We start from the raw sequence: 55,792 nt of genomic DNA, 5'->3' as shown, positions 1-55,792 counted from the left end.
CGGTCGACCTGGACGCCACGCCCGAGGCCGTCTTCGCCGTCCTGCTCGACCCGCAGGCGCTGGCCAAGGTCGTGCCGGGCTGCCACGCGCTCGTGCCCATCGGCGACAACCGGTACCGCGCCGACGTGACCGTGGGCGTGGGCATGATCAAGGCCCGCTACGAAGCCGAGATCGCGCTGTCAAACCTGGAGCCGCCGCACCGGCTGCGGCTCGCGGGCGCGGGCCTGTCGTCGCTCGGCAGTGCGCGCGGCGCGGGCCTGGTCGAACTGGCCCCGCACGGTGCCGGCACCCGTCTCACGTATGACTACGAGGCCGAGGTGTCCGGCAAGGTCGCCGCGGTCGGCGGCCGCATGCTCGAAGGCGCGGCCAAGGTGGTATTGCGCCAGCTGTTTGAATCGCTCGGCCGCCAGGCCGGGGGCAAGCCCGCGCGCAAGCCGGGCTGGATCGCGCGCCTGCTGGCGCTCGTTGGAGTCCGTCGATGAAACCTCCAGCCTTTGATTACCTGCGTGCCGAATCCGCGCAGCACGCGCTGGAAGCGCTGGCCCGTGCCGGCGAGGGTGCCCGCGTGCTGGCCGGCGGCCAGTCGCTGATGGCCGTGCTGAACATGCGCCTCGCGCAGCCGCAATTGCTGGTCGACATCTCGCGCACCCCTGACCTGGATACCGTGCGCGTGGAAGGCGGCCATCTGGTGGTGGGCGCTGCCGCCACGCAGGGCAGCGTGGAATGGCGCCCGTCATTGGCCGACGAGGTACCGCTGCTCGCGCTCGCCTTCCCGCATATCTCGCATTTCCAGATCCGCAACCGCGGCACCGTGTGCGGCTCCATCGCCCACGCCGACCCGAGCGCCGAGCTGCCGCTGGTGCTCACCGCGCTCGGCGGCGAGGTGGTGCTGCGCTCGCTGCGCCGCCGGCGCGTGCTGCCGGCCGCCGAGTTCTTCCGCGGCATGCTGATGACGGCGCGCGAGCCCGACGAGCTGGTGGAAGCGGTGCACTTCCCGCTGCGGCGGCCCGGCGCGCGCTATGGCTTTACGGAGTTCTCGGCCCGGCATGGCGACTTCGCGCTGGTGGCCTGCGCCGCCATCGTCACGGACGACGCCATTGCGCTGGCCGTGGGCGGGGTGGCCGACCGGCCGGTGCTGGAGACCTGGCCGCGCCTGCAAGGCGAGGCACTGGCCGAGGCAATCAACGATTTCAGCTGGAAGCTGGGCGCGCAGGACGACGCCCATGTCAGCGCGCAGTACCGCCGCCACCTGGTGCGGCAACTGGGCATGCGCGCAATCGAGGAGGCAAGATGAGCAAGACCGCTAATGGCGCACCTTCGGGTGCGCCCCCGGTGATGCGGCGCAATGAGCGCCAGCGCGTCACCCTGACCCTGAACGGCATCGAACGCAGCGCCTCGTGCGCGCCACGCGAGCTGCTGTCCGACTTCCTGCGCCATGAACTCGGCGCCACCGGCACCCACGTCGGCTGCGAGCACGGCGTCTGCGGCGCGTGCACGGTGCGGGTGGACGGCGTGGCCGCGCGTTCCTGCCTGATGCTGGCGGTGCAGGCCGATGGCCGCGCCATCGACACCGTCGAAGGACTCGCTCCGCGCGAAGGCCTGGGCGACCTGCAGGAAGCCTTCCGCCGCCACCATGCGCTGCAGTGCGGCTTCTGCACGGCGGGCATCCTGATGTCGTGCGCGGACTACCTGGAGCGGGTACCCGACCCGACCGAGGCGCAGGTGCGCGACATGCTGTCCGGCCACCTGTGCCGCTGCACGGGCTACACGCCGATCGTCGCCGCCGTCCTCGACGTGGCCGCCAGCCGCGCGCGCTCGCGCCGGATTGCGGCACCGGTTGCCAGGGAGCACTGCGATGCTTGATCTCGGCCGCACCTTCCTGCAAAGCGTGGAGCGCAGTCCCCACGCCCCCGCCATCGTCGACGGCGACCTGGTGCTGACCTACGAGCAATGGCTCGCGCGCATCCGCGGCGTGGCCGCCGGCTTGCTCGACCTGGGCCTGCGGCCGGGCGACCGCGTGCTCGCCATCCTGCAGAACCGCTGGGAGATGGCGACACTGCACTGGGCCTGCCAGTTCGCCGGCCTGGTCATCGTCCCGCTGAACTGGCGCGCCAAGCCGGACGAGCTGGATTACTGCGTGCGCGACGCCGGCGTGAAGGCGCTGGTGTTCGAGCCGGTCAGCGCCGACGCGGTGCTGGACAGCGCCGCCGCGCAGGAAGTCCCCTGCATCGCGCTGGACGGCGCGCCGGGCGGCTCGCTGTCGTTCGACACCCTGCTACGTGCCACGCCCCGCCGGGACAGCACGCAGGCCGAGGCCGGCGACGTCTCGCTCATGCTGTACACCTCCGGCACCACCGGCAAGCCGAAAGGTGTTCCACGCCGCCACCGGCAGGAACGTGCAGCCGCGCTGGCGCATGTTGCGCAGAACCTGTACCGGCGCGGCGAGCGGACGCTGGGAGTGATGCCGCTGTACCACACCATGGGCGTGCGGTCCCTGCTGGCCATGGCGCTGGTGGACGGCCTATTCGTCTGCGTGCGGCGCTGGAGCGCGTCGCAGGCGCTGCAGGCCATCACCGCCCATCGCGTCAGCTGCCTCTATCTCGTGCCCACGCTCTACCACGACCTGCTCGCCGAGCCGGGTTTCGACAGCAACGATGTGCGCACCGTCACCAAGCTCGGCTTCGCCGGCGCCGCCATGAACGATGGCCTGCTGACCCGGCTGGAGCAAGCGTTCCGCCCGGAGCTGTTCGTCAACCACTACGGCTCGTCCGAAGTCTACACCTTCAGCGTCGACCAGCAAGCGGCGCGCAAACCCGGCAGTGCGGGCCGCGCCGGCCTCAACACGCGGCTGCGCGTGGCGCGGCTTGACGCGGCCTCGCCCGACGAACTGGCCGCGCCCGGCGAGGAAGGCCAGATCATCGCCGACCTGCGCGGCGACGAGGCCTTCGAGGGCTACTGGAACCGCGACGACGCCAATGCCAAATCCCTGCGCGACGGCTGGTACTTCACCGGCGACATCGGCTACCTCGACGCTGACGGCGACCTGTTCGTCACCGGACGGGTCGACGACATGATCATCAGCGGCGGCGAGAACATCTCGCCCGCCGACATCGAATCGGTGCTGTCCCTGCACCCCGCCGTCGACGAGGTGGCGGTTGCCGGCGTGCCCGACGCCCGCTGGGGCCAGAAGGTGGTGGCCTTCGTCAAGCCGCGCGGCTGCGTTGACGCGGGCGCGCTCGACGACTACTGCCGCGGCTCCGACCTCGTCAACTTCAAACGCCCGCGCGACTACGTGTTTGTCGCCGACATCCCGAAATCGCCGGTCGGCAAGATCCTGCGCCGCAAGCTGTCCGCGGGCGAATACAGCGCGCTTTCCTCTCTTCCCCACAGCGACCCCATCAAGGAGTAACGACATGACCCAGGCCTTCGCACTGACCCATCCCGACCAACAGCGCCTGCAGGACCCCGACGGCTTTTCCGTGGAGATCGACCCGGCCCGCGAGCGTGCGGACATCATCCTGCACCGCCCGCCCTACAACGTGATCTCGATGGCAGCCCGCGACCAGTTGCGTGCTGTGTTCGAGGCGCTGGACGCCGATGACCGCGTGCGCGTCATCGTGCTGCGCGCGCAGGGCAAGCATTTCTCCAGCGGCGGCGACATCCGCGGCTTCCTGGAAGCGTCGCCGGAGCATGTGTCGAAGCTCGCGTGGAACGTGGCGGCGCCGGCGCGCTGCAGCAAGCCGGTGATCGCGGCCAACCAGGGCTACTGCTTCGGCGTGGGCTTCGAACTGTCGCTGGCGTGCGACTTCCGCATCGCCACCGCCACCACGGAATACGCGCTGCCCGAGCAGAAGCTTGGCCAGATTCCGGGATCCGGCGGCTCGGCGCGGCTGCAGAAGATGGTGGGCGTGGGCCGCACCAAGGACATCGTCATGCGCTCGCGCCGCATCCCGGGGCGCCAGGCGTACGAGTGGGGCATCGCCGTGGACTGCGTGGCTGACGCCGAGCTGGCAGCCGCCACCGACGCGCTGGTCGACGAGCTGCGCGCCTTCTCCCGCTGGCCCAGCGCACCGCCAAGAAGCTGCTCAACGACACCGAGGACGCACCGCTGTCGATCGCCATCGAACTCGAAGGGCACTGCTACAGCCGCCTGCGCAGCTCGGACGACTTCCGCGAGGGCGTGGAAGCGTTCCACGCGAAGCGCAATCCCGGTTTCCGCGGCAGCTGAGCGCGGGCGGGGCTGACCCGCCTGCCGCGCCGGAGATACGGACGCATACGGACCTATCGACGATGCCCCTGGCGGGCATCGCGGGGAGCCGTTCATTCGAAAATATATGGAGACAACGATGGAAGTGCTGGCAAATGACAAGGTGCCGACCAGCGGCGCACAGAGCGCGGCGCCCGTGGCCGCGAACAACCGGCAGGTGCTGGGCGCGGTGACGGCTTCGTGCATGGGATGGGCGCTCGACCTGTTCGACCTGTTTATCCTGCTGTTCGTGGCGCCGGTGATCGGCAAGCTGTTCTTTCCGTCCGAGCACGCGATGCTGTCGCTGGCGGCCGTGTACGCGTCATTCGCGGTGACGCTGCTGATGCGCCCGCTCGGCTCGGCCATCTTCGGCGCGTACGCGGACCGGCACGGGCGCAAGGGTGCCATGGTGGTGGCCGTCACCGGCGTCGGCCTGTCGACTGCGGCGTTCGGGCTGCTGCCGACGGTCGCCCAGGTCGGCCTCTTCGCGCCGGCGCTGTTCATCCTGCTGCGGCTGGTGCAGGGCGTGTTCGTCGGCGGCGTGGTCGCTTCGACGCATACCATAGGCACGGAATCGGTGCCGCCGTCGTGGCGCGGCGCGGTTTCCGGCCTGGTGGGCGGCGGCGGCGCGGGCATCGGCGCGCTGCTGGCGTCGATCACTTACATGGCAATGACGGCGCTGTTTCCCGGCGACGCCTTCGAGGTCTGGGGATGGCGCTGCATGTTCTTTGCCGGCATCGTCAGCTCGGTGCTGGGGCTGGTCATCTTCAACTCGCTGGAGGAGTCGCCGCTGTGGAAGCAGCTGCAGGCGGCAAAGGCCGCCAGCGGCCACGCCAAGCCGCAAGCGCATCCGCTGCGCACGCTGTTCTCGCGCGAGTATCGTGGCATCCTGCTGGTCAACATCCTGCTGACCGTGGGCGCGGGCAGCGCCTACTACCTGACTTCCGGCTACCTTCCCACTTTTCTGAAGGTCGTGGTCAAGGCATCCCCCGGCGAGTCCTCGGCCATCTTGATGCTGAGCAGCCTCGGTGTGATCGTCGCATCGGTGGCAGCGGGGCATTTCAGCACGCTGGTCGGCCGCAAGCGGGCCTTTCTGCTGATCGGCGCGCTCAGCCTGGTGCTGATGCCGCTGCTCTACCAGTGGATGCCGGCCGCGCCAACCGCCACCCTGCGCGGCGTCTACGCGGTGGCGCTCAGCATGCTCGGGTGCGCCGGCTTCGCGCCGATCCTCATCTTCCTGAACGAGCGGTTCCCCACCAGCATCCGCGCCTCCGGCACGGGCTTGTCGTGGAATATCGGCTTCGCCCTCGGCGGGATGATGCCGACGCTGGCCTCGCTTGCCGCCGGCACGCCCGCCGACCTGCCGGTGATCCTTGGTGTTTTCCTCGCGGCCGTCACGCTGGTCTATCTGGTGGGCGCTACGATCGTGCCGGAGACGCTGGGCCGTCTTGCCGAAAAGTAAGGGGCACTGCTGGGCTGCGGGGTGGCGGCCGGAGGCGCCGGCCCTTACCCCCGGCCCCTCTCCCGCGGGCGGGAGAGGGGAGCAAACCGGCCCGCAAGACCTGCAAGGTCTTAAGTTCGACGCATTCCGTCTTGGACAGGCATGCCGCCCCTACCTAGACTCCAGTCACCCCCGGGCAATGCCCGGGTTCTTAACAGTGAGACCCGGCAGTTTTTTTTGATCCGCTTATCTATCTACTCGTAGATAGCATCACTTAAAAGCTGCCATCTCGATGACAGACTGGCCCTGCGACCAAACCCAAAGGTTGCCCGGCCGATCGGACTAAACAGGAGAGCATCATGCAAGCAAAGACCATCCTCGCGGCCATCACATTGGCCGCGGCCCTGACTGCCGGCGTGGCCCACGCAGCCGCCCAGCCGGAAACCGCCGGCAACGCGTTCCGCGTGGACACGCCTCGTGACGCCTACACCGATGGCGCCCGCATCAGCAACCGGGACGGCTACACCGATGGCGCCAGGATCACCAATCGGGATGGCTACATTGCCACCCGCAAGGTCGACCCCTACCTGGACGGTGCGCGCGGCAACAGCCCGCGCGATCCCTATTCAGAAGGGGCTCGCGGCGCCAATGGGTCCGGTGAGCACTTATCGGCATAAGCGCCGAGTCATCGCGGGCACCTGTGCCTGGTCCGACGGGTCCTGACATTTGATATGAAATCAAAAGTATTTGACCCATACACGGCTTAATCAACAAATATAAACCGCGCAAACTGCGGTCCATCGACGAACTTACCGAGCGCGCCGCCACTACCCCGGTGGCCGCCCCCCTCCCTGATCAAGGTCCCAAAATGAGTCTCCTGTTTAAGCCCTTTACCATGGGCGAGCGCCAGCTCGCTAACCGGATCGCCATGGCGCCGCTGACCCGTTCCCGCAATCCGGACGGGGTTCCCAACGACCTCAACGCGCTCTACTACAGCCAGCGCGCCGACGCCGGCCTGATCGTGACCGAGGGCACGGTGATATCGCCCAGCGCCCAGGGCTTCCTGTTCAACCCTGGCCTGTACACACCACAACAGGTCGATGGCTGGCGCAAGGTCACTGACGCCGTCCACGCCAAGGGCGGCACGATCTTCACCCAGCTCTGGCATGTCGGCCGTGTGAGCCATGTTTCGATCCAGCCCGGCGGCATACAGCCGGTCAGTGCCACCGGCCAGTCTGCGAAGAACACCAAGGCCTGGGGTTACACCGCCGACGGCATGCCGGGTGCGGTCGATGTGTCCGCGCCCCGCGCACTGACGACCGGCGAGGTCTATGGCGTGATCGCCGATTTTGCCGAGGCCGCCGCCAATGCCATGGAGGCCGGCTTTGACGGCATCGAGTTGCACGGCGCCAATGGTTACCTGATCGAACAGTTCCTGAACCCGACGGTGAACGATCGCACCGATGAATTCCGCGGCGACACCGTGGAAAGCCGCACCCGTTTCGCCCTGGCAGCCATCGATGCGGTTGCGGCGCGAATCGGTGCGCAACGCACGGCCATTCGTTTGTCGCCCTATGGCGGCCTCGGCGACATGGCCGCCTACCCTGAGCTCGAGGAAACGTATCTCCATCTCGCCGATGAACTCTCTAAGCGGAATATCGCTTACGTCCACCTGATGGATCAGAGCACGCGCGGCAGTTCGGCCACGCCAGGTGACTTCCTTGCAAAGTTCCGCAGCCGATTCACAGGCGTGCTGATCCTTGCCGGAGGCATGACGCGCGCACGCGCCGAGGATCTCATCGCCGATGGCCTGATCGACATTGCGGCATTCGGCGAGCCGTTCATTGCCAACCCCGACCTGGTCGCACGCCTCGAGAACGACTGGCCCCTGGCCATGTCCGATCGCGCGCTCCACTATGGCGGCGGCGCCGAAGGCTACACCGACTATCCCGCCTACGATGGCAAGGCCGCAGCGTAAGGCACCTGCCAGGATCTGCCACGATGAAATCCAATACCGCGCTGCTAGCGCTCGCCATCGGCGCCTTCGGCATCGGCACCACCGAATTCGCCCCGATGGGGTTGCTCCCCGTGATCGCCGAAGGCGTCGACGTCAGCATCCCCACCGCTGGTATGCTGATTACCGCGTACGCGGTTGGCGTGATGGTCGGCGCGCCGGTGATGACCCTGCTGTTCAGCCGCTTCGGCAAGCGCGCCGCACTGATGGCGCTGATGGCCATCTTCACCGTTGGCAACCTGCTGTCGGCGCTGGCGCCGGGATACGCCACGCTGCTGGCGTCGCGCCTGGTCACCAGCCTCAACCATGGCGCCTTCTTCGGCCTCGGGGCCGTGGTGGCCGCGAGCGTGGTGCCGAAGGAGAAGCAGGCCAGCGCCGTGGCAACGATGTTCATGGGACTGACCATCGCCAACATCGGTGGCGTGCCCGCGGCGACCTGGATCGGGCAGCAGGTCGGCTGGCGCCTGGCGTTCGCCGGCACCGCTGTGCTGGGGCTGGTCGCCATTGCTGCGCTTTGGCTGGCGCTGCCGCAGGGCGAGCGCGGCACCCCGCCCAATGTGCGCCGGGAACTGGCCGTGCTCACCCGCCCGCCGGTGTTGCTGGCGATGGCAACAACGGTGCTGGGCGCGGGCGCCATGTTCACGCTCTACACCTATATCGCGCCGGTGCTTGCCGATCTCACCGGCGCATCCGACACCTTCGTGACGCTCTCGCTCGTGCTGATCGGCGTTGGCTTCACGGTCGGCAATCACGTAGGGGGACGGCTCGCGGACTGGTCGCTCGATGGCGCGACGAAGATCGTCCTGTCGGCGCTCGCCGTCATCATGCTGATGCTGCCCTTCGCCCTCTCCCACCACGTCACCGCGGCCCTTGGACTACTTGCCTGGGGAGCCGCGACCTTCGCGGTCGTCCCGCCGGTGCAGATGCGGGTGATGGAAGCCGCGGCGGAAGCACCGGGACTCGCCTCGTCGATCAACGTCGGCGCGTTCAATCTCGGCAATGCCCTGGGCGCCGCACTCGGTGGCGGGGTCCTCAGCCTGGACCTCGGCTATCGCGCGGTGCCAGTCGCTGGCGGCCTGCTGGCTGCGGCGGGATTCCTGGTGGTGTGGCTCAGCCGGGCAGACAGGCGCGCCCTGGTCGCTTCGTGAGTGCTGTGCGAGCGTCCCTGTCCTGTGAGAGAGCAGGCAGCAATCACGCAGGACGCCGCACGCAGCTTGCCTCGCCGTCGCGCTGCAGCGCTCAGGCTTCCCACAGCAGCGCAGCCTGCAGCCGGTTGAGGACGAATCCTTCGATCTCCTTGTGCACATGGACCACGCTCTGGCCGATTGACAGCATCAGCGCCTCGGCAAACTCGACCGCCTCCCTCGACGTCTGATTCAGGTTGGCGGGCAAGCCGGACGGTGTGCCCATCCTTGCCCAGCCTCGCGCCATCGATGCGAATCGGCTCTCCATCGATAACGGCCTGATGAAGATGCCGTCGTAATGGCACTGCACCCGTCAGCCGGATTCCGGCTGACGGGGTGCAGTGCAGGTGGCGCGACGGCGCGCCATCCCACGGATTTACTCGCCATACTGGAACAGAAGGCGCCCTTCGCCAGGCACGCCAACCGCCGCCTGCGCAAGCCCCGACGTGCCGAACATGACCGCGAAAGCCAGCGACAAGGCCATCAGCCCTCTCATGATGCCGCCCCGGCCAGCGTTGCCTCCAGTGCCTTGAGGCCATCCCGGTAAATGCCCTCGAACAGCCGCGATGCGTCGTCATCGCTCACGCCTGCCGGCGTGAACTGGCCAGACCATTCGACGCGCGATGCCTGGTCCCCGTCGATGCCGACCACGCGCAGCGTGGAGCGGTAGCCGGTGACCGGGAACGGCGCCTGCAGGATCGAGTAGGTGTAGCTGCGCGCGCCCTGGTCAAAGGCCTCGAGACGTTCGACGATGGCGTCGCCGTCCGGGTTGACGAGGCTGCGCACACGGCCGCCCTCGCTCAGTTCGCTCCTGGGGATATACGGCAGCCAGTCGGGCAGCGAATCGAAGCCGCCAATCAGCTGCCAGACGCGGTCCGGTGCTACCGGCAGCGTGATCGTTGCGGAAGCTTGTGCCATGATGGACTCCTTGAATCGAATGTGGTCCCGGATCAGTTGCTGTCGCCAGGCAGCGGTGCATTTGCCGCAACCAGGCGCTGCTCGCGCAGCTCGCGCCAGAAATCGGCGGGAATGACCGCCTTCAGCGCGGCGGTGTCCTCGGCGATGCGCTCGGGCCGGCTTGCACCCGGGATCACGGCGGCGACCGCCGGGTTGGCCAGCACGAACTGCAGCGCGGCGGCCTTGATGCTGACGCCGTGGCGTTGCGCGATCGCCTTGATGCGCTCGACCTTGTCGATGATCTCGGGCGGCGCCTTCTGGTATTCGAAGTGCGAGCCGCCGGCCAGGATGCCCGAGCTGTACGGGCCGCCGACCACGATCTCGGTCTTGCGCTCCGCGGCCTTCGGCATCAGGCGTTGCAGCGCGCGCTCGTGGTCGAGCAGCGAATAGCGGCCCGCCAGCAGGAAGCCGTCCGGCTGCACTTCGGTCAGGTCCAGCGTCAGTTCGATCGGCTCGACGCGGTTCACGCCCAGGCCCCAGGCCTTGATCACGCCCTCTTCGCGCAGCCGGGTCAGCACTTTGAAAGCGCCCTTGCGGGCCGTCTCGAAATAGGCCAGCCACTCGTCGCCGTAGAAGTCCTGGGCGATGTCGTGGACCCACACGATGTCGAGGCGGTCGGCCTTCATCCGCTTGAGGCTGTCCTCGATCGAGCGCAGCGTGGCGTCCGCCGAGTAGTCGTTGACCAGCTTGTTCGGGCGGCCGGCGGCAAACAGGCCGCTTTTCTCGCCCAGCGCCCGCGCGCTGGCGTCTTCGACTTCGTCCAGGATCAGGCGGCCGACCTTGGTGCTGAGCACGTATTCGTCGCGCGGGTGCCGGGACAGCGCTTCGCCCAGCCGGATTTCGGCCAGGCCCGCGCCGTAGAACGGCGCGGTGTCGTAGTAGCGCACGCCTTGCGCCCAGGCCGCGTCCACGGTGGCCTGCGCCTCCGCTTCCGGGATGTCGCGGAACATATTGCCCAGCGGGGCGGTACCAAAGCCGAGCACGTTGCCGGCCAGTTTGTCCTTGATGCTCATGACTGCTCCACAAATTAAGTTGGGGTGAAGGCAGTCTAGGGTTGCAAGTTAAGTCTGTCCAAGACAGAATTTGAAAGACTTGATTCCCTAGAGGTCTGAAATTCAGGACTGGACATGCTAGATATCCGCCAACTTCACTATTTCGTGGCCGTGGCCGAAGACGAGCACGTCGGACGCGCCGCCGAACGGCTCCATATCTCCCAATCGCCACTTAGCCGGCAGATTGCCCAGCTCGAGGAAAAGCTCGGGCTGGTGTTGTTCGAGCGCTCCCAGCAACGCATCCGGCTCACGCGCGACGGCCGCACGTTCCTGGCCGAGACCCGCGCCTTCCTGACGCATGCCAACCGGCTCGAATCGCTGGCGCGGCGGCTCGGGCGCGGCGACGAAGGCGGCCTGTGCATCGGCTACCTGGAATACGCGATGCACTCCGGCATCCTGCCGAACGCCTTGCGCGAGTTGCGCCAGGACCGGCCCGCCGTGCACATCGCGCTGTACAACCAGCAGTCGGCGGCCCAGCTAGAGGGGCTGCGCCAGCGCAGCCTGGATATCGCACTCGTGTGCGAGCCGCCGCCGCCCGACGATCCGGATCTCGAGGCCGCACAGGTGCTCAACGACCCGATGCTGCTGGCGCTGCCCGAAGGCCACCCGCTTGCCAGGGCGGAGCAGCTCACCCCGGACGACCTCGCTGCGCAGAAGTGGATCGGCGTGATGCACCAGGAAACCGCGCTGCGGCATGACACGTTCATCGCGGCTTGCGCCAAAGCCGGCTTCACGCCGACCATCACGATGGAGGCGACCGAGCCGCTGGCGGCCCTGGGGCTCGTGGCCGCGGGACTGGGCGTGACCACGATCCAGCAAAGCCTGCGCCACCAGGCACCGAAGGGCGTGGTGCTGCACGAACTGTCGTGGTTCAGCTACCGCACGCCCTTGTGGGCGGCGTGGCACAAGGTCAACCTCCGGCCGCTGGTGGAGATCTTCCGCAAGACGTTGTTGCTGCAGGCGAGCAGTGTGGTACCGGAGATCGCAACGGTGGAGGCGGGCTGACGCGCCGTCGCTCCCCGAGGTGATCTGAGAAGGTGCAGACGACCGCCGTCCAATGCCGCAAAAAGCTATAGTGTCGGCTTTCGGTCCTGTCGTTGCCATGAAGCCGCTGGCTGTTCCTTCCCTCGCCAACATTGCATCGCGTCTTCGCCTCAAGCAGTTAAGGCTGTTGATCGCTAGAGAACCATGGCTCGCTGCACAAGGCGGCCGAGGAAATCGCCATCTCGCAACCCGGCGCGACCAAGGTGCTGCGCGAGATCGAGGACATCCTCGGCATGCCGCTGTTCGAACGGCAGCCTAAAGGACTGGTCGCCAATGATCTCGGGCGCTGCGTCACGCGCTATGCGCGCCTGATCTACAGCGACCTGGAACACCTGCACGCCGAGGTCACTGCCCTGACGCAGGGACACGGCGGCCACCTTGCGGTCGGCGTCATCATGGGCGCGGTGCCGCTGCTGACCCGTGCGCTGACCGACCTGCGCCATCGTCAGCCGCATCTTTCGATCGAGATCGTGGAGGGGACCAGCACCAGCCTGCTGGCATTGATCGACGAGGGGCGCGTCGATCTCGCCATCTGCCGCAGCGGCGGCAGCCGGCGCCCGGAAGCTTACCACTGCGTGCCGCTCGAATCCGAGCCGCTTGCGGTGGTGGCCGCGCGCGCGCATCCCCTCACCCGCAGGAAGACGCTGACCTTGCGCGACCTCGCGGAGGCGTCATGGGTAGCCTACCCTGTCAACACGCCAATGCGGTTCGCGCTCGAGCGCACGCTCGCCGATGCCGGCATCGACGTGCCACGCTATCGATCGAGACCGCGTCGACGTTTGCAGCCCTAATCGTGGCGCGCAACGCCGATGCGCTGGAGCAAGCCGCCAGCGACATCCGTGCGCGCCATGGCCACCGCGTGGTCGCCGTGGCTGCCGACATCACCAGGCCCGAGGGCCGCGCCGCCGCGCTGGACGCGGTGGCCGGGCTCGGCGATCTCGACATCCTGGTCAACAACGCCGGCGGCCCGCCGCCGGGCAACTTCCGCGACTGGGACCGCGACACGTGGATGGCCGCGCTCAACGCCAATATGCTGACGCCGATCGACCTGATCAAGGCCACCGTCGACGGCATGATCGCGCGCAAGTGGGGCCGCATCATCAACATCACCAGCGGCGCGGTCAAGGCACCGATCGACGTGCTGCGCCTCTCCAACGGCGCGCGCTCCGGCCTGACGGGCTTTGTGGCGGGACTGGCGCACCACCGTCGAGCGGCGGTCGTTGTGGCTCAAGGCCGCCCCGTGACACCGACAAGAAGTCAGGCCGGAGAGCCAGACCGCCACCTGTTTCGAAACCAGCTCAATGTGTGCGCTGACCTAGCGCTGCCTTAGCCTGCCCAGGCAGCTGAGTCGTCGAGCGGATAGACCGGCCTGCTGACCTGACGAAACGGGAAGCGATCGTAGCGCGAACTGGTGACGCCTTCCCCGTCGCACTCGACCACCGCCTTGGCGATCGGGACGAACACCGGACGGCAATACATGCGCGACTTCAGCAGCAGGAACCGCGCCCGATGCGGGTCGATGCCGATATGGGTGAAGATCCCCATGTCCCAGTGCTCTTGCGGGGTTTCGGTCACGATCACCTGCGCTGCGCCGATATCGAGCAAGGCGGTGCGCCCCATGCGGATGCGCTGCCCGGTATAGGTCGGCCCGGTGATGATGTACTCGCCGTCGCTGATCGCCGCAACCTTGCCGGTCAGCGGCTTGGCCCGGGGATAGACATCCAGTTGGGGCAACGGCACCTTGTCGCCGACCGGCAGCGTGATGCTGGCCCCGACGCCGGCATCCACCAGCGCTGCCACCGCCTCCGGGTCGCATACGGGCCCGACTGCAATGCCGGTAAGTCCTTGCGCCAGTGCCTCGTGCAGCACCGCCATGTTGTCGCAGGTGCCGCCGGACATGCAATTGTCGCCATGATCGAGCAGCAGCACCGGTCGTGCGTCCGCACTGTCTGCGCTGTCGGCAAGCTGTGCCGCGCGCGCAATGGAACTGGCAAGCGGCTCCCCCTGGTAGCCAAACGCATCGCGCTCTGCCCACGCCTGCTCCGCGATCCGGCTGGCGACCCTGTCGGCCCTGGCAGGGTCGCCGTCGCCAACCACAATGACGCTCAGGCATGGCGCGGCGATATCGGCCAGGCCGAAACCGGCCAGCACCGACACCGCCAGCATGCCGTCCCGCTCGGCCTCGCGCGCCAGCGCCACGGCGCGCTGCATGGCACCTTCGTCGGTGCGGCTGCGCAAGGTGTGCGTGATCAGCGGCGGGCGCCGCCACGCCATGACCGGGCGCACGCGCCCGGCGACCATGTCCAGCAGCAGTCGGCCGGCATGCGCGCCAGTTTCATACATGTCAACGTGCGGGTAGGTCTTGAAGCTGACCGCGATGTCGGCATGGTCGACAAGGGTCTGCGTGATGTTCCCGTGCAGGTCGAGTGCGACCGCGATCGGTGCATGCGGTAGCACGCCGCGCAGGCGCCGAAGCAGGTCGCCTTCGCCGTCGTCGCTGTTTTCGGCCACCATTGCGCCATGCAGGTCGAGCATCACCGCGTCGCAGCCGTCGGCGGCTGCGACGATGGTGTCGCACAGGTGCGTGTAGGCGGCAGCGGCGACGCGTCCGCTCGGGTTGGCCCCAGCGATCACCGGCACCACGATTTCGGCGCCGGCGGCCTCGGCCAGGTCGATGAAGGCCGCAGCGGCCGTGCGAGTGCCCTTGGCGGCGCGATAGGCGGCGTCGCCATAGGCCGGCGCGAACGACGCTAGCGGCGTTGGCACCGGTGAAAAGGTATTGGTCTCGTGATTGAGTCGGGCAATCAGGATCTTCATTGGGGCAGTCCGTTCGGTTGTCATGGCCGCGTGGCGGCATCGAGCATGGCGTGCAGCAGCACGTTGCAGCCGGCCTCAAGGTGCTCGGGCCTCGCGTCTTCGATTTCGTTGTGGCTGATGCCGTCCTTGCACGGCACGAAGATCATCGCGGCCGGGGCGACGCGGGCCAGGTAGACTGCGTCATGGCCAGCGCCGCTGATCACCTCCATGGCGGAATGGCCGAGCCGCCGCGCGCCGCCTCGTACCGCCTCCACCAGTCGCGCATCGAACGGCTGCGGCGGAAAGTACACCACCTGCTGCAAATCGATGGCGATGCCGCTGCGCGCCGCCAATGCGGCAAACTCCCCGTGCAGCGCCGCGTCCATCGCGGATAGCACCGCGTCGTCGCCGGCGCGCAGGTCCACCGTCATCGTCACCTTGCCGGGGATGACGTTGCGCGAATCGGGATGCACGGCCAGGCAACCGACTGTGCCGCGGCCGTGCGGGGGATGGTCGAGCGCGATGCGGTTGACGATGGTCACCAGCTCCGAGGCCGCCAGCAGCGCATCCTTGCGCAGCGACATCGGCGTGGGACCCGCATGCGCTTCCATCCCGGTCAGCACTACGTCGTACCAGCGCTGGCCGAGCGCGCCGGTGACCACGCCGATGGTCGTGTCGTTTGCCTCCAGGACGGGCCCCTGCTCGATATGCGCTTCAAAGTACGCGCCGACCGGACGCGCACCGACCGGCTCCGGCCCGGCATAGCCGATGGCCTGCAGCGCCTGCCCGACGCAGATGCCATCGCGGTCGCGCTGCTGCAGCACGTCCGCCAGCGCAAACTCTCCGATGAACGCGCCCGAGCCCATCATCACCGGGACGAAGCGCGAGCCTTCCTCATTGGTCCAGACCGCGACCTCGAGCGGGGCATCGGTGACGATGCCGGCGTCAGCGAGCGTGCGCAGCACTTCGATGCCGGCGAACACACCGTAGTTGCCGTCGAACTTGCCGCCGGTCGGCTGGGTGTCGATATGGCTGCCGGTCATCACCGGTGGCAAGGCATCGTCGCGCCCGGCGCGCCGCGCAAAGATATTGCCGATGGCATCGACACGGATCGCGCATCCGGCCGCCTTGGCCTCGGCGACGAAGAAGTCGCGGCCCTGGCGGTCCAGGTCTGTCAGCGCCAGCCGGCATACGCCGCCCTTGGGCGTGGCGCCGATGGTGGCCAGGCGCATCAGGGTGTCCCACAGGCGCTCGCCGTCGATGCGCAGGTCGGCGCGCGCGCCGGCGGCCGCCGCTGCCGCGCGCGCAGCTTGCAAAGTCGTCATGTCATTCCTTGTATCGGTCGGCCGGCATTGCGGCCTGCATGATGCCGTTTCAGGCCGCCAGGCCGACGCCGAGATAGCGGTCCTTGACCGCCTCATCGGCGCGGAACGCATCATTGCTGCCGGTGTAGACCACCCTGCCCTGCTCGATGATCACGTGGCGGTCGGCCAGCTGCGTGCAGACCTCGAGGTTCTGCTCCACCAGCAGGATGGGCACGCCGGCCGCCTTGATGACCTTGAGCTGCGCCACGATCTCTTCCACGATCACCGGTGCCAGCCCTTCGACCGGCTCGTCGAGCATCAGCAGGCGCGGATGGTTCATCATGGCGCGCCCGATGGCGAGCATCTGCTGTTCGCCGCCGGACAGCTGCGCGCCGCCATTGCCGCGCCGCTCGCGCAGGCGCGGGAAGATGCGGTAGATATCCTGCAACTGCCACGGCGAACCGCTGCGCGCGGCCAGCTTGAGGTTTTCTTCCACCGTCAGCAGCTTGAAGATGCCGCGGTGCTCGGGCACCAGGCACAGGCCTTCGGCGGCAATCCGGTGCGGCGCCATGCCGGCAACGTCCCGGCCGCGGAAGATGACACGCCCGCCCCGGGGTTGGACGATGCCGGAGATGGCCTTGAGCGTGGTCGACTTGCCTGCGCCGTTACGCCCCAGCAGCGTCACCAGTTCGCCTTCGCCGACCGCCAGCGATACGCCTTGCAGCACATGGCTCTTGCCGTAGTAGCCATGTATCTCTTGTACGTCGAGCATCATCCCTTGCCTCCGGTAATCATGTTGCCGAGATAGGCGGCGCGCACGCGCGGGTCGCCGCGCACGACTGCGGGCGGCCCTTCCATCAGCACCTTGCCTTGCTGCATCACCGTGACGGTGTCTGAGATATCCATGACGATGTCCATGTTGTGTTCGATCAGCACGACTGTGTGGTCTGCGGCCAGCCCGCGGATCAGCCGTTTCATCGCGCCGAGATCGTCGACACCCATGCCCGACGTCGGCTCGTCCAGGAAGATCGCGCGCGGACGCGCGGCCAGCGCCATGCCGACCTCCAGGCGCCGCTGCTGGCCGTGTGACAGCACGCCCGCTGCGCTATCGGCGACGCGCGTCAGTTCCAGCCGTTCGAGCACCTGGTCGACGATCCCGCCGCAGGCAAGCTCACCAACCGGCAAACGCCATCCGCTCATGGCTTTGCGCGGCGACGTGCCCAACGCGGCGAGGCGCAGGTTCTCGCGCACCGGCAGGCTCGGGAACAGGCTGGTGACCTGGAACGAGCGCGCGATACCGCGCTGGACCCGCTGGTAGTCGGCTTCTGCCGTGACGTCCTTGCCGTCGAAGACGATCCGGCCCGCGCTGACTTCCTTCGTGCCGGTCAGCATGTGGAACAGCGTGGTCTTGCCGGCGCCGTTGGGGCCGATCACGGAATGGATCGTGCCCGGCATCACGCGCAGGTCGACCCCGCCCAGCGCCATGAACTTGCCATACTGCTTGACGATGCCGGTGGCTTCAAGGATGGGGGTGGTGGTAATGCTCATGCGCGTTCCTCCTGCGTGACGGGCGCGCGGCGTACGCCGCGCAGGCGATCCCATACCGTGGCACCCAGCCCCCACAGCCCGCGCTGCATGAACAGGCTGACAGCAATCAGCAGGAAACCGAGCAGCATCAGCCAGCGCGGCCACAGCGTGGACAGCCAGTCGGCCAGCAGCACATAGAAGGCGGCGCCCAGCACTGACGCGAAGATGTTGCCGGTGCCGCCGATCACGGTCATCACCAGGATCATTTCGCTGGCGTGGTAGTCGATATTGGTCAGCGGCGCGATGCCGGTGAGCATGGCGTGCAGCGCGCCGGCCAGCCCGGTAACCGCGCCGGAAACCATGAACGCCAGCAGCTTGAACGCCTTGACGTTGTAGCCGACAGCCAAGGCACGCTCTTCGTTGTCGCGGATCGCCAGCAGCGTGCGGCCCAGCACAGACTCGGTCACGCGCAGCACCGCAAGGAAGACCGCCAGGAACAGCACCGCGACGAAACCATAGAACTGCCACGGCGATGCCAGCGGCACCAGCGCATTACCGGCTATGGACAAGGGCGGTCGCGGGATGTCCAGCAGGCCGTTGTCGCCGCCGGTGATGCCGGGCGCCGTATAGGCCAGGAAGTAGAACATCTGCGCAAACGCCAGCGTCAGCATCACGAAGTAGGTGCCGCGTTGGCGGATCGCAAACCAGCCCACCAGCGCCGCCGCCGACGCGCCGATCGCGATCGCCAGCAGCAGCGCCAGCGGCATCGGCAGGCTTGCGCGGGTCAGCGCCAGCCCCACGGCATAGCTGCCCAGGCCGAAGAAGATCCCCTGACCGAACGACAGCAGGCCGGTGTAGCCGAGCAGCAGATTGCACGCCATGGCGGCCATCGCGTAAATCAGCACTTCAGTGGCAAGCGTGCCGGAGCGCATGGTCAGCGGCAGCAGCAGCGTGACGGCAAGTGCCAGCCACCAGAAGCGGTAGCGCAAGAACCCTTGTTTCTGCGTAGCCATCATCCCCTCCCCAGCAAGCCATGCGGACGCAGCAGCAGCACCGCGGCCATGGCGACATAGATCATCAGCCGCGCGCCTTCCGGCCACAGCGTGCTCATCAGGCTCTGCACCACGCCAACCAGCAAGCCGCCCACCAGCGCCCCGGTGAAGCTGCCCATGCCTCCTACCACGACCACGATGAAGGCCACGCCCAGCGCCTCGACGCCCATGAACGGCTCGGCGCCGCGGATCGGTGCGGCCAGCACGCCGGCGATCGCCGCAGTGGCGGCGCCGAGCGCGAACATCAGGCTGAACAGGCGGAACACGTTGATGCCGAGCAGCGACACCATCTCGGTGGATTCACTGCCCGCGCGCACCGCGCTGCCCAGGCGCGTGCCTTCCAGCAGCCACCACAGGCCGATGGCGAGCAGGCCGGTAAAGCCGATCACGAACAGGCGGTACTTGGGATAGACGAAGTCGCCCCACATCACCACGCCCTGCAGCGCATCCGGCGGCGGCACGTCGACGCCGAGCGGCCCCCAGCCGACGATGATGAGCTCCTGGATGGCCAGGGCCAGGCCAACCGTGACCAGGATGTGGAACTCGTGCGGCTGCGCATAGACGTGGCGCAGCATGAGCTTCTCGGTCAACCAGGCCAGCGCGCCGATGACGATCGGTGCGAGTACCAGCGCCACCCAGAAGTTCATCCCGATCTGCAGAGCCTGAAAGCAGAGGTAGGCACCCAGCGCATAGAAGGCGCCATGCGCGAAATTGACGAAGCGCAACAGGCCGAAAACGATCGACAGTCCTACCGCCAGCAGGAAGTAGAGCATGCCTATCCCGACGCCGTTGATCACCTGCAACAGATAGACGTTCATGAGTCGTACGGATGTAGGAAGCCGCCACGCCGCGCGGAACTGCGCGGCATGGTGCTTCGGTGTGCTTCAGTGTTTATCTGCCGGGGCGGCGGCCCCGCGCAATGTCAGGGCATCAGGCCATCTTGCACTGGGTCTGGTCGACCGGCAGGAAGGCCTTGCCGACGCTCACGACCTCCGCGTAATCGTCCTTGTCCTTCATGCGCGCCTTGGCCTTGCCCTTGAGCAGGTAGTAGTTCTTCAGGACCTGATGGTCAGCGGCGCGGATTTCCTCCGGCCCTGTCAGGCCCTCGTACTTCATGCCTTCGAGCGCAGCGACCACGGCCTTCGGGTCGGCGCTGCCGGCCTTGATCATGCCGTCCACCATGATCTTGGTGCAGATGTAGGAGCCTGCCAGGCTGTAGTTGGGATTGGCCTTGAACTTGTCGTGGGTGCGCTTGACGAGTTCGCGGTTCAGCGGCGTATCCACGCCGTGCCAGTACTGCGCTCCGAAATAAACGCCCTCGCACAGGTCGGCGCCAAGCGACTCGAACTGCTCCAGCCCCGAAGCCCATGCCAGCAGGATGGTGGTGTTCTTCTTCATGCCGAAGCTGACGGCCTGGCGTAGCGTATCGGCGGACTGCGAGCCAAAGTTCAGGATCAGCAGCACGTCTGGCTTGGCGGCCAGCGCATTGGTCAGGTAGCCGCTGAATTCCTTCTCGGTCAGGGCGTGGTAGCTGTTGCCCACGTGCTCGATGCCCTTCTCCTTGAAGATCGCCTTTGCTGCCGACAGCAGCCCGTCGCCAAACACATATTGCGGCGTGATGGTGTACCAGCGCTTGGCCTTGGGCATCGATTCGATCAGGGGCCGCACGGTGCGCTCGATCGCGCCGAAGGTCGGCACCGACCAGCGGAAGGTGGCGCGGTTGCAGTCCTTGCCGGTGATCTCGTCGGCCCCCGCGGTGGTAACGAACACGCCGCCAAATTTTTCCGCCTCCTTGCCCATGGCCAGCGATTCGGACGACAGGATGCCGCCCGCGAAATAGCGCGCCGCCTTCTGCTGCGCCAGTTCCTGCACCTTGCGCACCGCGGTGGCGGGCTTGCCTTCGGTATCGAGCACGCTGTAGCGCAGCGGCCTGCCCAGCACCTGGCCGTACTGGTCAAGGGCGAGCCGCATGCCCAGGTCGGCAAATTTTCCATTGGCGGCGAAGGCGCCCGACATGGGCACCGGGCAGCCGAATTCCAGGGCCTCGCCCGCGGCAAAGACGCTACGGGCATGGATCAGGGATGTGGGGACAGCAGACACAGCCGCCAGTTTTAGCAGGTCACGACGATTCAAGGCTCACTCCTCGGTATGTGGGGATTGGGCTGCACGGGGCGAAAGTCTGGACAACACCATGTGGCGCTGCCCCGTCTCCCCGACATGCTGGTGACTTCGCCCGGCGCCGACATGGCCGAGCAAGAATCGAACCTGTTTATCCTATTTATACGTATAAATAGAATAGAATCATCTTAGGAGTCGGCCGGAACCGTTGTCAATAATGGAAAGGTCAGGGTTTACACACCCTCTGCGAAGGACACATGCGAACCCCCGTATTGCCTCATTGGCGGGACAAAAAAGGTGAGAGAGCGGTCTAGCCATGTTTGCCAACCGGGCAGCATGCACTGAGAGGGGGCAAGCCGGCTGCGCGCACATGGCGCTGCCCCGCTTGGCTAGAATGCAAACGCCCAAGCCTCGATGGCTTGGGCGCATGACAAGGAAAGAGCAATGGCGATGTTTCGGGAGGGCAAGACTGGCGCCATCGAGATCCGCAAGCAAAAGCGCGCGGACCTGGTGGCAGAAGAACTCAAGCGGCTGATTACCCAGCGCAACCTGCGCCCTGGCGACAAGCTGCCGCATGAGGTCAAGCTGCAGCAGATGTTCTCTGTCAGCAAGAGCACGATCCGCGAGGCGCTCAAGTCGCTGGAAGTGCAGGGCCTGATTCGGGTTAGCACCGGGCCGACGGGCGGGGGCACGATCGTGGAAGTCCCGCTGGACCGCACCTTCCAGCTCATGCAGAACTACCTGTTCTTCAAGGACGTCGGCATTGCCGACATCTATACCGTGCGCCGACTGCTGGAGCCGGAGCTTGCCGCCGGCGCGGTGCCACACCTCACAGAGGACGATTTCAAGGCGCTGGAACGCACCATCGACCTGTGCGACCCGGCATCGGCCGCGGCCGCGACTCCGCTGCTGGACCAGCGCCAGGAAGACCTGACCTTCCACGACATCCTTGCCGCGGCCAATCCCAACCCGATGCTGCGGTTTTCCTGCGAGTTGATCAACGAGATGATCCGTCAGTTGGTGGTGTTCGGCAACGACACCCCTGCCTGCGAGCATGAGAAATTCGGCGCTGCCAACGTCAAGTTCCACAAGCGCATTGTCGAGGCGGCACGCGAGCGCGACGCCGAGACGGTACGCACGTTAATGTCAGCCCATATGGAAGAGTGCACGCATTACGTCACGCGCATGAACGGACGGGTACATGGCCGCCTGGTGCTCGACTCCGAAATGCCCCGGCGCGGCCGGACGCTGCCGGCAGACCACGACGAGCTTGAATGAAGGGGGGAGCCGATAACCGCCGCAGCGCTACCCGCGTCCAGACTTTCACGGTTGAGGGCGGTACACCCAAGCGTATGCAAATACTAGCGACTAGCGAGCTGAGGTCTTTTTTGCGGCGCGCGTACGAGCAGCCTTTCGGGCCGCTTCGGAGCGGCCGGCAGCACCCTTCGTGCTGGCAGCCTTCCTGGCTGCAGCCGAGCGCTCGGCCGCCGTGCGCTTGCTTGCCGCGCCCTTGGCCTGCGCGGACAGCGCCTTAGGAGAAGCGCCGGCTGTGCTCTCGCGCTTGAGTGCCTTGAGCGCAGCCTGGGAGCGCTTGGCAGTGCTTTCTGAACTCGCACGTCGCGGTGCAGCCTTAGCGGCGGCGGACTTCGTTTCGGCCTTGGTGGCGCCCTTCTTCGGCGGAACATCGACTCCAGCGCGGCGCGCCTCCGACAAGCCGATCGCTATGGCTTGCTTGGCCGAGCGCACGCCGTGCTTACCTTTTCGCACAGCTTCGCTTCATCTCAACCAAGCCCGGGAATACCGGGCATAACTGCCGCGTTCATGTCGGATTTCGCTGACAGGCCGCGGGCGCATGACGGACAAAGGCCGTCTCAAAGCACGTACAAGCGGCCTGGCAAAAAGCCGACAGCATTTTCGGCACTGTGATGATTTCGGCATCGGCGGCCGACAACAATACTTCAGGCATAAGACAGGCATAAGCGGGACACAGGAGTGCTGGCGCCCGGCCAGAAACCGGCGCCCCAAATTAGGAGCGAGCAGCGCCACGAATCAACAAGGGGAAAGCGATGAGCGACGACCACCACATCGGACATGCACAGCGCCTTGCAGCAATCGCCGCGGACATTCCTCTTGGCGCGCATCTGAAAACGGACCGGCGGGGCTATATTCACCATGGTATTTATGCCGGCAACGGCGAAGTCCTGCACTATGCCGGCTTCAAAGGCTTCCTGCGTTGCGGCCCGGTCGAAAGGACTTCTCTCGCCGACTTTGCCGACGGCTACGGCTTCCGCCTCGCGCGGGCCGCGCAAGCCAGATACCCCGGATCAGAGATCGTACGGCGCGCAAGGGCGCGGCTAGGAGAAGACGATTACCGCCTTCTTACCAATAACTGCGAGCACTTTTGTACGTGGTGCCTGACTGGGGAAAGCCGCAGCGAGCAGGTGGAGTCGCTGCTGAGTCACCCATGGCGGGCGCTCCTGGCTATTGTCGAATGGACGGGAGCAGGCATTGCTGCTCGCCTCGCGCTACCGGTGCATAGCCCGTCAATGCAGCAACTCGGGCAGCAACTCGGGCAGCAACGCGACGACCCGCATGCTGGCGTTCAGTCCCTTGACCAGGCCCGAACAGATTATTGTGGTTTTTGAAACCGATCATTGTTCGGGTAAGGGTTTACCGCTCCAAGGGAAATCCCTAATATCGCACCCATTGAATGCCGCGGTGCAACAAGCACTGAACCAAACGGAATGGCATTCACCAGTTTGAAGAAAGAGGTGAGCCATGCATACCAATCTCCGTGCCCTACTCGCTGTCGCCGCGCTCGCTGCCACGTTCGCGGCGGCCCCCGTGTTTGCTAAGAGTGGTAAATTCGATACTTACACTGACGGCGCGCGGGCTGGAAAGTACGATGTTTATACTGACGGCGCAAAAAGCGGCAAATTCGACACTTATACGGACGGCGCCAGGTACTACATCGCGTCCGACCGCGCCCCGCTCTAAGGGCTGTTTCCCGATCGGGGACACCTCCCCAAATCCGGTCCCGCTCCAATCCCCACACTTCTCCAGAGTGTGGGGATTTTGCTTTTGGGGAACCGGGACTTTCAGACCGCCGACACGGAGCGTCCAGGGACAGAGTTTATTTTCCTGGGCGGCATATGAAGGTCGCCCACGGGCAGCGTCGGACGTCGTCAAAGGTGCCGGTCGGGGCCCTCGGCCATCCGAATCCGTCCGATCCGGCATAATCCCGGGCGAACCATGGCGATACGGGATTGAATTAGGTAATGCAAATGAAGCCGGACATCTCTCGCGAAGAGAGCTCACAAAGCACGGACAGGGGCGACGACTGCCCCTTGCGCTGGTTTGACGCGGATCGGGGCGCATTCGAATCGCTCGAGCGATGGATCGCCGAGCATCCGGCGGATTTCTTTGCGGGCGAGCGCTTTGATCCGGTTGGCGCGTGCGCCACACGCGAGGCGGTGTTCGCGTCGGTTGAGCTGCCCGAAACTCCGGCATCGCCGCAAGCGCATGCCGATCATCTGCTCAACGACGTGTTTCGGCACGTGATGCCCGTGGCATCGCCAACGTTCGTCGGACACATGACGTCATCGCTGCCGTCATTCATGCCTTCGCTGGCCAAGGTGGTGGCAGCGCTAAACCAGAACGTCGTGAAGCTCGAGACGTCGGGCGCGCTGACAGGGCTCGAGCGCCAGGTCATCGGCATGCTGCACAAGCTGGTGTTTGCCCAGGACAGCGCGTTCTATGCGAGATGGCTGCACGACGCCGACCACGCGCTCGGCGCGATCTGTTCCGGCGGCACGGTCGCCAACCTCACCGCGCTATGGGCGAGCCGCAACAACTTGCTGGGCGCGCGTGATGGCTTCGCCGGCATCCATGGCGCCGGACTGATGGCTGCGCTACGCCATTACGGCCATGACGGGCTTGCCATCGTTGTCTCGGAGCGCGGGCACTACTCGTTGGGCAAGGCAGCCGATGTCCTTGGCATCGGGCGCAACAATCTCGTACCGGTCGGGGTCGATGCAGACGGTCGCATGCGCATCGACCTGCTCCGCCACACCATGCGTGACCTGCAGCAGCGCAACATCCGGCCGATGGCAATCGTCGGCATAGCGGGGACGACGGAGACAGGCGCGGTCGATCCGCTCGACGCGATTGCAGATGTTGCTCAGGAGGCCGGCTGTCATTTCCACGTGGATGCGGCATGGGGCGGCGCAACCCTGCTGTCGGAGCGCGAGCGCTGGCGCTTCGCGGGCATCGAGCGTGCCGATTCCGTCGTCATCGATGCGCACAAGCAGTTCTACGTGCCGATGGGTGCGGGCATGGTGCTGTTTCGCAGCCCGGCGTGGACGCAGGAAATCATCCAGCAAGCGAATTACATCGTGCGCAAGGGCTCGGTGGACCTGGGGCGCCATACGCTCGAAGGATCGCGCGGCGCGGCGGCGGTCATGCTCTATGCGAACCTGCATCTGCTCGGTCGCAAAGGGTTGGCGCAGCTGATCGATCGTAGCATCGATAACGCCCGCTACTTTGCATCCCTGATTGCGCAGCAGCCGGATTTCGAGCTCGACAGCCACCCGCAGCTTTGCATCCTGACCTATCGCCATGTGCCCGAGACCGTGCGTGCCGCGCTGGCAACGGCTTCGGCCGACCGGCGCGAGAAGATCCTGGACGCGCTGGATGCGCTGACCATCAGCATCCAGGAAATGCAGCGCGATGCCGGCCGCTCGTTCGTATCGCGCACGCAGTTGACGTCGACACAGTGGGGTGGCCGCCCGATTGCCGTGTTCCGCGTGGTACTGGCCAACCCGGATACGACGCATGCCATCCTGCAGGACATCCTCGACGAACAGCGCGCGCTGGCGGCGGCCAGCCCGTGCATGGCGCCACTGATGGCGCTGGTGGGCGCGCCGGACACCGCGTGAGGCATTTGCAGCTGGCACTGCGAGTCAATGGGTGACCGACACCACTTGCCCGGAAAAGTCTTCCAGAATGCACTTCTGGTAAACCTGTGCAACCACCGCTGCCCGAACGCCCTTGGCGGGGTCGCGTCCCATCGCTTCGAGCGTCTCCCACACCCATCCGGGGCTGACGACATTCACGCGAATTTTGCCTTGCAGTTCGAGCGCTGCAGTCCGCCCGAACGCCTCGACGCCGGCGTTCACGGTGCTCACGGCGGCACCACCGAGCATTGGATGCTGCGCGAGGGTGCCACTGGTGAGCGTGACCGACCCGCCCTGGGAGATGTAGGGAACCCCATACCGCACAAGGTTGACCTGCCCCATCAGCTTATTGGCGAGGCTGAATGCAAAATCATCGTCAGTCAGGGCGTCCAGTGGGGCGAATTTCGCGGTGCCCCCTACGCAGACCACGGCGTCAACCGTGCCCAGTTGTCTGTACATCGCCAGAATCGACTGCTTGTCGGAGATGTCCACGGAGAGCGCCGAAGACCCACGACTGGCCCCTATCACGTCATGCTCGTCCGACAATAAGGCCGTAATTTCTTTCCCGAGGAGCCCTGTGGCTCCAATGACCAGTATGCGCATACGTCCCCCTGATAGCAGATGACGGGCGGTAGTGAATGGCCCTCAGTACCTAACCCGTCTTGCCGTAGAAGGCCCGCGCCTCGTCAGCCTTTGCCCAAGATCGCCATTGCCTTGTTCGCATCGTCGAGCGAGTCCACTGACACGTACGCGACAAACTGTACCCCGATGACGGAGGCAGAGAATCCGCGTAGATTGATTCCGCCTTCCGCAAGCTTGCGGGTCAGTTCCGCCACGATGCCGGGCCGGTCCCCGCCCATGATACGCACCGAGTGCAGGCTGTGCGTGACATTGAAGCCGACCTGGGCAGCTGCACGGATTTCCCTGTCATTCTGCAGCGGTGTCACGAACACGACACCCTTGCCGGGATCCTCCGGCGTGCGGCGCGCAATCGCGAATTGCAGATCCGCGCCGGCATCGCGCAGGGCCTCCAGTACCTCCGCGAGGCCGCCGGGCCGGTCCGGTATGGTTGCCGCCCAAACGTCCACGCGTTCCACAAGAAGATCGTTGGTCATCGCTGATTCTCCAATGCCCCCAATACGAATCTAGCGTATCGCGGCCGACAGGCAAGCTCTGGGCTCGGCGGACAGCGGCGGCCGATTCCCTGGCAACTCGCCGTGCCCGGACTTAATATGGACTAGTCGTTATTTCAGGCGGCTATCGCAGGATAGTGGCACCTGCCTGGATGGATGTCATGGAAAGTGAAGGGGAATCGTCATGCCTGAAGACAAAGCGCCACATCATGCTACACAGCAGGAATCGGCCGATGTGTCCGAGGCGGAAATCGCGGTCCATTGGCCCGAGGAAGACTATGTCCCGCCGCCCGCGCAGTTCATTGCGCAGGCCAATCTGACCGATCCGCGCATTTTCGAACGCTTCTCCCTCGATCGCTTCCCCGAGTGCTTCAAGGAGTTCGCAGACCTGCTGGACTGGTACAAGTATTGGGAAACGACGCTGGATACCAGCAACCCGCCTTTCTGGCGCTGGTTCGTCGGCGGCAGGATCAACGCCTGCCACAACTGCGTGGACCGCCACCTTGCTGCGTATGGGAACAAGACCGCGATTCATTTCGTGCCCGAGCCGGAGCATGAGTCGGTGCATCACCTCACCTACCAGGAGCTCTTTGTTCGCGTCAACGAGCTGGCCGCCCTGCTGCGCGATTTCTGCGGCCTGAAGGCTGGCGACCGCGTCACGCTGCATATGCCCATGGTGGCCGAACTGCCCATCACCATGCTTGCATGCGCGCGCATCGGCGTGATTCATTCACAGGTATTCAGCGGCTTCAGCGGCAAGGCCTGCGCCGAGCGCATCGCGGACTCCGAGAGCCGGCTGCTAATCACCATGGACGCCTATTACCGCGGCGGTGAATTGCTCGATCACAAGGAAAAGGCCGACATCGCCGTGGCAGAGGCCGCCAGCGCCGGTCAGCAGGTCGAGAAGGTCCTGATCTGGCAGCGCTACCCGGGCAAGTATTCCAGCGCCGCCATGCTGGTGGAGGGCCGCGATCTCATTCTCAATGACATGCTCGCCGGTTTCCGCGGCAGGCGTGTCGAGCCCGAGCCGATGCCGGCCGAGGCACCGCTGTTCCTGATGTACACGAGCGGCACCACGGGCCGGCCCAAGGGCTGCCAGCATTCCACCGGCGGCTATCTGTCCTATGTGGCGTGGACCTCGAAGTACATCCAGGATATCCACCCCGAGGACGTCTACTGGTGCATGGCCGATATTGGCTGGATCACCGGGCATTCCTACATCGTCTATGGCCCGCTCGCGCTCGCCGCCTCGTCTGTCGTCTACGAGGGCGTGCCGACCTGGCCCGACGCCGGCCGACCCTGGCGTATTGCGGAAGCCCTTGGCGTCAATATCTTCCACACCTCGCCCACCGCAATCCGCGCGCTGCGGCGCAACGGGCCGGACGAGCCGGCGAAATACAACTACCACTTCAAGCACATGACCACGGTGGGCGAGCCGATCGAGCCCGAAGTCTGGAAGTGGTACCACCGCGAAGTCGGCAAGGGCGAAGCGGTCATCGTGGACACCTGGTGGCAAACCGAGAATGGCGGTTTCCTCTGCAGCACGCTGCCGGGCATCCACCCGATGAAGCCCGGCAGCACGGGCCCGGCGATCCCGGGCATCCATCCGGTGATCTTTGACGAGGAAGGCAAGGAGGTCCCGGCCGGCTCGGGTAAGGCGGGCAATATCTGCATCCGCAATCCCTGGCCGGGCATATTCCAGACCGTCTGGAAGGATCCGGACCGCTACGTGCGCCAGTACTATGCGCGCTACTGCAAGAATCCCGACAGCAAGGACTGGCGCGACTGGCCGTATATGGCGGGCGATGGGGCAATGCAGGCGGCGGACGGCTACTTTCGAATCCTTGGCCGCATCGACGACGTGATCAACGTCTCCGGCCATCGCCTTGGCACCAAGGAGATCGAATCGGCCGCGCTGCTCGTGCCCGAGGTCGCCGAGGCGGCGGTGGTGCCGGTGGCCGACGAGGTCAAGGGCAAGGTGCCTGATCTCTATGTGTCGCTCAAGCCGGGACTGTCGCCTTCCGCCAAGATCGCGAACAAAGTCTCGGCCTCGGTGGTGTCCCAGATCGGCGCCATTGCGCGTCCGCATCGGGTCGTGATTGTTCCCGACATGCCCAAGACACGCTCGGGCAAGATCATGCGCCGCGTGCTGGCAGCGATCTCCAACCGGCAGGAACCTGGCGACGTGTCCACGCTTGCCAATCCGGAGGTCGTCGACAAGATCAGGGAGCAGGCAACATAGGACGGCTGCGGCGGACAATGTCCGGCGGCACTGTCCGGTTGCCGGCTCGAATGCTGCTGCCGCCAGGCAAGGCGATGGAAACCATCAATTCGCCGTGATGCTCGCGCGCTGTGCGGTGGCGCGCATCAGCGGCAGCTCCTTGCTGATCATGGCGCTGACCTGCTCCGGGCCCGCGTAGTTCGGCTCCAGCCCGTTGGCCAGCAGCTTTTGCTGGACCTCAGGGTCTTTCATCGCCTGCGCGACCGCTTTTTCCAGCCGGGCCTTGACGTCGGCCGGCAAGCCGCGCGGCGCCGCGATGGCTACCCACGAGTCGGCATCGAAGCCGGGATAACCGGCTTCCGCGACGGTGGGCACGTCAGGCAGCAGCGTGGCGCGGCGGGCGCCCATGACCGCGATCGGCTTGATCTTGCCGCTGCGGATATGGGGCAACGACGCGGCGACCGTATCGACCGAGAACGGAATCTGCCCGCCGATCAGGTCGGCCACGGCCGGCGCACTGCCCTTGTACGGGATGTGCTGCAGCTTCATGCCGGTGGCGCCCAGCAGCATCTCGCCGGCGAAATGCCCGGTGGTGCCGGTACCGAAGGACCCATAGACGTACTTGCCCGGCGCAGCGTTGACCGCCGCAACCATCTGCGGCAGCGTATCCACCGGTACCGCCTTGTTCGCCAGCACAATCAGCGGTACGCGCGCCACCAGCCCGACGGGCTCGAAGCTTTTCACGGGGTCATACGGCAGGCTCGCGTTGATGGCCGGATTGACAGTGAATGTCGAGCCCGAGCTGACCAGCAGTGTGTAGCCATCGGCCGCGGCCTTGGCCACGTAGCCGGCCCCGACGATGGTGCCGGCACCGGCGCGGTTCTCGATCACCACCGGCTGGCCCAGCGCATCGCCAAGGCTCTTGCCGACGAGCCGGCCGATCATGTCGACCGCCCCGCCGGCCGGGAACGGCACCACGAGCGTGACGGGCCGGACCGGATACGCCGATGCAGCGTGGGCCCCGACGGCGACAACCGCCAGCGCTGGCAGCGCCAGCGCCCGGGCTGCCACGAAGGCTCTGCGCAGGGACGAATGTAGAGTGGGATTCATCGCAGCACCTCCGTGCGTCGGTCAGCCGTTGCGGAACAGGAAGCTGTAGGCATTCAGGGCCGGTGCGCCGCCGAGATGGGCATACAGCACGCGCGAGCCTTCGGGGAATTCGCCGCGCCGGACCATGTCGATCATGCCGTGCATCGATTTCCCCTCGTAGACCGGGTCGGTCATCATGCCTTCGTGCCTGGCGCTCAGGCGGATGGCTTCGAGCGTGCCTTCGGACGGCAGGCCATACTCGGGGCCGCCATAGCGCTCGTCGAGCACCACGTCGGCGTCGACGATGTCGCGGTCCAGTTCCACCAGCCCCGCCGTGTGCCTGGCGATGCGCAGGATCTGCGCGCGGGTCTGGGCGGGCTTGGCGGAGGCATCGATGCCGATCACGCGATCAGCCCGGCCGTCGGCGGCAAAGCCCACCACCATGCCCGCCTGCGTGCTGCCCGTTACCGAACACACGACGATGTAGTCGAACTTGAAGCCCAGTTCGGCCTCCTGTGCGCGCACTTCCTCGGCAAAGCCGACGAAGCCCAGCCCCCCCAGCGGATGCTCCGAGCAGCCGGCGGGGATCGGATACGGCTTGCCACCCTCCCTGCGCACGCTCTCCATGGCCTCTTCCCAGCTCTTGCGGATGCCGATGTCAAAGCCGTCGGCCACCAGGCGCACGTCGGCACCCATCATCCGGGACATCTGGATATTGCCGACCCGGTCATAGACCGCGTCGGAGTAATTGACCCAGTTTTCCTGGACGAGCACGCACTTGAGTCCCAGGTGCGCGGCCACGGCGGCCACCTGGCGCGTCTGGTTCGACTGGATGCCGCCGATCGAGACCAGCGTGTCGCAGCCCTGCGCCAGCGCGTCCGGGATCAGGTATTCGAGCTTGCGGGTCTTGTTGCCGCCAAAGGCCAGGCCGCTGTTGCAGTCCTCACGCTTGGCGTACAGCTCGACCTTGCCGCCAAGGTGGGCAGAGAGGCGCTTGAGCGGCTGGATGGGCGTGGGGCCGAAGGTCAGGGGGTAACGGGCAAAGCGCTTGAGATTCATGGTGGCAGCTCCAGGGTTAGGGTGTGGTTCCGTCATCGGTGCGGCTTGCAGCAAGGCCAACGATGCGGCGACGGACTCTATCCTAGAAAAAAAGCCACGAAACGTGCTTGCAAAGAAGCGCGCTTTTGAACACTATTAGTAAGTCATCACCATTCATTCAGTCTGAAAATTCTCCCATAATCAAAATGAAAGAAACAAAATTTCGCACCAAATCCGCGCGGGCCGCACCCTCCCAGGCGCCATCGCAGACGCTGCCACCCGCACCCCACGTGGACTCGCTCGACCGCGCCGACAAGGCGATCCTGAGAGCCCTGCAGCAGGACGCATCGATCTCCAACGTGGCCTTGGCCGCAAAGGTCAACCTAAGCCCGCCCGCCTGCCTGCGGCGCGTGGAGCGGCTCAAGGAAATGGGGCTGATCCGCGGCATCGTGGCGCTGCTCAACCCCTCTGCGCTGGATGCGGGAATGCTCGTGATGATCGGCGTGGTGCTGGATCGCTCCACGCCCGAGTCCTTCGCGCAGTTCGAGTCTGCCGCGCAAAAAGTATCCGGTTGCATGGAATGCCACGTCGTGACCGGCGAATTCGATTACTTCATGCTGGTGCGCACAAGAGACAGTGAGAGCTTCAACCGCCTCCACGCGGAACAATTGCTCTACCTGCCAGGTGTCAGGCAGATCCGCTCGTTCATGGTGCTCAAGCAGGTGCTATCGACGACGCAGTTTCCTATCTGATGGACTTGCCACAGACGGATGGCAAGAAGCAGGACGCGCTGCAGCCGGGCAAACAAAGGACCGGTCCCCGCTATCCAGCCGCCTCGCCGATGACGCGCCGGTGGGATAAAGCTGCAGCAGGTCTCATCCTTCCAGCTCTATAATTTTCGCTTCCAGGCTGCAACTTCCATCCAATGCCTTTCCGTCATCCTCAAGCGAGAAAGCCCACCCATGGCGCGGGCATATGAGCTTGCCATCTTCCGTAATAGTGGCGCAAGACAGATCTGCTCCTTGATGAGGGCAATATCGATTGATCTCATAACGCATTCCACTGCCCCGGGAAATCGTTATTCTTTCCTTCGGAATGGCGAGTGTTTGGAGTATGGAATCGCGAAGATTCGAGACATCCGAAAGCAGGAATATGTTTATGATGTTGTCGAACCTGTCAGGAGCGCGATATAGCTTTGCCCTCAGCGAGAGGTGAATGTTCTGCCATCGGTCGCGACCGCACATCAGGGCAAAGTATTTCCTGTCCGCGGTAATTCGCCAGAATGCCGGCATGGAACCAGGCGGATCAATAATGGATTTCTCTGACAAATCAATGCATATGGAGTCATCTTCGCCATCACCCCAGGCCAGTACCAGAAGAGACTCGCATTGGAATTCCAGGTCCCAGATCTGGTCCAGTCTGTTATTTATTTCATCTATCAGTCTTTCCTTTGAAAAATCGATAGCAAGACCTTCCCAGCGATCTGGAATATTCTTTTTGTAATCAAGAATATCGCGCTCCCCGGGTGGGGCGATAGGCTCCCGTGCGGTGCGTTCATTTATCTCATCCCCTGGCCTTGGGTACAGGATGTTTTCAATATTGGCGCCCAATAAATATTGATGAAGCTCTGGTTGGTGAATGAAAATGGTGCCGACCCCGTATGACAGGGACAGGGGCAGAAAAGGAAAAATTGCAGGCCCCGCAGCCGGGATGAAAAATCTCGGCTTAAGCCTTTGCATCGCGCCAACCACATTGTCGAGCTTCTTGATCGATTTTTCCTTGCTGAGCTCCGCTCGTTCGCTTTCACTGTAATTCTCATAACAGACCGGATGCCAGGTCGCGCCGGAAAACTGAACCGAATAGTAGGTTATCGGCCGGGGTAGCTGATCAAGCCGATCAAATATCTTGCAATCGTTCTGGTTGAAAAAACTGAAAGCAGGCGTTTCAATCAGAAGCGCGCTGTCATGATTCACTCCAATGTCCGACACAAAGCAGGTCAGCGTCAACCATGCGCTCATCAAGCTTGGCTGACCATCGCGAAGTTCGATATATTGGAATCCCAGTTTGTCGATCTCACTCCTCAGGGCATCATCGCGAAATCGTGGAATAACAAATACCGCATCCCGGCCGATCTTGCTCAGGGTGTCCACGTCAAAATGATCCTGATGCTCATGGGAGATATATATCCAGCCCTTCTTCCTTTGGCTTGTCTCTATGAATTCCGCTTGGAGATGATGATTTTTCGGATACTGGAACCAGCTGCCATGGAATGCCCCGTTCTCGGTGAGCCAGGGGTCTATCGCAAGATATTCCGTTGACGACTCGACCAGAAAGCCGTTATGACCCAGGAATTTCAGGGAGACCGCTTGCTGCATACCCGTGCCGGTGGTGTTCGCCATGGTCACTTCTCCTCATATCCTATATCCACGCCTTGGAATGGCTGCCGAAGGTCTCCGTGAAGAGCCCCAGCCCGACCGCGATCGCCTTGCCTCGAGCAGACGCGATCGCCAACATTGTGCAGACCGGTCCCGAAGCCGTTGTCCGACAAAAGGGCTCAGGTGCGTGCGAGCACTGCCAGATACAGGGCCCGTTCCTTCGCGGTGCCGAGCGAGGAGTCGTGCCACAGCATCGTGAGGCAGCCGTTCAGGTTGAGCACATTATCGAGATCACCGGGAGGCGTTACAACGGCACTGGGTGCGATGGCGCACGGTGCCTCATGTCCAGGCTCACCAATTGATGTTACCGAGCGGCTACATTAGCCGTACGATCAGGCGCAAGGGCCTGCGACCAAGCTTCATAATCTTGCTCTGCCTTATCGGCATGACTTTTTGCCTGCCCGAAGCGGCTGGTCCCGCAATCGGTCTGACTCAAATCGAACAAATACAAGGCGGCAACGTGAGTGCACCATTCGATTAACCGTGGGCACGCAAGTCCGTTTCCCCAGCCGATGAATGCAATGCCGCGCCGGCATTTCTGCGGGGCATCCGCGATACCGTCCGTCCGACGGCTGATCGCCATCGGCATGATGTTGCGCCGGCCATGGATCCGCTAGTCTGGTTGGGCCAGCCGTACAGCGACAACGGCCATTCACCGGTGACTGAGACATATGGACATCAATCAGCAGAAGTACAGAGAGCTCTGCGAGATCGAACGCTCAATCCCGTTTTCCAGCCAGGCCTGGTGGCTGGACGCGACGGTCGGGCCTGAACGGTGGAGCGCGACCCTGGTGGAACGGGCAGGGAAGGTGATCGCGGCAATGCCCTATGTCAGAAAAACAAGATACGGTTTTGTCATTCTTACCCAGCCTCCCGCTGGCCATGGCTTGGGTCCCTGGCTGGCGTGCAAGGACGCGAAACCGACAAAATTGCTCAGCCAGCAGAAGGAGCTGATGACCGAGTTGATTGAACAATTGCCGAGGTTCGATCATTTCGCGCAGGCGTGGCATTACACCGATACCAACTGGCTGCCTTTTTTCTGGAAAGGCTACCGGCAGACCACGCGATACACCTACGTTCTCCCGGACCTTAGCGACGAGACGTCGCTTTGGAACGCCATGCAGCCCACCGTGAAACAGGACATCCGGAAAGCGACTGGCCGCTTCAATCTTCACGTGCGCCACACCGATAGTATTGATGAATTCCTGCCCTTGAACCGCAATGTCGGCACCGACCCAAGATGGCGACGAGGCTATTCCGATGACGTCGCGAGGCGAATCGATGCCGCGTGCAAGGAGCGTGGGCAGCGCAAGATATTCATCGTCGAGGACGAGGAGGGACGGGCTCACTATAGCGCCTATCTCGTGTGGGATGAGCAGAGCGCCTATGGCCTGATGGGTGGCGCAAACCGGGACCTGCCACCCAATACCGGAGCCGGCAGCTACTGCATATGGGAAACCATCAAATTCGCCTCGACGGTAACCAGGATCTATGACTTTTCAGGTTCCATGCTGGAATCGGTGGAACGCTTCTTCCGGGGATTCGGTGCTGTTCAGAGACCCTATTTCCGGATTACGAAGACACCATCCAGGGCGCTTTCCCTGTATCAGCTCATGCGGTCCCGATAGCGGGGGCCAGCGGGGAGATCGGGTGAACTACGACAAGGGCACCGATCGTTGTGCCATGCACTGAACGTCGCTCGCTTCGCGGCACTGCCGGAGCTCGGCTCAGAACTCATGCCGCATCCCGAGCCCCAACAGTGCAAGCACATAGCTTTGACTACGCGCCATCAGCGCGCCGGTTCCAGCGCGGCCTTCACTCCATTTTGAGCCCCACCGTCCTGGTCATGGCCTGGTAGGTCGGGGCCGGCAGGAATGGCATGCCGCTACTGGACGTGTGCCGGGAGATGGATATCCCGGTCGCTGAAATCATGGTGACCGCGCGCGTCGAGGAGAGCTGTGGGGGGCGCAGAAGGGATTTCGCATGTCGTGCTAGTCAAGTCGCTGGCGCTGCTCCTGGCTGAAATAGGCAAGCCGGTATAGCCGCCATGGTGCCTGCACACTGTCGCGGCAATAGCCATAGCGGAAGATGTCTTCCACCGCGGGCAGGTCATAGCGCAGGTCGGTGAACCAGACGCAGGCGGCCGTTTCGCCTGGCTCGCGCGGCGGCAGGTCCGTTGCCGGCATCGCAGTGATGGCGGAAAGGGCCGGATAGACAGCGAATCGCCTGAAATCGGCAAAGTCCGGCCGTACCCAGAGTTGCCATGCGAGCGCCTGCCCGGACCGCGCCAGCGCAAGCTGCAGCAGCTGCGGCTGCAGCGTCCATTCCATGTGCGCGGGCGGCACATAGGCCCTGGCCATGGCGGGCAGGCGCCCCAGCACCGGCCATGGCGGCAGCCAGGCAGGATGCCCGGCCAGGTTGACGTGGGCGACATGGTAGTCCGTCCCCGCGCGGGCGATCAGTTTCCAGTTGAACGGAGAAAACGGCTGTGGCAGCGCGTCCACACCCTGCGCCTGGATGCCGGCAGCATGCAAGGATTCGTTGCCCAGTTCCAGCGCGCGTTGCCTGAGCACGCCCTGGGCGCCGACATAGGCGCACAGCAGCACCATGCCCGCCAGGGCTGCCCGCGCACGCAGCGGCGGTGCCAGGCACAGTGCCAGGCCCACGGCGGATACAACGATGCCGCTCAGCAGCGGATCGACCAGGAAGGTGGTGCCGAGGCTGAAGCGCCGTTCGGAGCCGGGATAGAAGATGCGGGTGCCATAAACGGTGATCAGGTCCAGCGCGATGTGGCTGGCCACGCCGAGGCAACTGACGGCAAGCGCTTCGCGCCAGGCCTGGTGCCGGCGCGTCACCAGGCAGAACAGTCCGGCCAGCAATGCGCCCCAGGCCGGAAGCAGCAGCAGCGAATGCGTCGGCCCCTGGTGCCACTGGGCCAGGAAACGCAGCGGATGGACCAGGAAGCCCAGGAAATCGATATCCGGAAAGGCTCCGGCGGCAGCGCCAAGCAGCAGTCGTTCGCGCGTGCCGAGGCGCCGGCCGGGAGCCTCGTCCATGGGGACGGCCAGCGCAACCTGCGCGCCCATCAAGGCGTGGGTGATCGTGTCCATCCGGGCCGCGCTCCGGTGTCGCCAGGACGGCGCCACGCCAGGCGCTCGGCGCAGCGCAGTTGCCGATCGAGCCAGGCCTGCGTGCGGCCTGCATCCGGTGAATGGTCGCGCAGCCAGCAGCCGAAGGTGGAAAGGAAGATGCCGGTCAGCACGACCTCGCCCGCTTCGCGGCGCCAGCCGGATTCCGGCAGGCGGGCAGCTTCGCGCAGCCACTGCACGGTGCGGCTGATATGCAGCAGGCCCTGCACCTGCAGGTGTACGTGCTCCGGCTGCAGCTTGTAGCGCAGCATCTGGGCAGTGAGTTGCCGGTGCGGGGCCAGCGCCTCCAGCCAGGCGAGGATGGCCTGCTCCAGCCGCTCGCGATGGGACAGGGTGCCCCAGCCTTCACGCGCGGACACGCGCACCAGCGCCAGGTCAGCGCGCTCGAACCAGGCTTCGGCCAGGTCGTCCTTCTGCCGGTAATGCCGGTGGATCTCTTCCAGGCCGATGCCCATGTCGTCGGCGACATCATGCAGATGCAGGGCGTCCCAGCCGCGGCGCTCGCCGAGCATCAGGGCGACCTCCAGGATCCGGCCGGCCAGGGCTGCATTGTCGTTCATGGCGTTCATGGCTTTGCGATCCTCGGGAATGCGTCTGCACGCTGCTTTCCAGCATAGAAAGGCAGCGCGCAGGCTGGCGCCGATTTCTGACCCATGTGCGCGCTGCTGCTACCGCATCCTATGCGGCGTGATGCGCCGCGGTTAGCATATTGGCAACGTGCATCGCCCGGATGCCGTGCCCAGGTGCCCTTCCATGACCGATTCCCAAGCAGCCGTATGGGTACGCCGGACTCTCCTGGTGTGCCTGCTCGGCGGGCTGCTCGCCCTGTCCTTTGTCGTGGTACGGCCGTTCCTTGTGCCACTCGCCTGGGCCGCAATCCTCTCCTATATCACCTGGCCGCTCAACGCGCGGCTGCGCCGCGTGCTGCGCCAGCGGCGAACCTGGGCTGCGCTGATCTCCACGCTGATACTTTCCGCGTTGTTGGGCGTGCCGCTCATCGGGCTCACTATCCTCCTGCGTGCCGAGATGGTCGCGGCCTACCGCGAGGCGGCTGAGATCCTGAACGCGGGTGCGGCACTGCCGGATTCGCTCGCACGCCTGCCCTGGGTTGGCGAATGGCTGCAGGAATGGGTATCAGTGCTGTTAGGTGACCGCGCAGCCCTGCGTGCCCAGGTCACGCCGCTGATCGAACGATGGGGCGGCGCCCTTGCAAGGCTGGCCGGCGGCGTGGGACTCAACGCAGGGCTCATTGGCGTGACGCTGCTTACGGCATTCTTTTTCTTCCGCGACGGCGAGAAATTGCTTGCGCAGTTGCGCCTGGTCCTGCAAGGGGTGCTCGGGCCGCGCGCGCACGGGTATGTCATCGCAGTGGGCGACACCGCGCGGGCCGTGGTGTTCGGCCTCTTCCTCGCCGCAGTCGCGCAAGGGTCGTTCGCCGGAATCGGCTACTGGGCGGCAGGCGTCGAAGCGCCGGTGTTCTGGGGCATTGCCACGGCCATCCTTGCGCTGATTCCCTTTGGTGCGCTTGCGGTCTGGGTCCCCATCGGCGCATGGCTGCTCATCACCGGCCACACCGTGGCGGGGATCGGGCTCCTGCTGTGGGGCGCTACCGCCGTGAGCTGGGTCGATAACGTCGTTCGTCCGCTTGTCATCAGTGGAGCCACCAAGATTCCGTTCCTGCTGGTGATGTTCGGCGTTGTGGGCGGACTCGCCGCATTTGGCCTGATCGGCCTGTTCGTCGGGCCGGTGATCCTCGCGGTGCTGCTTGCCGTATGGCGCGAATGGCTGGAAAGCCAGGCGGAGCAACGGGTGGGGCCACCGCCGGCACCTCCGGCGTAACCGGGGCGACACCTGTCGTGCATCACCTAAGTTTGAACGCGGCGAATTGAAATCAGCCCCGGCGGGTTGCACCGGGGCTGTCAGGCTGGTTAATGTGATTAGTGTGGTTAGTGTGGTTAGTGCAGCTGGCGCTTCAGGTCAGCAAGCTCCGAATGCATCGAACTGACTGCATCCTTGACCTTTGCATCGAGACCGCCGGCCTGCTGGCAAGCGCGGTCTGCACGATCGCCGATCCGTTCGAGATCATCGACCCACTGCCGGATCCGGTCCTCGTCCTTGGACGACATGACCTTCGATGCCGATTTGCATTCCTTGTCGAGTTCATCCACCCAGTTCATCAAGTCCGGTGGAATCGCCGCCTCGGCATGACAAGTCCGTGATGTCTCGCTGATGGTTTGCTGCAGATGACTAAAGCGTTGCTGCATTTCGCTGGCTTGCAACATGATGCCCCCTTCGTGAACATCCATCCACATGAATTCAGGCAGCAGATAACAGTGCGTTGCCCGTGCCATTGTCATTCGCCCGCGAGCGGGCTGCCAGCGAAGTTGCATTGCGCCAAAGCGGCCGCCAAGCGCGCGAAGGACACTTTTTCAGTCTAGGTCAGAATCGGCCAACCGCTTCGCTGTGAGCCCGGGGTTCCTGCTAACCTCGGGAACAAGTCAGCCAGCTTGGCGACAACAGGTATGCCGAAGCCGGCCGGGCACGACGCCCGCCCCTGGCTGCAGCCGCAGGGCTATCGCTTGCCCGCCTTCCCGGCGTGCCGCGCGCCGTACATCCGGTCCGGGACCAGATCCTGGTCCAGGATGTCATCGATGCTTGGCGGCATTGGCGGGTGCTCTTCCCGCACGGCGCTATGGTCCGCCCTGTCTGCCGGGCTGTCCGAGGGAATACTCTCTGCAGCGCGGGTGATCTCGTTGCGGCCGTCCTCCGGCGCATCGTCATCATCCGGATGGTGGCCATGGGGAAAATCGACCGGCTCCACCACCCGTTCGACGATCTGCTCGACGGCCCGTTCAACGTCTTCCCATACCTCTTCCGGTTCGATCGGATCCAGGATGCTGGGCATGGAGCGATTGGCGTGAGACCGACGCGGTGGTCCGCTTCGCCGCGTCCCGCCCAAATCCACTTTGGGTGGCTTGTGCATGAACAACTCCTGAGCGACGACGATGGTCATGCGGCATGCATGGCATGCGCATACTTGCATAATATGCAGACGCGAGGCTCAAAGTGAAGGACAGGTACCGGATACGGTACTGCCGCCGCCGCTGCCGGCCCGTCCCGGCGCGATTGTACGCGGCGCTGCACATGCCGGGAGCGATGCCGCAGCATGGGATTCACGATTTCCGCGTCCCGTGCCTTACCCGCTCCAGGTATTTTCCTGAAGCAGCCTCGATTCGCACCGTGTCCCCTTCCTTGATGAATTGAGGAACGAGAACCTCCATGCCGTTGTCCAGCGTCGCGGTCTTGAAGGTAGAGGTTTCATGCTCGCGCAAGCCCGGCGGCGTGGACACGATGGTTAACTCGACTGCAGGGGGAAATGCGATGGTGACCGGCTCGCCCTCATAAAGCTGCACCGGGATTCGCATGCTGGGGCGAAGAAATTTTTGATATGCGCCTATGGTCTCTGCGGGAAAACTGATCTGCTCGAAGGTTTCGGGATTCATGAAATAAAAGGCGGCACCATCGGTGTACAGATATTCCATCTCCTGGTGAACGAGCGCGACCTCCTCGAGCTTGTCGCTCGGGCGCAACCGCAACTCCTTGATGTGACCGGTCTTCAGGTTCCTGAACTTGGCGAAAACTGCGCTTCCCTGCTGGCCACTGCCGGCGTGATAACCGGCGCTGGTAACGCTGTGAAGTTCGTCCTCGAGCATGATGACCATGCCCGGCTTCAGTCCGGAAGCTTCGACCATTGGTGTCTCCGCCTGGGCGGCAAGATTCGCCTTCAGCCTAGCACCGCAGCGCCCTTTCAACAAACGGCCTAGATGAAGTCGCGGCCAAATGCAGCGCAAACCCGCACGGTGGTGGTGAAATCGCGCGGCCATTTCCGCGCGGCCATTTCCACGCGGCCTTCGACCAGTTCCTGACCACGGTGATCGGCCACGACCGGCAAGAATCGATGATCAGCTCACGCAAGCTCCGGTGCGCCACATCGACCATGCCGCCGCAACAAATGCAGTGAAGAAGCGCAAGGGAGTCCGAAAGGCCGCGCGCGGGTCGATGAAGCACGCGAGCACCTGTTCGCTACGGCTTTCCCCATACAGGCACCAGGCGCAGAAATGCTCGCAGTTATTGGTCAGCAGCCGGTGGCACTGCATTGGGAGTGCGACCTTGGCTGGAGGTGGGGTGGTCCATGTTCAAACACTCAAGCAATCACGTGAACTTGAGAAAAGCCTAGACCCGGCAAAACATTAATGACAATCAAAGATTCTTCTGCCGACCATAAGCATTTGTTGATCGACCCACAAGGCGATGGGACAGATCAGCAGTGCGCTGAACGGAGGGGCATCCGTGACTATGCTAGTCAGGAGCGGCGGGCTGGCCGGTCAGCCGCGGAGTCCATCCCAGTACAAGGAGGCAACCATGAACAAGCGCTTGAGTGAAGACGGCATGGATCTGCTCTTTCGCGAGGCACGCACGCACAACGCATGGCTGAGCCAGCCCGTGAGCGACGAGACGCTGCGGCAACTCTATGACTTGATGAAATGGGGGCCGACCAGCGCCAACTGCTCTCCCGCACGCATCCTGTTCCTGCGCACCCCTGAGGCCAAGCAGCGCCTGGTGCCCGCACTCGCGCCGGGCAATGTGGAGAAGACCATGGCGGCGCCAGTCACTGCCATCATCGCCTATGACGTCAAATTCTACGAACTTCTGCCCAAGCTGTTCCCGCATGCGGACGCACGCTCATGGTTTGCCGACACACCGGAACTCGCGCTCACCACCGCGAGGCGCAACTCTTCCCTGCAGGGCGCGTACTTCATCATTGCGGCCCGCTCACTGGGACTCGACTGCGGGCCGATGTCCGGCTTCGACAACGCCAAGGTCGATCACGAGTTCTTTCCCGCGGACCCGAAGGAGAATGCCTTCCAGCTCGAATATTTCCCGGACAGCCATGTGAAATCGAACTTCCTGTGCAATCTGGGCTATGGCGACCCCGCCAAGCTGTTTCCGCGTGGCCCTCGCCTGGAATTCGACGAGGCATGCAAGCTGCTCTGACGGAGGGCGCATCGCAGGCTTGATTGGGGAAGCCCTTTGACAACCGGCGCTACAGGCTGCCGCGCACCCGGGCGAAGACTCCGCGTAAACCCCGAGGACACAATCGTTACATTGACAGTTTGCTGACAGCTTCCCCCCATAGAATCTGCCCCTCGCAAGCCGGACCTGCGGCACGAGCCGGATAGCGTCCGGCCTCGGCGAGCCAGCGGTTCGGACACCTCGACAGGAGCACAGATGGAAAACGGAGCAAGCGAACAGATCCCGGCCACACTGATCCCCGGCGACGGCATCGGTCCCGAAGTGGTGGATGCCACCGTCAGGGTGCTGGACGCGCTCGGTGCCCCGTTCGCCTGGGACCTGCGGCGCGCGGGCATGGCCGGTGTGGAATACAGCGGCGATCCGATGCCGGAAGACACGCTGGATAGCATCCGCCGCACCGGCCTTGCGCTGAAGGGCCCGCTGACCACGCCGGTGGGCGGCGGCTTCCGCTCCGTCAATGTGCGCCTGCGCGAAGCATTCAACCTTTACGCCAATGTGCGCCCCGCGCGAACGCTGGTGCCCGGCCGCTTCGACAACATCGACCTGGTGCTGGTGCGCGAGAACGTCGGCGGCTTCTACGTGGCGCACGACTACTACATCCCGGTCGGCGACGACCCGCATGCGGTGGCCGTATCTACGGGCACCAACACGCGCGACGCCTGCCGCCGCATTGCCCGCTTCGCGTTCGAGTACGCCGTCAAGAACGGCCGCAAGAAAATCACGGTGGTGCACAAGGCGAATATCCTGAAAGCACTCACCGGCATCTTCCTGGAAACGGCGCGGGAAGTGGCCAGCGATTATGCCGGCCGCGTAGCGATGGACGACATCATCGTCGACGCCTGCGCGATGCAGCTGGTGCTCAACCCGTGGCGCTTCGACATGCTGCTCTGTACCAACCTTTTCGGCGACATCCTGTCGGACCAGATCGCCGGCCTGGTCGGTGGGCTCGGCATGGCGCCGGGCGCCAACATCGGCGACGACGCGGCGATCTTCGAGGCGGTCCATGGCTCGGCGCCCGACATCGCGGGCCAGGGCATTGCCAACCCGATCTCGCTGATGCTGGCCGCCGGGCTGATGCTCGACCACGTGGGACGGCAGGACCTCGCCACGCGGCTGCGCGGCGCCATCGAGCTGACGCTCAACCAGGACCAGGTGAAGACTGGCGACCTCCACGGTACTGCCTCAACGCTGCAGTTTGCCGACGCGGTAACGAAGCGCATCGTTTCCGCGGGCTGACCCGCCCACGCCCGGCACGCCTTGCCAGCGCGCAAGGCTGCCTCTCCCCGGTCGTTCCTCGTTGTTCCGGCACGCTGTCCCGTGCCGGCAGGATCGGCTTGCCTTGAAATCCGTGCGCCGGACGGACGCACACAGCCGGCTCGGGTGCCCCCTGGTTCCTCCCTCGGGGCCATTCGTGTTCTCGTGGCCTGGCCGGCAAAGAGATACAGAACAAGATGTTGACCCTGCTCGCCTACTCGATGGTGATCGTGTTCATGGCACTGATCATGACCAAGCGGCTCTCTGCCATGGTGGCGCTGATCCTTGTGCCAATTGCGTTCGGCGCCGTCGGCGGATTCGGCCCGGAACTCGGGCCGATGATGCTCGAGGGCGTCAGGAAGCTGGCCCCGACCGGCGTGATGCTGATGTTCGCCATCCTGTATTTCGGCCTGATGATCGACGCTGGGCTGTTCGACCCGGTGGTGCGCGTCATCCTGAAACTCGTCGGCGGCGACCCGGTCAAGATCGTGGTCGGCACCTTCGTGCTGGCCGCGCTCGTATCGCTGGACGGCGACGGCTCGACCACCTACATGATCACCTGCGCCGCCATGCTGCCGCTCTACAAGCGGCTGGGCATCAGCCGGCTCGTGCTGGCCTGCGTGATCATGATGGCCGGCGGGCTGATGAACATCCTGCCCTGGGGCGGACCCACCGCGCGCGCGGCCAGCGCGCTCGGCGTGGACGTGGGCTCGCTGTTCGTGCCGATGATCCTGCCGATGATCGTCACCGGCATGTGGGGCGTGTTCGTGGCCTTCGTGCTGGGCCGCCGCGAGCGCAACCGGCTTGGCACCCTGGCCCTGATGAGCACCGGGCCAGGTCATGCCGGCCTGTTTTCGGGCCGCGCCGGCGACACCGACCCGGAGGTAGCTGCCGGCGATCCGCAAATCGCCAGGCCCAGGCTGCTGTGGTTCAACTTCCTGCTGACCGTCGGCCTGATGGCCATGCTGATCCTCGGCACCGTGCCGCTGCCGGCCCTGTTTATCGTGGCCTGCGCGATCGCGCTGATGGTCAACTACCCGACGCTGCAGGAACAGAAGGAACGCATCGGCGCCCACGCTGCCAACGTCGTGCCGGTGGTATCGCTGATCTTTGCTGCCGGCGTTTTCGTCGGCATCCTGTCGGGCACGAAGATGGTCGACGCCATCGCCCACAGCGTGATCAGCGCCGTGCCTGACTGGATGGGCCCCTACATGGCCCTGGTGACCGGCGTGCTGAGCGTCCCGTTCACGTTCTTTATTTCGAACGACGCGTTCTACTTTGGCATCCTGCCGATCCTGGCCAAGGCCGCCGCGGTCTATGGCATCGGCGCCGCCGAGATCGGGCGCGCGTCGCTGATCGGGCAGCAGGTCCACCTGCTGAGCCCGCTGGTTGCATCCACCTATCTGCTGGTCGGCCTGGCGGAAGTCGAGTTCGGCGACCATCAGCGCTACACCCTGCTGTGGGCGCTGTCGGCGGCGGTGGTCATGCTGGTTGCAACAGTTGCCTTCGGGGTCATCCCGCTCGTGGGCCGTATCGGCTGACGGCAATGTGCCCGCTCCGATACCGCCTCACTTGGCACCTGCTCACCGCTTCGCCTATGCTGACAATCAACGATGTCTGGCGTGCACCGAAGTCATGAAAGGATTTCTGGGCACCAGGCCCGTGCGTACCAAAATCCGAGGACGAGATGGCGACTGGCACTGTGAAGTGGTTCAACAGCGAAAAGGGGTATGGGTTCATCACGCCAGACGATGGCGGCAAGGACTTGTTTGCGCATCACAGCGAAATCGAGGGGACTGGCTTCAAGTCACTCGATGAAGGCGCGAAAGTTGAATTCGAGGTCACCCAAGGCCAGAAAGGCCCACAAGCCTCGAAGATTCGCAAGCTATAGTCGCTTGCACCGCGCAGAACCAAGGTAGAGGCCCTTTGATTGCCAAGGGCCTCTTTGTGTTGGAGGTACTGTGTCTTCCCCGTGGTGCTCGCCCGGGGTTGCCAGGCGCGGTTTAAATCAGTCGGCCCTGATCCCCCGCTGGCGGATCAGCGTACCCCACTTCTCCGTTTCCCTGGTCAGGTGGTCGCGCAATACCGCCGGCGAGCTTCCGATCGGCTCGGCGCCGATCTGCGCCAGGCGTTTTTGCACGGCAGGATTACGCAGCGCCTCGAGTATCGCGCCGTTCAGCTTGTCGATCACGGGCTGCGGCGTCTTCGCCGGCACGAAGGCGGCGAACCAGGGCGACAGTTCGTAGCCCGGCAGCCCGGCTTCGGCCACAGTGGGAACGTTGGGGAGCGCGCTGGAGCGCTTGCTTGTGGTGACGGCAATCGGGGTCAGCTTGCCGGATTCAATCTGTGGCCTGGCCGACGTGATGCTGTCGAACATATAGTCCACCTGCCCACCCATCAGGTCGGTCATGGCCGGTCCGCTGCCCTTGTAGGGAATGTGCAGCATCTCGACATGGGCCATCGACGTGAACAGTTCGGCCGCAAGGTGGATTGAGGTGCCGTTGCCGGCGGAAGCATAGGTATATTTGCCCGGTGCTGCCTTGGCATGGGCGATCACGTCCTTGACCGTGGTCTCCTGCCGGCGCGACTTGTTGGCGACCAGCACATTGGGCACTACGGCCAGTAGCGACACCGGAGCGAAATCCTTGACCGGGTCATACGACAGCTTGCCGTACAGCGCCGGGTTCACTGCCATGCCGTTGGCCACGATGATCAGCGTATAGCCGTCGGCAGGCGCGCGCGCCACCAGTTCAGCACCGATATTACCGCCCGCCCCGGGGCGGTTCTCGACCACGATCGACTGGCCCAGCGTACGCGACATGTCTTCTCCGAGCGTGCGCGCGATGTTGTCCATTGCCCCGCCCGCGGGGAACGGCACGATCCAGCGGATCGGATGGTCGGGGTATGCCGCCTTCGCCGCGGGCGCAGCAAACGAAAGGCTTGCCGCCAGGGCAAGCGCGCCCGCCCGGCCGGTACGGGCCAGCCACTGAAACAACGTATCCATGGTCTCCTCTCTGCATTGCCGCGCTTGGGCGGCTTGTCCGTGCCACCCGCTCAGCAGATTCAGGCCTTGCGGCACGCGCAGGCTGAAGGTGGCCAGGCAAGTATGGCGCTTGACTGAGACCACGTCCAAGACCGATGATGTTGCGATTGATACCTTCAAGGTATTGGAATGGAACTCCGACATCTGCGCTACTTCCAGGTCGTGGCCGAGGAACTCAACGTCACCCGCGCGGCAGAGCGGCTGCATATGGCGCAGCCACCGCTTTCACGCCAGATCCGCCAGCTCGAAGAGGAAGTCGGCGTGGCGTTGTTCGACCGGGTCGGCCGGGGCATTAGACTGACGGAAGCCGGGCGTTTCCTGCTGGAACAGAGCAAGCAGCTGACGGTGCGGCTGGAAGAGGTCATCGGGACGACGCGGCGCATCGGACAGCAGGACAAACGCTGGTTCGGCATCGGCTTTGTACCCTCGGTGTTGTACGGCGTCCTTCCCGAACTGATTCGCGAGCTGCGCGAGTCCGAGCAGCAGGTGGAAGTCGGCCTGGCGGAGATGATTACCATCGAGCAGGTGGAAGCGCTGAAGTCAGGCCGCATCGACCTTGGCTTCGGACGCATCGCGCTCAACGATCCGGCCATCCGGCAGCAGCAGGTCATGTCGGAGCCGCTGGTGGCGGCGATACCCGCGTCTGACCCGATCCCCGATATCGCCCAGCTGACGCCCCGGCAACTGGCCGCGCGATCCTTCATCCTCTATCCGGCCCGGCCGCGTCCGAGCTACGCTGACCACCTGTTGTCGCTATTCAGTGCACACGGGATCCAGTTGCGCGTGGCCCAAGAGGCCAACGAACTGCAGACGGCGCTGGGCCTGGTTGCCGCAGGGGTCGGCATCACGCTGGTGCCCGCGTCGATCCAGCGGCTGCACCGCGATGATGTTCGCTATTGCCCGATCGATGCGCCCGGCTTCGTCTCGCCGGTCATCATGAGCTACCGGGTCGGTGACCAGTCCCCCTTCCTGGCCTGGGCTGTCGAGCAAGTGATGAGGCGCGCAGGAGCAGCGCGCGAAAGCGCGTATTTAGGTCGCTGAGGTCCCTCCAGGCGATTGCGGCGTCGACTCGATCTCTTGCCAGCATGGCATCCTGGCTGATCAACGGCGGCCTTTCCTCAAATAATCGGTAAAGAGCAAAAAAATCCCCGAGCCGTGCTCGGGGGATATCGGGTTGTGGCCGCTGACGTGGCGCGGTCCACGCATGTAAGTCCAGACGTCTCGAGGCAACTACGTAGTTGCTTATTTACCCTAGTCTGTCAGCCCGTCGCGATTGGTAATTCTCGCACCGTCGGTGAACACGTCTCGCCTGTCTACCACTCTCGCGCCATCCGAGTAGACGTCAAACTTTGCGCTTCCATCGGCATACGGATCCCGCGGCCCCAATACGCTCGCGCCGTCCGTGTACACATCTCGCGCCCCGATGCCGGCATAGGCCAGGCTGGAGCCAAGCGCCGCGCACGCGCCAGCTAGCAAAATGAGTGTCTTTACCATTTTTTCACCTCCTACTTATGCGGTTGCAAGGGCCCGGCAGCGAATCCGCTTCGCTCCCGTGTGAGGACATAGCTTCGTACGACTGCAATGTATGTCCTGGCGGTAGGTAGATGAATAGGGCTTGTTTCCGAAAAGGGGCTAGGGGAATGCCCTATTCGGAAGGCGGACGGGAACTTTTCGAAATTCCCTCAAGAAGGCTTACCGCGCAGCAGCATTCTGGCATAGATTGGTAGGGTGCACTGCAACACCGAATGGATTCGATCCGCCTACACATTGCCCGGATTCGATAGAAATTGGCGATTTTCAACAAATTTAGACACGTTGGCTTCTTGCAAGACTTTTGTCATTTCAGATAACGTGACAATGGCTGGTGTTGCCAGGGCATGTCTCGATGGTTTGAATCGAACAATGACCATCATTCTGCATAAAGCGAGGCTCAACCTCTTCATTCGAAGCGCATTTGTCGCATTGGCGTATTTTGCAGGTGCAAAGCTGGGTCTTGCGTATGCGGTAGTGGGCGGTGCGGTGTCCCTGGTCTGGCCATCCAGCGGCATTGCCCTCGTTGCGCTGCTCACGATGGGCGTCGGCGTTGCCCCTGGCGTTGCGATTGGCTCGATGCTGGCGAACATGTCGGTGGGCATACCTGCGCATGTTGCCGCGGTAATCGGCCTCGGCGCAACGATGGCCGCCTTGACGGCCACATGGCTGCTGAAGCGGGTCGCCGGTTTCCAGGTATCGCTTGATCGCATCAGGGACGTGCTGGCCTTGATCATCCTGGCTGCGACGCTTGGCTCGGCACTGAGCGCCTGGATCGGCACGAGCGCCCTCCGGGGCGAAGGTATGCTGTCAGTCGACGAATACAGCGGCGCCTTTCTGAAATGGTGGCTCGGCGACATGATGGGGGTGCTCGTGGTAGCTCCGCCGCTGCTCAACCTGCTCACCCATTCAAGTCCCGTCCGTTCGGCGAGCCAGGCCGTGGAAGCGTGCGGACTTGCCGTGGTGATCCTCGGGGTGAGTCACCTGATCTTCGGCGCCCCGCAGCTTGCCGGGCACGGCTACTATCCTGCGGCCATGGCGATCTTTCCGTTCGTTATCTGGGCCGCCCTGCGCTTTGACCATCTTGGTACCAGCCTCGCGACCTTGCTGGTCGCGATCATCGCCGTCCGGGGCACCACGCACGGCACTGGTCCCTTTGTCGCGGAATCACCGGTGGATAGCCTTGTGAGATGGTGTGTGTTCGCGAACGTGGTGGCGATCACCGGGCTGCTGCTGGTGGCGACACATGCCCAGCAGAAGCGCATTCATCGTCTCCTGATGGCATCCCACAAGGAACTTGAACGGCGCGTGCAAGAACGAACCCAGGACCTTGAGCGAGCCAACAACGAACTGAAGCAGGAGATGGAAAGGCGCCGCCGGCTGGAGTCGGAACTGATCCGGATCGGCGATCACCAACAGCGGCTCATTGGCCGGGAACTGCATGACGGCCTCGGGCAGCACCTCACGAGCCTGGGCTTCTACTGCACCACTGTGAGCCAGGAACTGCAGAGGCAGGGAAACCCGGCAGCGGCGGATGCGGCAACCGTTGTTGAACTGGTGAAACAGGCGTCCCTGATGACTCGCAGGATTGCCCATGGGCTGGACCCCGTCACCATGGACTCCGGTGACCTCTCGGTCGCCCTGCAAGGCCTGGCGGAATCGACACGCTCGCTGAACGGCATTGGCTGTACGCTTCGCATCGCGACGGATGTGGACTTGCCGGATCCGCCAATGCAGACCAACCTTTACCGTGCCGCACAGGAAGCCGTCAATAACGCCCTGAAGTACAGCCACGGCAGCCATATCTGGATCGACCTGGAGCGCGAAGGCGACGGCCAGACGCTTTCGATCAGTGACGATGGCGTGGGGATCGACCCGGAGCAGATGGAACGCACTTCGGGACTGGGACTTCACAACCTGCGTCACCGGGCAAGCCTGCTGGACGGTTCGTGCACCGTCACCCGCAATGCCATGGGTGGCACCACGGTTGCCATCAGCTATCCGATAAACAGGGGGCCCGGCCATGCCAGAGACGCCACCTAGCCCTCGCCCTGCAACCAGGGTCCTGATCGTCGACGACCACCCTATCATCCGGGAAGGATTGACCCACTTGCTGAAGCAGGAGAATCTGCACGTCTGCAGCGCGGCAGCCAGTACGGAAGAGGCTTTGGCCGCAATGGCGTGCGGGCCTGACATGGCCATTGTGGATCTCAGCCTGCAGGCGGACTCCGGCCTGGATCTTATCAAGACGCTCCGGCAACACTATCCGAACCTGGCAATACTGGTCCTCAGCATGCACGACGAAGCCCTGTTTGCCGAACGCGCATTGCGAGCGGGCGCCAACGGGTATCTGATGAAACTCGAGGCCACCGGGCATGTCATGAGTGCCATCCGCGAGGTGCTGGCCGGCAATATCTACCTCAGCGCCGCCATGCATGCCAGGCTTGCACGGGCACTGGCCGTCCCCAGGAACAACCTGGCAGGCTCGATTGCAAGTCTTTCTGATCGTGAGTTCGAAGTCCTGCACCTGATCGGGCTCGGCTTCAGCACGCGCGAGATCGCCATGAAGCTGAATCGGAGCGTCAAGACCATCGAGGCACATCAAGCCAACATCAAGGAAAAGCTCGACATTTCCAGTGGCAAGGAGTTGATGCGCTTTGCGATTCAGTGGCTCGAAAGCGAGGGGAGTGCCTAGGACCTTTGGGATATCGGAGGGGGAAGCAGGCTCTTGCTTTTTGAGCCGGCCGCACTCGCCCGGAGGCAGGGCGATCCAGACGCGCGTGTCAGCTTTGTGCCATGAAATGGTAAATGCTTGTCACGTCCCGTCAAGCGGACGCAGCCCGCAACATCCAAACTCACGAGGGCTGATCTGTCTGATCGAGCACCGCAGCCTTATCCCCGTGCCACCGAAAGATGGAGCGAACCGCCATCATCGGTGACGCGCCATCTTGAAAGTCTGACATGAACCCTACGACACCAACCGTTCTCATCGTCCCCGGCCTGCGTGACCATGTGCCGGAACACTGGCAGACCCTGCTGGCAGCGAAGCTGCCCCGCGTGGTCTCCGTCGCCCCACTCGAGCAAGACAAGCTGAGCTGCGCTGCCCGGGTGGATGCGATCGAGCGCGCCCTGGCTACTATCGAGGGGCCGGTCATCATCGTGGCACACAGCGCCGGCGCGATGATGGTCGTCCATTGGGCAGCCCGGGGCGGCAAACGCGAGATCCTCGGCGCACTGCTTGCGGCACCTGCGGACCTCGAGACGCCCATGCCGGCAGGCTACCCGGCGACCGACACACTGCGCGATCACGGCTGGCTGCCGATCCCTCGCGCCGCCTTGCCGTTCCCGAGCATCGTTGCGGCAAGCAGCAACGATCCGCTGACTCGCCTCGAGCGCGCCCGCGACCTGGCGCAGGCCTGGGGAAGCCGTTTCGTCGAACTCGGCGACGTCGGGCATCTGAATCCGGCTTCCGGCTATGGTGAATGGCCGCAGGCGGAAGCGCTCATCCGCGAGCTCTCGTAAAGCGGATCACCGCCTGGTGCCACAGGCCGCGAGTAACGGACATGGCCCGCGGCACCGGTGATCGTGCCATGCACGCCGGAGGAGCCGTGGCAAGTTCGCTCACGGTTCCTTCTATTTACTCCGGCTGGTAGTTGATGGACTTCAGCAGCGCGGCTTGTTGCTGGTATGCCTGCTTCAGGTCCGTCATCATCTCTTCCGACGTCGCGGGATCGCCCTGCTCCATGCCCATGTCCTTGATGCGACTCTGCACGGCGGGTTGCTTGAAATATGCCAGCGTGGCGTCGCGGATTTTCTGCTGTACCGCCAGGTCGACATCCGGGCGTGACCACACGGCGAACCAGCCAGCTTGCGCCAGCTGCGGGTAGCCAAGCTCCTTGAAGGTAGGTACATCCGCCAGGCCCGCGATCCGGGCCGGATAGGCCACCGCAATCGCTTTGATCTTCCCCCCCTTGATCAGCGGCAACGAGGTAGTCACCCCATCGAACATCAGCGGCACATGCCCACCCATCAGGTCGTTCAACGCGGGTGGAGAGCCCTTGTAGCCTACGTGCCGCATTGGCACATGGGTGAGTTGTCCGAGCAATATGCCCGAGGTGTGCCCCTTCAGTCCGGCAGCATAAGAAGCAAACACGAGCCCGTCTTTTTGCGACTTGCCATAGTCCACAAGCTGCTTCAGGTTGGAAACAGGAAGGTCCTTGTTGGCAACCAGCACCAGCCCCGTGCGGCTGATCTGGGCAAGAGGCTTCAGGTCTGCAAACGGCTTGTACTGGACCTTGTAGGCCAATGGCGCCTCGCTTACGACACCGCCCTGGATGACCAGGAGGGTATGGCCATCCTTGCCGGTGGACTGCATGTCGCTGATCGCCAGCGCACCGGCGGCGCCAGGCTTGTTTTCCACAATGACCGGCTTGCTCCATGCCTTATGCAGGCCTTCCGCGAGCAGCCGCGCCAGTGCGTCAGCGCTGCCGCCGGCAGGCCCCGCCACCACCAGGCGGATCGGCTTCGTTGGCCAGGCCTGCTGGGCGTGAGCCACGGGCAGCCAGCCGACGACACCAACACCGAATGCCAGGGCGCATCCTTGCCACCATAAGCTATTGGCCTGCTTCTTCATGTCTGTACCTCTTGATTGCTGCTTTGCGTGTTTGGAAAGCTTTGTCGATGACGGAAGCGGCATATCGCACCACGGGCCACGCGCGTGAGGACTGCTCACCTCTTTTTTTCTATTCTCGGAGCGCGGCACGTCAACCGGCTAGGCCGATCACGACATGCTTTTACCAATTCGCGCAAACAGAGGGAAAACCCTGTAGAGATCTGGCAAGCCACCCTGACGAGCCGGTGGTCTTTCCGGCGTTCGGCAGCTAAACTCGGCCCGCATCTTCTGTCGGCGACCTGGGGAATGCCATGACTGCTGCAAAAGCCATATATCTCGATCCACCTGCCGGTTTCGAGCGCATCGTCGTCGGGGAAGCCACGGCCGCCCCTCCCGGACCGGGGGAGATCACCGTGCGCATCCATGCGAGTTCGCTCAACTATCATGACTACGCCGTGGTTTCAGGCCGTCGGGCCCTGGCGCAAAGGCGCATTCCGATGGCGGACGGCGCCGGTGAAGTCACCGCCGTTGGTGCCGGCGTGAAGACATTCTCGGTCGGTGACCATGTTGTCAGCACCTTTTTTCCCACGTGGCATGACGGAGGGCCGTTCCTGTGCGATTTTGCTACCGTCCCCGGGGATGGCGTCGACGGCTTTGCGCGGGAGGTTGTGACGTTGCCCGAAGCGTGCTTCACGCATGCTCCACACGGCTACAGCCATGCCGAGGCCGCCACGCTGACCACGGCCGGCCTGACTGCCTGGCGGGCATTGTTTGCCGATGGCGGCTTGAAGCCGGGAGAGACCGTGCTGGTACTCGGCACCGGCGGCGTATCGGTCTTTGCGCTGCAATTCGCCAAGGCGGCCGGCGCGCGGGTGATCGCCACCTCATCCTCGGACGAGAAGCTGGCCAGGCTGCACAAGCTTGGCGCAGACTGCCTGATCAACTATCGCAAGACGGCGCAGTGGGGCGAGGCAGTACGCGAGATGACGGATGGCGCAGGCGCTGACCATGTCATCGAGGTTGGCGGCGCCGCCACCCTGGACCAGTCGATGACGGCAGCCCGTGTCGGCGGACATATCGCCGTGATCGGGTCACTGGGAAACCCGACCGGGCCGGTCACCGTCACCCAGCTGCTGCGCAAGCACCTGCGGCTGACGGGGCTGCTGGTGGGGAGCCGCCAGCACCAGCTCGACATGGTGCGTGCCTTGAATACCACCGGCATCCGCCCGGTCATCGACCGGCATTTCCCGCTGGAAGCGATGGCCGACGCCTTTCGCTACCAGGAAGCGAATCAGCACATCGGCAAGATCGTGCTGGACATCTGATCAACGGCCGCTGCATAACCAGCGGCGGCCGGCAACCCGATGTCTTGCGCACGCGCGCACGATGCCTTCAGCAAAGGCCCCTTTCGATCGCCCCGGCAACCTGCAGGATGCGCGCGTCGGCACCGTTCAAGCCACAGACGCTGAGCGCGACGCCCGGCACGGCTGCGGGGAGCGGCAGCGATACCGCACAGCCATCGAGGAAGTTGATGACGCTGGGATTGCGAAGCACTAGCCCGTTGATCGAAAAGAAGGCCTCATCGCTGCCGAGTGCATCGAGCCGCGGCGGCCGGACGGCAACGGTCGGCATCAGCCAGGCGTCGGCATCGCGCAGCAGCTTGGCTGCGCTCTGGCGCATCGCTTCCCGTTCTTTCAGCAGCGTCAGATAGTCGGCAGCGCCCTGTTGCTGGCCGCGGCGTATCCGTGTCGCCACACGCGGATCGTAGGCAGCGCCGCGCTCGTCCAGCAGCGCGCGATGCCAGTGCCACGCCTCGGCCGCGGTCAGGCCGCCGCCGGCGTTGATCGTGGGCAGGTGGTGCAGTTCGGGGAAATCGAACGGGATGACGTGCGCACCGTGCCGGGACAGGCTGGCAAGCGCTGCGTCGAAACCACGCGCGACTTCGCTGTCCAGACCCTCGGTGACGAAATCGCGCGTCACGTACAGGCGCAGGCCGGCGAGCGCAGCGGGCTCGCTGTCGAGCGTTTCGCCGCTGAGGACCGCATCGAAGGCCGCGCAGCAAGCCACCGAACGCGCCAGCGGGCCGGCCGAGTCGAGCGAGGTCGACAACGGCACGGCGCCCGCCAGCGGCACGCGCCTTGCGCTGGGCTTGAAGCCCGTCAGCCCGCAGAATGCGCTCGGGATGCGGATCGAGCCGCCCGTGTCGGTACCGAGCGCGGCCACGGCCATGTCGAGCGCCACGCTGACGGCGCCGCCCGAGGTCGAGCCCCCGGCGATGCAGGCTTCGTCGAACGGCGTGCGGGGCGTACCGTAGTGCGGGTTCAGGCCAAGCCCGGAAAACGCGAACTCGCTCATGTTGGTGCGCCCGATCAGCACCGCGCCTGCCGCGCGCAGGCGCGCCACGGCCGGCGCATCGGCGGCCGCAGCGGCGCCATCCAGCGCCTTTGAGCCGGCCCGCGTCACCTGGCCGCGCACATCGAACAAGTCCTTGACGGACACCGGCAGGCCGGCCAGTGGCGATGCCACATAGCCGGCGGCACGCGCCTGGTCTGCCGCCGCGGCCGCCGCCAGGGCGCCCTTGTCATCGACCTCGACGAAAGCCGCGCCGCCCGACTTGCGATGGCTGTCGATACGCGCCAGCGCCTGTTCGGTCAGCGCGACGCTGGTCGTCCGCCCGGCATCCAGGCTGGCGGCCAGTTCGGCGATGGTGGGAAGATCGGTACGCATCAAGGAGCCACCTCCAGGCTTGCCACGCGGTACGCATGGCGTAGCGAACGCCGCAATACCGGATCGTGCAGCTCGACTTCGAACGCCTCCCCGCCTCCCAGTTCCCCGATCACGGCCTGAGTGCCGCAGAACATCGCGGTACCGGGCGGTAGCGCGTCTGCGCCGTGCACATCTCCGTGCACATCGCCGTGCAAGCGCCGGATCAGGTCATGCGGATCGAGCAGGCGCGTCACCAGCCCTTCCTGGTAAAGCTCGCGCACGCCATGCCGGGTGCGCCAGCAGCGCATCTCGAGCCGGTCCCAGTGCGCCGCGACATCGTCGAAGCGCCAGACCTTGCTGCCGACCGGCTTGGCGCACATCTGCTTGGAGACGGTGACGTCATAGGCCTCGACCTTGCGATCGGTATGGTCCGAGCCCACGCCGACATAGAGCGCGTCGGGGCCCGCCATCAGCACGAACTCGATCTCGCCCGATGAATCCTCCCGCGGCACTTCCAGCAACGGCGCGGTCGTCAGCAGCGACGCGGCAAGCGGGTAGAAGCACGGGACGGTCGACGGCGGCTTCACGCCGATCTCTTCGAGTTCCCGGATGTGGTGGTTGACGGCGTCGGCATCGCGCCCGGTCCAGCCGGCAATGACGAGCCGGTCGATATGCAGCGCCAGCGGTCCTTCGCCGGCGAGCTGGAATTCCAAAGTAGGCATACGGTACAAGTGGTTGGAATGATGGGGCTGCGAGCGCAACGCAGCCGCTGGGCGCGGCCCGCCGGACAAGCCGGCG

The 55,792-nt window shown here is 64.6% G+C and carries 52 protein-coding genes and 4 pseudogenes (1 of these 56 cut by a window edge); 29 read left to right on the top strand and 27 right to left on the bottom strand.

The genetic code is table 11. The features are described from left to right. The 9 genes and pseudogenes from AC5WJ1_RS07790 to AC5WJ1_RS07750 all read left to right on the top strand — a co-directional run. A protein-coding gene (locus tag AC5WJ1_RS07790; RefSeq protein WP_494476491.1) for a xanthine dehydrogenase family protein molybdopterin-binding subunit crosses the window boundary here: on the top strand, window positions 1–482 show its end. The gene continues 2,551 nt to the left of window position 1, outside the view; only the last 482 of its 3,033 coding nucleotides appear in the window; its start codon lies off the left edge, out of view; its stop codon occupies window positions 480–482. After that, window positions 479–1,294: an FAD binding domain-containing protein gene (locus AC5WJ1_RS07785; RefSeq protein ID WP_133098283.1), complete on the top strand. Its 816-nt coding sequence runs from the start codon at window positions 479–481 to the stop codon at window positions 1,292–1,294. Before AC5WJ1_RS07790 ends, AC5WJ1_RS07785 begins: the two co-directional genes overlap by 4 nt. After that, complete coding sequence (locus AC5WJ1_RS07780) at window positions 1,291–1,863, top strand: (2Fe-2S)-binding protein (RefSeq protein ID WP_135705196.1); 573 nt, start codon at window positions 1,291–1,293, stop codon at window positions 1,861–1,863. The genes AC5WJ1_RS07785 and AC5WJ1_RS07780 overlap by 4 nt, the downstream gene beginning before the upstream one ends. Further along, window positions 1,856–3,409 carry an AMP-binding protein gene (locus tag AC5WJ1_RS07775; RefSeq protein ID WP_195432265.1) on the top strand — a complete coding sequence of 518 codons (1,554 nt, stop codon included), beginning with the start codon at window positions 1,856–1,858 and terminating at the stop codon, window positions 3,407–3,409. The genes AC5WJ1_RS07780 and AC5WJ1_RS07775 overlap by 8 nt, the downstream gene beginning before the upstream one ends. A gap of 4 nt (window positions 3,410–3,413) precedes the next feature. Further along, window positions 3,414–4,228, top strand: a pseudogene (locus tag AC5WJ1_RS07770) (enoyl-CoA hydratase/isomerase family protein). Between the two features lie 118 nt (window positions 4,229–4,346). Next, the gene (locus tag AC5WJ1_RS07765; protein ID WP_494476490.1) at window positions 4,347–5,708 is read left to right on the top strand and encodes an MFS transporter; all 1,362 of its coding nucleotides are present in this window, start codon (window positions 4,347–4,349) and stop codon (window positions 5,706–5,708) included. Window positions 5,709–6,046: 338 nt separating this feature from the next. Next, window positions 6,047–6,364, top strand: a complete 318-nt coding sequence (locus AC5WJ1_RS07760) for a hypothetical protein (RefSeq protein WP_195432261.1) — start codon at window positions 6,047–6,049, stop codon at window positions 6,362–6,364. 191 nt (window positions 6,365–6,555) lie between these two features. Next, window positions 6,556–7,665 (top strand): alkene reductase, encoded by a 1,110-nt coding sequence (locus AC5WJ1_RS07755; protein ID WP_195432318.1) that lies wholly within the window; start codon window positions 6,556–6,558, stop codon window positions 7,663–7,665. 23 nt (window positions 7,666–7,688) lie between these two features. Continuing rightward, window positions 7,689–8,849, top strand: a complete 1,161-nt coding sequence (locus AC5WJ1_RS07750) for an MFS transporter (protein ID WP_195432258.1) — start codon at window positions 7,689–7,691, stop codon at window positions 8,847–8,849. Between the two features lie 91 nt (window positions 8,850–8,940). Here the strand turns inward: AC5WJ1_RS07750 and AC5WJ1_RS07745 are convergent, their stop codons facing one another. The 3 genes from AC5WJ1_RS07745 to AC5WJ1_RS07735 form a co-directional block, all read right to left on the bottom strand. After that, on the bottom strand, window positions 8,941–9,111 hold the full coding sequence (locus AC5WJ1_RS07745) for a hypothetical protein (RefSeq protein ID WP_255519992.1): 171 nt from the start codon (window positions 9,109–9,111) through the stop codon (window positions 8,941–8,943). A 266-nt stretch (window positions 9,112–9,377) separates the two neighbouring features. Next, a complete protein-coding gene (locus AC5WJ1_RS07740; RefSeq protein WP_195432256.1) occupies window positions 9,378–9,803 on the bottom strand; it encodes an SRPBCC family protein in 426 nt (141 codons plus the stop codon). 32 nt (window positions 9,804–9,835) lie between these two features. Further along, window positions 9,836–10,855: an aldo/keto reductase gene (locus tag AC5WJ1_RS07735; protein WP_195432254.1), complete on the bottom strand. Its 1,020-nt coding sequence runs from the start codon at window positions 10,853–10,855 to the stop codon at window positions 9,836–9,838. Between the two features lie 114 nt (window positions 10,856–10,969). On the opposite strand from AC5WJ1_RS07735, the gene AC5WJ1_RS07730 reads away from it, so the two are divergent. From AC5WJ1_RS07730 to AC5WJ1_RS07720, 3 genes and pseudogenes are all read left to right on the top strand, one after another. Next, complete coding sequence (locus tag AC5WJ1_RS07730; protein ID WP_133098274.1) at window positions 10,970–11,899, top strand: LysR substrate-binding domain-containing protein; 930 nt, start codon at window positions 10,970–10,972, stop codon at window positions 11,897–11,899. A 191-nt stretch (window positions 11,900–12,090) separates the two neighbouring features. Further along, window positions 12,091–12,729: a LysR family transcriptional regulator gene (locus AC5WJ1_RS07725; protein ID WP_494476532.1), complete on the top strand. Its 639-nt coding sequence runs from the start codon at window positions 12,091–12,093 to the stop codon at window positions 12,727–12,729. Next, a pseudogene (locus tag AC5WJ1_RS07720) lies at window positions 12,612–13,136 on the top strand (SDR family NAD(P)-dependent oxidoreductase); the annotation flags it as partial. The gene AC5WJ1_RS07725 and the pseudogene AC5WJ1_RS07720, both read left to right, overlap by 118 nt. Before the next feature lie 128 nt (window positions 13,137–13,264). Here AC5WJ1_RS07720 and AC5WJ1_RS07715 read toward each other — a convergent pair. The 7 genes from AC5WJ1_RS07715 to AC5WJ1_RS07685 form a co-directional block, all read right to left on the bottom strand. Next, a complete protein-coding gene (locus AC5WJ1_RS07715; protein WP_494476489.1) occupies window positions 13,265–14,755 on the bottom strand; it encodes a M81 family metallopeptidase in 1,491 nt (496 codons plus the stop codon). Between the two features lie 20 nt (window positions 14,756–14,775). Then, complete coding sequence (locus AC5WJ1_RS07710) at window positions 14,776–16,059, bottom strand: Zn-dependent hydrolase (protein ID WP_494476488.1); 1,284 nt, start codon at window positions 16,057–16,059, stop codon at window positions 14,776–14,778. Between the two features lie 49 nt (window positions 16,060–16,108). After that, window positions 16,109–16,813, bottom strand: a complete 705-nt coding sequence (locus AC5WJ1_RS07705; protein WP_135705187.1) for an ABC transporter ATP-binding protein — start codon at window positions 16,811–16,813, stop codon at window positions 16,109–16,111. Continuing rightward, the gene (locus tag AC5WJ1_RS07700) at window positions 16,810–17,586 is read right to left on the bottom strand and encodes an ABC transporter ATP-binding protein (RefSeq protein WP_133098270.1); all 777 of its coding nucleotides are present in this window, start codon (window positions 17,584–17,586) and stop codon (window positions 16,810–16,812) included. Before AC5WJ1_RS07700 ends, AC5WJ1_RS07705 begins: the two co-directional genes overlap by 4 nt. After that, a complete protein-coding gene (locus tag AC5WJ1_RS07695) occupies window positions 17,583–18,578 on the bottom strand; it encodes a branched-chain amino acid ABC transporter permease (RefSeq protein WP_133098294.1) in 996 nt (331 codons plus the stop codon). Before AC5WJ1_RS07695 ends, AC5WJ1_RS07700 begins: the two co-directional genes overlap by 4 nt. Next, on the bottom strand, window positions 18,578–19,435 hold the full coding sequence (locus AC5WJ1_RS07690; RefSeq protein ID WP_135705186.1) for a branched-chain amino acid ABC transporter permease: 858 nt from the start codon (window positions 19,433–19,435) through the stop codon (window positions 18,578–18,580). Before AC5WJ1_RS07690 ends, AC5WJ1_RS07695 begins: the two co-directional genes overlap by 1 nt. Before the next feature lie 112 nt (window positions 19,436–19,547). Further along, a complete protein-coding gene (locus AC5WJ1_RS07685) occupies window positions 19,548–20,750 on the bottom strand; it encodes an ABC transporter substrate-binding protein (protein ID WP_133098268.1) in 1,203 nt (400 codons plus the stop codon). Between the two features lie 429 nt (window positions 20,751–21,179). Between AC5WJ1_RS07685 and AC5WJ1_RS07680 the strand changes: the two genes are divergently transcribed. Further along, complete coding sequence (locus tag AC5WJ1_RS07680) at window positions 21,180–22,013, top strand: FadR/GntR family transcriptional regulator (RefSeq protein ID WP_133098267.1); 834 nt, start codon at window positions 21,180–21,182, stop codon at window positions 22,011–22,013. Between the two features lie 90 nt (window positions 22,014–22,103). On the opposite strand, the pseudogene AC5WJ1_RS07675 reads toward AC5WJ1_RS07680, so the two are convergent. After that, window positions 22,104–22,508 (bottom strand): annotated as a pseudogene (locus AC5WJ1_RS07675) (DUF6496 domain-containing protein); the annotation flags it as partial. Window positions 22,509–22,801: 293 nt separating this feature from the next. Between AC5WJ1_RS07675 and AC5WJ1_RS07670 the strand changes: the two are divergent. The 3 genes from AC5WJ1_RS07670 (at window position 22,802) to panP (ending at window position 25,672) form a co-directional block, all read left to right on the top strand. Next, window positions 22,802–23,380, top strand: a complete 579-nt coding sequence (locus AC5WJ1_RS07670; protein ID WP_135705185.1) for a lecithin retinol acyltransferase family protein — start codon at window positions 22,802–22,804, stop codon at window positions 23,378–23,380. 133 nt (window positions 23,381–23,513) lie between these two features. Next, window positions 23,514–23,732, top strand: a complete 219-nt coding sequence (locus AC5WJ1_RS07665; RefSeq protein ID WP_133098266.1) for a hypothetical protein — start codon at window positions 23,514–23,516, stop codon at window positions 23,730–23,732. Window positions 23,733–24,019: 287 nt separating this feature from the next. Beyond that, window positions 24,020–25,672 (top strand): pyridoxal-dependent aspartate 1-decarboxylase PanP, encoded by a 1,653-nt coding sequence (gene panP / locus AC5WJ1_RS07660; protein ID WP_135705184.1) that lies wholly within the window; start codon window positions 24,020–24,022, stop codon window positions 25,670–25,672. Between the two features lie 24 nt (window positions 25,673–25,696). Here panP and AC5WJ1_RS07655 read toward each other — a convergent pair whose 3' ends face one another. Next, a complete protein-coding gene (locus tag AC5WJ1_RS07655) occupies window positions 25,697–26,293 on the bottom strand; it encodes a short chain dehydrogenase (protein ID WP_135705183.1) in 597 nt (198 codons plus the stop codon). Window positions 26,294–26,376: 83 nt separating this feature from the next. Next, a complete protein-coding gene (locus tag AC5WJ1_RS07650) occupies window positions 26,377–26,805 on the bottom strand; it encodes an ACT domain-containing protein (protein WP_494476487.1) in 429 nt (142 codons plus the stop codon). A gap of 202 nt (window positions 26,806–27,007) precedes the next feature. Here AC5WJ1_RS07650 and acs point away from each other — a divergent pair, with 202 nt between their 5' ends. Next, window positions 27,008–29,065, top strand: a complete 2,058-nt coding sequence (gene acs / locus AC5WJ1_RS07645) for an acetate--CoA ligase (protein WP_494476486.1) — start codon at window positions 27,008–27,010, stop codon at window positions 29,063–29,065. 84 nt (window positions 29,066–29,149) lie between these two features. Here acs and AC5WJ1_RS07640 read toward each other — a convergent pair whose 3' ends face one another. Continuing rightward, the gene (locus AC5WJ1_RS07640) at window positions 29,150–30,154 is read right to left on the bottom strand and encodes a Bug family tripartite tricarboxylate transporter substrate binding protein (RefSeq protein WP_494476485.1); all 1,005 of its coding nucleotides are present in this window, start codon (window positions 30,152–30,154) and stop codon (window positions 29,150–29,152) included. Window positions 30,155–30,175: 21 nt separating this feature from the next. Then, window positions 30,176–31,192 (bottom strand): 1-aminocyclopropane-1-carboxylate deaminase, encoded by a 1,017-nt coding sequence (locus tag AC5WJ1_RS07635; RefSeq protein WP_494476484.1) that lies wholly within the window; start codon window positions 31,190–31,192, stop codon window positions 30,176–30,178. A 185-nt stretch (window positions 31,193–31,377) separates the two neighbouring features. Here AC5WJ1_RS07635 and AC5WJ1_RS07630 point away from each other — a divergent pair, with 185 nt between their 5' ends. Further along, window positions 31,378–31,923, top strand: coding sequence for an Lrp/AsnC family transcriptional regulator (locus tag AC5WJ1_RS07630; protein WP_240745993.1), 546 nt, complete (start codon window positions 31,378–31,380; stop codon window positions 31,921–31,923). 123 nt (window positions 31,924–32,046) lie between these two features. On the opposite strand, the gene AC5WJ1_RS07625 is transcribed toward AC5WJ1_RS07630, so the two are convergent. Then, window positions 32,047–33,570, bottom strand: coding sequence for a Rieske 2Fe-2S domain-containing protein (locus AC5WJ1_RS07625; protein WP_494476483.1), 1,524 nt, complete (start codon window positions 33,568–33,570; stop codon window positions 32,047–32,049). 707 nt (window positions 33,571–34,277) lie between these two features. Here AC5WJ1_RS07625 and AC5WJ1_RS07620 point away from each other — a divergent pair. Then, window positions 34,278–35,234, top strand: coding sequence for a GNAT family N-acetyltransferase (locus tag AC5WJ1_RS07620; protein WP_133098258.1), 957 nt, complete (start codon window positions 34,278–34,280; stop codon window positions 35,232–35,234). A 363-nt stretch (window positions 35,235–35,597) separates the two neighbouring features. Here the strand turns inward: AC5WJ1_RS07620 and AC5WJ1_RS07615 are convergent, their stop codons facing one another. Together AC5WJ1_RS07615 and AC5WJ1_RS07610 are read right to left on the bottom strand one after the other, a co-directional pair. After that, on the bottom strand, window positions 35,598–36,716 hold the full coding sequence (locus tag AC5WJ1_RS07615) for a metal-dependent hydrolase (RefSeq protein WP_494476482.1): 1,119 nt from the start codon (window positions 36,714–36,716) through the stop codon (window positions 35,598–35,600). Beyond that, window positions 36,692–37,324 carry a TetR family transcriptional regulator gene (locus AC5WJ1_RS07610; protein ID WP_494476481.1) on the bottom strand — a complete coding sequence of 211 codons (633 nt, stop codon included), beginning with the start codon at window positions 37,322–37,324 and terminating at the stop codon, window positions 36,692–36,694. Before AC5WJ1_RS07610 ends, AC5WJ1_RS07615 begins: the two co-directional genes overlap by 25 nt. Window positions 37,325–37,508: 184 nt before the next feature. On the opposite strand from AC5WJ1_RS07610, the gene AC5WJ1_RS07605 reads away from it, so the two are divergent. Beyond that, window positions 37,509–38,594: an AI-2E family transporter gene (locus tag AC5WJ1_RS07605; RefSeq protein ID WP_135705177.1), complete on the top strand. Its 1,086-nt coding sequence runs from the start codon at window positions 37,509–37,511 to the stop codon at window positions 38,592–38,594. A gap of 116 nt (window positions 38,595–38,710) precedes the next feature. Here the strand turns inward: AC5WJ1_RS07605 and AC5WJ1_RS07600 are convergent, their stop codons facing one another. From AC5WJ1_RS07600 to AC5WJ1_RS07580, 5 genes and pseudogenes are all read right to left on the bottom strand, one after another. Next, entirely contained in the window at window positions 38,711–39,037 is a 327-nt protein-coding gene (locus AC5WJ1_RS07600) for a hypothetical protein (RefSeq protein WP_133098291.1), read from the bottom strand. 290 nt (window positions 39,038–39,327) lie between these two features. Continuing rightward, complete coding sequence (locus tag AC5WJ1_RS07595; RefSeq protein WP_133098255.1) at window positions 39,328–39,768, bottom strand: hypothetical protein; 441 nt, start codon at window positions 39,766–39,768, stop codon at window positions 39,328–39,330. Window positions 39,769–39,928: 160 nt separating this feature from the next. After that, window positions 39,929–40,507 (bottom strand): elongation factor P, encoded by a 579-nt coding sequence (locus AC5WJ1_RS07590; protein WP_133098254.1) that lies wholly within the window; start codon window positions 40,505–40,507, stop codon window positions 39,929–39,931. A gap of 68 nt (window positions 40,508–40,575) precedes the next feature. Then, window positions 40,576–40,707, bottom strand: coding sequence for a hypothetical protein (locus AC5WJ1_RS07585; RefSeq protein WP_255519991.1), 132 nt, complete (start codon window positions 40,705–40,707; stop codon window positions 40,576–40,578). 10 nt (window positions 40,708–40,717) lie between these two features. After that, window positions 40,718–40,903: pseudogene (locus AC5WJ1_RS07580) on the bottom strand (lecithin retinol acyltransferase family protein); the annotation flags it as partial. Between the two features lie 274 nt (window positions 40,904–41,177). On the opposite strand from AC5WJ1_RS07580, the gene AC5WJ1_RS07575 reads away from it, so the two are divergent. From AC5WJ1_RS07575 to AC5WJ1_RS07560, 4 genes are all read left to right on the top strand, one after another. Continuing rightward, window positions 41,178–41,810 (top strand): malonic semialdehyde reductase, encoded by a 633-nt coding sequence (locus tag AC5WJ1_RS07575; RefSeq protein WP_135705175.1) that lies wholly within the window; start codon window positions 41,178–41,180, stop codon window positions 41,808–41,810. Window positions 41,811–42,044: 234 nt separating this feature from the next. Then, window positions 42,045–43,085 (top strand): isocitrate/isopropylmalate dehydrogenase family protein, encoded by a 1,041-nt coding sequence (locus AC5WJ1_RS07570; RefSeq protein ID WP_494476480.1) that lies wholly within the window; start codon window positions 42,045–42,047, stop codon window positions 43,083–43,085. Between the two features lie 215 nt (window positions 43,086–43,300). Then, on the top strand, window positions 43,301–44,644 hold the full coding sequence (locus AC5WJ1_RS07565; RefSeq protein WP_135705174.1) for a CitMHS family transporter: 1,344 nt from the start codon (window positions 43,301–43,303) through the stop codon (window positions 44,642–44,644). Window positions 44,645–44,790: 146 nt separating this feature from the next. Beyond that, window positions 44,791–44,994 carry a cold-shock protein gene (locus AC5WJ1_RS07560; protein ID WP_133098249.1) on the top strand — a complete coding sequence of 68 codons (204 nt, stop codon included), beginning with the start codon at window positions 44,791–44,793 and terminating at the stop codon, window positions 44,992–44,994. Window positions 44,995–45,111: 117 nt separating this feature from the next. Here AC5WJ1_RS07560 and AC5WJ1_RS07555 read toward each other — a convergent pair whose 3' ends face one another. Continuing rightward, window positions 45,112–46,107, bottom strand: coding sequence for a tripartite tricarboxylate transporter substrate binding protein (locus tag AC5WJ1_RS07555; protein WP_494476531.1), 996 nt, complete (start codon window positions 46,105–46,107; stop codon window positions 45,112–45,114). A gap of 168 nt (window positions 46,108–46,275) precedes the next feature. Here AC5WJ1_RS07555 and AC5WJ1_RS07550 point away from each other — a divergent pair, with 168 nt between their 5' ends. The 4 genes from AC5WJ1_RS07550 (at window position 46,276) to AC5WJ1_RS07535 (ending at window position 51,198) form a co-directional block, all read left to right on the top strand. Continuing rightward, on the top strand, window positions 46,276–47,187 hold the full coding sequence (locus AC5WJ1_RS07550) for a LysR family transcriptional regulator (protein ID WP_135705172.1): 912 nt from the start codon (window positions 46,276–46,278) through the stop codon (window positions 47,185–47,187). An 861-nt stretch (window positions 47,188–48,048) separates the two neighbouring features. After that, on the top strand, window positions 48,049–49,719 hold the full coding sequence (locus AC5WJ1_RS07545; protein ID WP_434032804.1) for an MASE1 domain-containing protein: 1,671 nt from the start codon (window positions 48,049–48,051) through the stop codon (window positions 49,717–49,719). Between the two features lie 67 nt (window positions 49,720–49,786). Next, a complete protein-coding gene (locus AC5WJ1_RS07540; RefSeq protein WP_434032805.1) occupies window positions 49,787–50,371 on the top strand; it encodes a response regulator in 585 nt (194 codons plus the stop codon). 266 nt (window positions 50,372–50,637) lie between these two features. After that, window positions 50,638–51,198 (top strand): RBBP9/YdeN family alpha/beta hydrolase, encoded by a 561-nt coding sequence (locus tag AC5WJ1_RS07535; protein WP_434032806.1) that lies wholly within the window; start codon window positions 50,638–50,640, stop codon window positions 51,196–51,198. A 115-nt stretch (window positions 51,199–51,313) separates the two neighbouring features. Here the strand turns inward: AC5WJ1_RS07535 and AC5WJ1_RS07530 are convergent, their stop codons facing one another. Continuing rightward, the gene (locus AC5WJ1_RS07530; protein WP_494476479.1) at window positions 51,314–52,309 is read right to left on the bottom strand and encodes a Bug family tripartite tricarboxylate transporter substrate binding protein; all 996 of its coding nucleotides are present in this window, start codon (window positions 52,307–52,309) and stop codon (window positions 51,314–51,316) included. A gap of 290 nt (window positions 52,310–52,599) precedes the next feature. On the opposite strand from AC5WJ1_RS07530, the gene AC5WJ1_RS07525 reads away from it, so the two are divergent. After that, the gene (locus AC5WJ1_RS07525) at window positions 52,600–53,613 is read left to right on the top strand and encodes a zinc-dependent alcohol dehydrogenase family protein (protein WP_133098243.1); all 1,014 of its coding nucleotides are present in this window, start codon (window positions 52,600–52,602) and stop codon (window positions 53,611–53,613) included. Window positions 53,614–53,680: 67 nt separating this feature from the next. Here AC5WJ1_RS07525 and AC5WJ1_RS07520 read toward each other — a convergent pair whose 3' ends face one another. Then, the gene (locus AC5WJ1_RS07520; protein WP_133098242.1) at window positions 53,681–55,015 is read right to left on the bottom strand and encodes an amidase; all 1,335 of its coding nucleotides are present in this window, start codon (window positions 55,013–55,015) and stop codon (window positions 53,681–53,683) included. Then, on the bottom strand, window positions 55,015–55,716 hold the full coding sequence (locus tag AC5WJ1_RS07515) for a DUF2848 domain-containing protein (protein WP_494476478.1): 702 nt from the start codon (window positions 55,714–55,716) through the stop codon (window positions 55,015–55,017). Before AC5WJ1_RS07515 ends, AC5WJ1_RS07520 begins: the two co-directional genes overlap by 1 nt. Window positions 55,717–55,792: the final 76 nt, after the last annotated feature.

This window comes from Cupriavidus sp. MEYA8, assembly GCF_059278825.1.
This window is presented reverse-complemented; position numbering and strand designations above follow the sequence as displayed.

Coding starts and splice junctions, on each gene's coding strand:
- AC5WJ1_RS07785 (WP_133098283.1), top strand. CDS start 479: ATGAAACCTCCAGCCTTTGATTACCTGCGTGCCGAATCCGCGCAGCAC.
- AC5WJ1_RS07780 (WP_135705196.1), top strand. CDS start 1,291: ATGAGCAAGACCGCTAATGGCGCACCTTCGGGTGCGCCCCCGGTGATG.
- AC5WJ1_RS07775 (WP_195432265.1), top strand. CDS start 1,856: ATGCTTGATCTCGGCCGCACCTTCCTGCAAAGCGTGGAGCGCAGTCCC.
- AC5WJ1_RS07765 (WP_494476490.1), top strand. CDS start 4,347: ATGGAAGTGCTGGCAAATGACAAGGTGCCGACCAGCGGCGCACAGAGC.
- AC5WJ1_RS07760 (WP_195432261.1), top strand. CDS start 6,047: ATGCAAGCAAAGACCATCCTCGCGGCCATCACATTGGCCGCGGCCCTG.
- AC5WJ1_RS07755 (WP_195432318.1), top strand. CDS start 6,556: ATGAGTCTCCTGTTTAAGCCCTTTACCATGGGCGAGCGCCAGCTCGCT.
- AC5WJ1_RS07750 (WP_195432258.1), top strand. CDS start 7,689: ATGAAATCCAATACCGCGCTGCTAGCGCTCGCCATCGGCGCCTTCGGC.
- AC5WJ1_RS07745 (WP_255519992.1), bottom strand. CDS start 9,111: ATGGGCACACCGTCCGGCTTGCCCGCCAACCTGAATCAGACGTCGAGG.
- AC5WJ1_RS07740 (WP_195432256.1), bottom strand. CDS start 9,803: ATGGCACAAGCTTCCGCAACGATCACGCTGCCGGTAGCACCGGACCGC.
- AC5WJ1_RS07735 (WP_195432254.1), bottom strand. CDS start 10,855: ATGAGCATCAAGGACAAACTGGCCGGCAACGTGCTCGGCTTTGGTACC.
- AC5WJ1_RS07730 (WP_133098274.1), top strand. CDS start 10,970: ATGCTAGATATCCGCCAACTTCACTATTTCGTGGCCGTGGCCGAAGAC.
- AC5WJ1_RS07715 (WP_494476489.1), bottom strand. CDS start 14,755: ATGAAGATCCTGATTGCCCGACTCAATCACGAGACCAATACCTTTTCA.
- AC5WJ1_RS07710 (WP_494476488.1), bottom strand. CDS start 16,059: ATGACGACTTTGCAAGCTGCGCGCGCGGCAGCGGCGGCCGCCGGCGCG.
- AC5WJ1_RS07705 (WP_135705187.1), bottom strand. CDS start 16,813: ATGATGCTCGACGTACAAGAGATACATGGCTACTACGGCAAGAGCCAT.
- AC5WJ1_RS07700 (WP_133098270.1), bottom strand. CDS start 17,586: ATGAGCATTACCACCACCCCCATCCTTGAAGCCACCGGCATCGTCAAG.
- AC5WJ1_RS07695 (WP_133098294.1), bottom strand. CDS start 18,578: ATGGCTACGCAGAAACAAGGGTTCTTGCGCTACCGCTTCTGGTGGCTG.
- AC5WJ1_RS07690 (WP_135705186.1), bottom strand. CDS start 19,435: ATGAACGTCTATCTGTTGCAGGTGATCAACGGCGTCGGGATAGGCATG.
- AC5WJ1_RS07680 (WP_133098267.1), top strand. CDS start 21,180: ATGGCGATGTTTCGGGAGGGCAAGACTGGCGCCATCGAGATCCGCAAG.
- AC5WJ1_RS07670 (WP_135705185.1), top strand. CDS start 22,802: ATGAGCGACGACCACCACATCGGACATGCACAGCGCCTTGCAGCAATC.
- AC5WJ1_RS07665 (WP_133098266.1), top strand. CDS start 23,514: ATGCATACCAATCTCCGTGCCCTACTCGCTGTCGCCGCGCTCGCTGCC.
- panP (WP_135705184.1), top strand. CDS start 24,020: ATGAAGCCGGACATCTCTCGCGAAGAGAGCTCACAAAGCACGGACAGG.
- AC5WJ1_RS07655 (WP_135705183.1), bottom strand. CDS start 26,293: ATGCGCATACTGGTCATTGGAGCCACAGGGCTCCTCGGGAAAGAAATT.
- AC5WJ1_RS07650 (WP_494476487.1), bottom strand. CDS start 26,805: ATGACCAACGATCTTCTTGTGGAACGCGTGGACGTTTGGGCGGCAACC.
- acs (WP_494476486.1), top strand. CDS start 27,008: ATGCCTGAAGACAAAGCGCCACATCATGCTACACAGCAGGAATCGGCC.
- AC5WJ1_RS07640 (WP_494476485.1), bottom strand. CDS start 30,154: ATGAATCCCACTCTACATTCGTCCCTGCGCAGAGCCTTCGTGGCAGCC.
- AC5WJ1_RS07635 (WP_494476484.1), bottom strand. CDS start 31,192: ATGAATCTCAAGCGCTTTGCCCGTTACCCCCTGACCTTCGGCCCCACG.
- AC5WJ1_RS07630 (WP_240745993.1), top strand. CDS start 31,378: ATGAAAGAAACAAAATTTCGCACCAAATCCGCGCGGGCCGCACCCTCC.
- AC5WJ1_RS07625 (WP_494476483.1), bottom strand. CDS start 33,570: ATGGCGAACACCACCGGCACGGGTATGCAGCAAGCGGTCTCCCTGAAA.
- AC5WJ1_RS07620 (WP_133098258.1), top strand. CDS start 34,278: ATGGACATCAATCAGCAGAAGTACAGAGAGCTCTGCGAGATCGAACGC.
- AC5WJ1_RS07615 (WP_494476482.1), bottom strand. CDS start 36,716: ATGGACACGATCACCCACGCCTTGATGGGCGCGCAGGTTGCGCTGGCC.
- AC5WJ1_RS07610 (WP_494476481.1), bottom strand. CDS start 37,324: ATGAACGCCATGAACGACAATGCAGCCCTGGCCGGCCGGATCCTGGAG.
- AC5WJ1_RS07605 (WP_135705177.1), top strand. CDS start 37,509: ATGACCGATTCCCAAGCAGCCGTATGGGTACGCCGGACTCTCCTGGTG.
- AC5WJ1_RS07600 (WP_133098291.1), bottom strand. CDS start 39,037: ATGTTGCAAGCCAGCGAAATGCAGCAACGCTTTAGTCATCTGCAGCAA.
- AC5WJ1_RS07595 (WP_133098255.1), bottom strand. CDS start 39,768: ATGACCATCGTCGTCGCTCAGGAGTTGTTCATGCACAAGCCACCCAAA.
- AC5WJ1_RS07590 (WP_133098254.1), bottom strand. CDS start 40,507: ATGGTCGAAGCTTCCGGACTGAAGCCGGGCATGGTCATCATGCTCGAG.
- AC5WJ1_RS07575 (WP_135705175.1), top strand. CDS start 41,178: ATGAACAAGCGCTTGAGTGAAGACGGCATGGATCTGCTCTTTCGCGAG.
- AC5WJ1_RS07570 (WP_494476480.1), top strand. CDS start 42,045: ATGGAAAACGGAGCAAGCGAACAGATCCCGGCCACACTGATCCCCGGC.
- AC5WJ1_RS07565 (WP_135705174.1), top strand. CDS start 43,301: ATGTTGACCCTGCTCGCCTACTCGATGGTGATCGTGTTCATGGCACTG.
- AC5WJ1_RS07560 (WP_133098249.1), top strand. CDS start 44,791: ATGGCGACTGGCACTGTGAAGTGGTTCAACAGCGAAAAGGGGTATGGG.
- AC5WJ1_RS07555 (WP_494476531.1), bottom strand. CDS start 46,107: ATGGATACGTTGTTTCAGTGGCTGGCCCGTACCGGCCGGGCGGGCGCG.
- AC5WJ1_RS07550 (WP_135705172.1), top strand. CDS start 46,276: ATGGAACTCCGACATCTGCGCTACTTCCAGGTCGTGGCCGAGGAACTC.
- AC5WJ1_RS07545 (WP_434032804.1), top strand. CDS start 48,049: ATGACCATCATTCTGCATAAAGCGAGGCTCAACCTCTTCATTCGAAGC.
- AC5WJ1_RS07535 (WP_434032806.1), top strand. CDS start 50,638: ATGAACCCTACGACACCAACCGTTCTCATCGTCCCCGGCCTGCGTGAC.
- AC5WJ1_RS07530 (WP_494476479.1), bottom strand. CDS start 52,309: ATGAAGAAGCAGGCCAATAGCTTATGGTGGCAAGGATGCGCCCTGGCA.
- AC5WJ1_RS07525 (WP_133098243.1), top strand. CDS start 52,600: ATGACTGCTGCAAAAGCCATATATCTCGATCCACCTGCCGGTTTCGAG.
- AC5WJ1_RS07520 (WP_133098242.1), bottom strand. CDS start 55,015: ATGCGTACCGATCTTCCCACCATCGCCGAACTGGCCGCCAGCCTGGAT.
- AC5WJ1_RS07515 (WP_494476478.1), bottom strand. CDS start 55,716: ATGCCTACTTTGGAATTCCAGCTCGCCGGCGAAGGACCGCTGGCGCTG.